The 57,671-nt window shown below is 71.4% G+C and carries 48 protein-coding genes (2 of these 48 running past the window's edge); 19 read left to right on the forward strand and 29 right to left on the reverse strand.

Annotated features, from left to right (window positions below):
* The 3 genes from HA039_RS08545 to thyX form a co-directional block, all read right to left on the reverse strand.
* A protein-coding gene (locus tag HA039_RS08545) for a ribonuclease J (protein WP_167026185.1) crosses the window boundary here: on the reverse strand, nt 1–1,054 show its 5' portion. The gene continues 632 nt to the left of window position 1, outside the view; the window shows 1,054 of its 1,686 coding nt (coding positions 1–1,054); the start codon lies at nt 1,052–1,054; the stop codon falls past the left edge of the window.
* A gap of 191 nt (nt 1,055–1,245) precedes the next feature.
* The gene (dapA, locus tag HA039_RS08550; protein WP_167026190.1) at nt 1,246–2,145 is read right to left on the reverse strand and encodes a 4-hydroxy-tetrahydrodipicolinate synthase; all 900 of its coding nucleotides are present in this window, start codon (nt 2,143–2,145) and stop codon (nt 1,246–1,248) included.
* 218 nt (nt 2,146–2,363) lie between these two features.
* Nucleotides 2,364–3,101 (reverse strand): FAD-dependent thymidylate synthase, encoded by a 738-nt coding sequence (gene thyX / locus HA039_RS08555; protein ID WP_167026193.1) that lies wholly within the window; start codon nt 3,099–3,101, stop codon nt 2,364–2,366.
* Between the two features lie 202 nt (nt 3,102–3,303).
* On the opposite strand from thyX, the gene HA039_RS08560 reads away from it, so the two are divergent.
* Together HA039_RS08560 and HA039_RS08565 are read left to right on the forward strand one after the other, a co-directional pair.
* Nucleotides 3,304–3,543 carry a hypothetical protein gene (locus tag HA039_RS08560; protein WP_167026196.1) on the forward strand — a complete coding sequence of 80 codons (240 nt, stop codon included), beginning with the start codon at nt 3,304–3,306 and terminating at the stop codon, nt 3,541–3,543.
* A 105-nt stretch (nt 3,544–3,648) separates the two neighbouring features.
* The gene (locus HA039_RS08565) at nt 3,649–4,197 is read left to right on the forward strand and encodes a PH domain-containing protein (protein ID WP_167026199.1); all 549 of its coding nucleotides are present in this window, start codon (nt 3,649–3,651) and stop codon (nt 4,195–4,197) included.
* A gap of 61 nt (nt 4,198–4,258) precedes the next feature.
* Here HA039_RS08565 and HA039_RS08570 read toward each other — a convergent pair whose 3' ends face one another.
* From HA039_RS08570 to eccD, 6 genes are all read right to left on the reverse strand, one after another.
* On the reverse strand, nt 4,259–4,711 hold the full coding sequence (locus HA039_RS08570; RefSeq protein WP_167026203.1) for a tetratricopeptide repeat protein: 453 nt from the start codon (nt 4,709–4,711) through the stop codon (nt 4,259–4,261).
* A gap of 13 nt (nt 4,712–4,724) precedes the next feature.
* Nucleotides 4,725–5,477 carry a 4-hydroxy-tetrahydrodipicolinate reductase gene (gene dapB, locus HA039_RS08575; RefSeq protein WP_167026206.1) on the reverse strand — a complete coding sequence of 251 codons (753 nt, stop codon included), beginning with the start codon at nt 5,475–5,477 and terminating at the stop codon, nt 4,725–4,727.
* Between the two features lie 23 nt (nt 5,478–5,500).
* Entirely contained in the window at nt 5,501–6,877 is a 1,377-nt protein-coding gene (locus HA039_RS08580) for a M16 family metallopeptidase (protein WP_167026209.1), read from the reverse strand.
* The gene (locus tag HA039_RS08585) at nt 6,874–9,108 is read right to left on the reverse strand and encodes a polyribonucleotide nucleotidyltransferase (RefSeq protein WP_167026212.1); all 2,235 of its coding nucleotides are present in this window, start codon (nt 9,106–9,108) and stop codon (nt 6,874–6,876) included. The genes HA039_RS08580 and HA039_RS08585 overlap by 4 nt, the downstream gene beginning before the upstream one ends.
* 312 nt (nt 9,109–9,420) lie before the next feature.
* Complete coding sequence (gene rpsO / locus HA039_RS08590) at nt 9,421–9,711, reverse strand: 30S ribosomal protein S15 (protein ID WP_161312975.1); 291 nt, start codon at nt 9,709–9,711, stop codon at nt 9,421–9,423.
* 254 nt (nt 9,712–9,965) lie between these two features.
* Complete coding sequence (gene eccD, locus HA039_RS08595; RefSeq protein WP_167026215.1) at nt 9,966–11,465, reverse strand: type VII secretion integral membrane protein EccD; 1,500 nt, start codon at nt 11,463–11,465, stop codon at nt 9,966–9,968.
* A gap of 242 nt (nt 11,466–11,707) precedes the next feature.
* Between eccD and eccCa the strand changes: the two genes are divergently transcribed.
* The 5 genes from eccCa (at nt 11,708) to HA039_RS08620 (ending at nt 20,171) form a co-directional block, all read left to right on the forward strand.
* A complete protein-coding gene (gene eccCa, locus HA039_RS08600) occupies nt 11,708–15,685 on the forward strand; it encodes a type VII secretion protein EccCa (protein WP_167026218.1) in 3,978 nt (1,325 codons plus the stop codon).
* Nucleotides 15,686–15,755: 70 nt separating this feature from the next.
* Nucleotides 15,756–16,205 (forward strand): hypothetical protein, encoded by a 450-nt coding sequence (locus tag HA039_RS08605; RefSeq protein WP_167026221.1) that lies wholly within the window; start codon nt 15,756–15,758, stop codon nt 16,203–16,205.
* Nucleotides 16,205–18,499: a DUF6571 family protein gene (locus tag HA039_RS08610; RefSeq protein ID WP_167026224.1), complete on the forward strand. Its 2,295-nt coding sequence runs from the start codon at nt 16,205–16,207 to the stop codon at nt 18,497–18,499. The genes HA039_RS08605 and HA039_RS08610 overlap by 1 nt, the downstream gene beginning before the upstream one ends.
* A complete protein-coding gene (locus HA039_RS08615; RefSeq protein WP_167026227.1) occupies nt 18,499–19,248 on the forward strand; it encodes a hypothetical protein in 750 nt (249 codons plus the stop codon). The genes HA039_RS08610 and HA039_RS08615 overlap by 1 nt, the downstream gene beginning before the upstream one ends.
* Nucleotides 19,245–20,171: a hypothetical protein gene (locus HA039_RS08620; RefSeq protein ID WP_167026230.1), complete on the forward strand. Its 927-nt coding sequence runs from the start codon at nt 19,245–19,247 to the stop codon at nt 20,169–20,171. The genes HA039_RS08615 and HA039_RS08620 overlap by 4 nt, the downstream gene beginning before the upstream one ends.
* Before the next feature lie 75 nt (nt 20,172–20,246).
* Here HA039_RS08620 and HA039_RS08625 read toward each other — a convergent pair whose 3' ends face one another.
* From HA039_RS08625 to eccB, 7 genes are all read right to left on the reverse strand, one after another.
* A complete protein-coding gene (locus HA039_RS08625) occupies nt 20,247–20,546 on the reverse strand; it encodes a WXG100 family type VII secretion target (RefSeq protein ID WP_167026233.1) in 300 nt (99 codons plus the stop codon).
* Nucleotides 20,547–20,615: 69 nt separating this feature from the next.
* Entirely contained in the window at nt 20,616–20,975 is a 360-nt protein-coding gene (locus HA039_RS08630) for a WXG100 family type VII secretion target (protein ID WP_167026236.1), read from the reverse strand.
* A 74-nt stretch (nt 20,976–21,049) separates the two neighbouring features.
* Nucleotides 21,050–22,300 carry a S8 family serine peptidase gene (locus HA039_RS08635; protein WP_243869287.1) on the reverse strand — a complete coding sequence of 417 codons (1,251 nt, stop codon included), beginning with the start codon at nt 22,298–22,300 and terminating at the stop codon, nt 21,050–21,052.
* Nucleotides 22,301–22,349: 49 nt separating this feature from the next.
* The gene (locus HA039_RS08640; RefSeq protein ID WP_167026242.1) at nt 22,350–24,008 is read right to left on the reverse strand and encodes a hypothetical protein; all 1,659 of its coding nucleotides are present in this window, start codon (nt 24,006–24,008) and stop codon (nt 22,350–22,352) included.
* Nucleotide 24,009: 1 nt separating this feature from the next.
* Nucleotides 24,010–24,489 carry a hypothetical protein gene (locus HA039_RS08645; RefSeq protein ID WP_167026245.1) on the reverse strand — a complete coding sequence of 160 codons (480 nt, stop codon included), beginning with the start codon at nt 24,487–24,489 and terminating at the stop codon, nt 24,010–24,012.
* Between the two features lie 259 nt (nt 24,490–24,748).
* A complete protein-coding gene (gene mycP / locus HA039_RS08650) occupies nt 24,749–26,029 on the reverse strand; it encodes a type VII secretion-associated serine protease mycosin (protein WP_425086321.1) in 1,281 nt (426 codons plus the stop codon).
* Between the two features lie 80 nt (nt 26,030–26,109).
* Nucleotides 26,110–27,633 carry a type VII secretion protein EccB gene (eccB, locus tag HA039_RS08655; RefSeq protein WP_167026248.1) on the reverse strand — a complete coding sequence of 508 codons (1,524 nt, stop codon included), beginning with the start codon at nt 27,631–27,633 and terminating at the stop codon, nt 26,110–26,112.
* Between the two features lie 183 nt (nt 27,634–27,816).
* Here eccB and eccE point away from each other — a divergent pair, with 183 nt between their 5' ends.
* The 9 genes from eccE (at nt 27,817) to HA039_RS08700 (ending at nt 40,465) form a co-directional block, all read left to right on the forward strand.
* A complete protein-coding gene (gene eccE / locus HA039_RS08660; RefSeq protein WP_208298570.1) occupies nt 27,817–29,163 on the forward strand; it encodes a type VII secretion protein EccE in 1,347 nt (448 codons plus the stop codon).
* Nucleotides 29,160–29,879, forward strand: coding sequence for a hypothetical protein (locus tag HA039_RS08665; protein WP_167026252.1), 720 nt, complete (start codon nt 29,160–29,162; stop codon nt 29,877–29,879). The genes eccE and HA039_RS08665 overlap by 4 nt, the downstream gene beginning before the upstream one ends.
* Nucleotides 29,880–30,046: 167 nt before the next feature.
* Nucleotides 30,047–30,280 (forward strand): DUF397 domain-containing protein, encoded by a 234-nt coding sequence (locus tag HA039_RS08670; RefSeq protein ID WP_161306834.1) that lies wholly within the window; start codon nt 30,047–30,049, stop codon nt 30,278–30,280.
* 434 nt (nt 30,281–30,714) lie between these two features.
* Nucleotides 30,715–34,182, forward strand: coding sequence for an SCO5717 family growth-regulating ATPase (locus HA039_RS08675; RefSeq protein WP_167026255.1), 3,468 nt, complete (start codon nt 30,715–30,717; stop codon nt 34,180–34,182).
* Between the two features lie 209 nt (nt 34,183–34,391).
* Complete coding sequence (locus HA039_RS08680) at nt 34,392–36,302, forward strand: ABC transporter substrate-binding protein (protein ID WP_167026258.1); 1,911 nt, start codon at nt 34,392–34,394, stop codon at nt 36,300–36,302.
* A 3-nt stretch (nt 36,303–36,305) separates the two neighbouring features.
* Nucleotides 36,306–37,382, forward strand: a complete 1,077-nt coding sequence (locus HA039_RS08685; protein ID WP_167026261.1) for an ABC transporter permease — start codon at nt 36,306–36,308, stop codon at nt 37,380–37,382.
* Nucleotides 37,379–38,320 carry an ABC transporter permease gene (locus HA039_RS08690; protein ID WP_167026264.1) on the forward strand — a complete coding sequence of 314 codons (942 nt, stop codon included), beginning with the start codon at nt 37,379–37,381 and terminating at the stop codon, nt 38,318–38,320. The genes HA039_RS08685 and HA039_RS08690 overlap by 4 nt, the downstream gene beginning before the upstream one ends.
* Nucleotides 38,317–39,450 carry an ABC transporter ATP-binding protein gene (locus HA039_RS08695; protein WP_167026267.1) on the forward strand — a complete coding sequence of 378 codons (1,134 nt, stop codon included), beginning with the start codon at nt 38,317–38,319 and terminating at the stop codon, nt 39,448–39,450. The genes HA039_RS08690 and HA039_RS08695 overlap by 4 nt, the downstream gene beginning before the upstream one ends.
* A 31-nt stretch (nt 39,451–39,481) precedes the next feature.
* Nucleotides 39,482–40,465: an ABC transporter ATP-binding protein gene (locus HA039_RS08700; protein WP_167026271.1), complete on the forward strand. Its 984-nt coding sequence runs from the start codon at nt 39,482–39,484 to the stop codon at nt 40,463–40,465.
* Nucleotides 40,466–40,913: 448 nt separating this feature from the next.
* On the opposite strand, the gene HA039_RS08705 is transcribed toward HA039_RS08700, so the two are convergent.
* The 8 genes from HA039_RS08705 to rimP all read right to left on the reverse strand — a co-directional run bounded on the left by HA039_RS08705 (nt 40,914) and on the right by rimP (nt 49,567).
* Nucleotides 40,914–41,858, reverse strand: a complete 945-nt coding sequence (locus HA039_RS08705; RefSeq protein WP_167026274.1) for a bifunctional riboflavin kinase/FAD synthetase — start codon at nt 41,856–41,858, stop codon at nt 40,914–40,916.
* A gap of 363 nt (nt 41,859–42,221) precedes the next feature.
* Nucleotides 42,222–43,121 carry a tRNA pseudouridine(55) synthase TruB gene (gene truB, locus HA039_RS08710; protein ID WP_167026277.1) on the reverse strand — a complete coding sequence of 300 codons (900 nt, stop codon included), beginning with the start codon at nt 43,119–43,121 and terminating at the stop codon, nt 42,222–42,224.
* Nucleotides 43,118–43,675, reverse strand: coding sequence for a 30S ribosome-binding factor RbfA (gene rbfA / locus HA039_RS08715; RefSeq protein ID WP_167026280.1), 558 nt, complete (start codon nt 43,673–43,675; stop codon nt 43,118–43,120). Before rbfA ends, truB begins: the two co-directional genes overlap by 4 nt.
* A gap of 39 nt (nt 43,676–43,714) precedes the next feature.
* Nucleotides 43,715–44,008, reverse strand: a complete 294-nt coding sequence (locus tag HA039_RS08720; RefSeq protein ID WP_167026283.1) for a DUF503 domain-containing protein — start codon at nt 44,006–44,008, stop codon at nt 43,715–43,717.
* A 172-nt stretch (nt 44,009–44,180) separates the two neighbouring features.
* Nucleotides 44,181–47,342 (reverse strand): translation initiation factor IF-2, encoded by a 3,162-nt coding sequence (gene infB, locus HA039_RS08725; protein WP_167026286.1) that lies wholly within the window; start codon nt 47,340–47,342, stop codon nt 44,181–44,183.
* A gap of 164 nt (nt 47,343–47,506) precedes the next feature.
* On the reverse strand, nt 47,507–47,797 hold the full coding sequence (locus tag HA039_RS08730; RefSeq protein WP_167036441.1) for a YlxR family protein: 291 nt from the start codon (nt 47,795–47,797) through the stop codon (nt 47,507–47,509).
* Between the two features lie 154 nt (nt 47,798–47,951).
* The gene (gene nusA, locus HA039_RS08735) at nt 47,952–49,067 is read right to left on the reverse strand and encodes a transcription termination factor NusA (RefSeq protein ID WP_167026289.1); all 1,116 of its coding nucleotides are present in this window, start codon (nt 49,065–49,067) and stop codon (nt 47,952–47,954) included.
* Between the two features lie 2 nt (nt 49,068–49,069).
* Nucleotides 49,070–49,567 (reverse strand): ribosome maturation factor RimP, encoded by a 498-nt coding sequence (gene rimP / locus HA039_RS08740; RefSeq protein ID WP_167026292.1) that lies wholly within the window; start codon nt 49,565–49,567, stop codon nt 49,070–49,072.
* Nucleotides 49,568–49,717: 150 nt separating this feature from the next.
* Here rimP and HA039_RS08745 point away from each other — a divergent pair, with 150 nt between their 5' ends.
* Genes HA039_RS08745 through HA039_RS08755 form a run of 3 tightly spaced genes read left to right on the forward strand, consistent with a single transcriptional unit; the run spans nt 49,718 to nt 51,572 of the window.
* Entirely contained in the window at nt 49,718–50,239 is a 522-nt protein-coding gene (locus HA039_RS08745) for a hypothetical protein (protein WP_167026295.1), read from the forward strand.
* Nucleotides 50,236–50,658: a ferritin-like domain-containing protein gene (locus HA039_RS08750; protein WP_167026298.1), complete on the forward strand. Its 423-nt coding sequence runs from the start codon at nt 50,236–50,238 to the stop codon at nt 50,656–50,658. The genes HA039_RS08745 and HA039_RS08750 overlap by 4 nt, the downstream gene beginning before the upstream one ends.
* Nucleotides 50,659–50,669: 11 nt before the next feature.
* Nucleotides 50,670–51,572 (forward strand): aminoglycoside phosphotransferase family protein, encoded by a 903-nt coding sequence (locus HA039_RS08755; protein ID WP_167026301.1) that lies wholly within the window; start codon nt 50,670–50,672, stop codon nt 51,570–51,572.
* A gap of 186 nt (nt 51,573–51,758) precedes the next feature.
* Here HA039_RS08755 and HA039_RS08760 read toward each other — a convergent pair whose 3' ends face one another.
* The 5 genes from HA039_RS08760 to HA039_RS08780 form a co-directional block, all read right to left on the reverse strand.
* The gene (locus HA039_RS08760) at nt 51,759–53,453 is read right to left on the reverse strand and encodes a proline--tRNA ligase (RefSeq protein WP_167026304.1); all 1,695 of its coding nucleotides are present in this window, start codon (nt 53,451–53,453) and stop codon (nt 51,759–51,761) included.
* 110 nt (nt 53,454–53,563) lie between these two features.
* Nucleotides 53,564–54,130 carry a GNAT family N-acetyltransferase gene (locus HA039_RS34505; RefSeq protein WP_167026307.1) on the reverse strand — a complete coding sequence of 189 codons (567 nt, stop codon included), beginning with the start codon at nt 54,128–54,130 and terminating at the stop codon, nt 53,564–53,566.
* A 30-nt stretch (nt 54,131–54,160) separates the two neighbouring features.
* Nucleotides 54,161–55,006, reverse strand: a complete 846-nt coding sequence (locus HA039_RS08770) for a GNAT family N-acetyltransferase (RefSeq protein WP_167026310.1) — start codon at nt 55,004–55,006, stop codon at nt 54,161–54,163.
* 180 nt (nt 55,007–55,186) lie between these two features.
* Entirely contained in the window at nt 55,187–56,344 is a 1,158-nt protein-coding gene (ispG, locus tag HA039_RS08775; RefSeq protein ID WP_167026313.1) for a flavodoxin-dependent (E)-4-hydroxy-3-methylbut-2-enyl-diphosphate synthase, read from the reverse strand.
* A gap of 180 nt (nt 56,345–56,524) precedes the next feature.
* Nucleotides 56,525–57,671, reverse strand: partial view of a M50 family metallopeptidase gene (locus HA039_RS08780; RefSeq protein WP_167026316.1) — the 3' portion only. 155 nt of this gene lie beyond the right edge of the window; the window shows 1,147 of its 1,302 coding nt (coding positions 156–1,302); the start codon falls outside the window, past its right edge — the gene reads right to left on this strand; it ends in the stop codon at nt 56,525–56,527.

Raw genomic sequence — 57,671 nt, forward strand, 5'->3', positions numbered from 1 at the left:
GGTAGACCGCGTTCTCGTTGCCCGGGATCAGGGACGACGCGAGGATCACGGTGTCGCCGCCGACGATGCGGATCTGGTGGTCGCGGTTGGCCATGCGGGACAGCGCGGCCATCGGCTCGCCCTGGGAGCCCGTGCAGACGAGCACGATCTGCTCGCCCGGGAGGTCGTCCAGCGTCTTCACGTCCACGACGAGGCCGGCCGGCACCCGCAGATAGCCCAGGTCACGGGCGATGCCCATGTTCCTGACCATCGAGCGGCCGACGAAGGCGACCCTGCGGCCGTGCTCGTGGGCGGCGTCGAGGATCTGCTGGATGCGGTGGACGTGGCTCGCGAAGCTCGCCACGATGATCCGCTTCTGGGCGCTGCTGAACACCTGGCGCAGGACGTTGGAGATGTCCCGCTCGGGCGGGACGAATCCCGGGACCTCGGCGTTCGTGGAGTCCGCCAGCAGCAGGTCGATGCCCTCCTCGCCCAGCCGGGCGAAGGTGGGCAGGTCGGTGAGCCTGCGGTCCAGCGGGAGCTGGTCCATCTTGAAGTCGCCCGTGTGGACCACCATGCCCGCGGGGGTGCGGATGGCCACGGCCAGCGCGTCCGGGATGGAGTGGTTCACCGCGACGAACTCGCAGTCGAACGGGCCGATGCGCTCGCGGTGACCCTCGGTGACCTCAAGGGTGTACGGGCGGATGCGGTGCTCCTGGAGCTTCGCCTCGATCAGCGCGAGGGTCAGCTTGGAGCCGATCAGGGGAATGTCGGCCTTCAGCCTGAGCAGGAAGGGGACACCCCCGATGTGGTCCTCGTGACCGTGCGTGAGCACGATCCCGTCGATGTCGTCGAGGCGGTCCCGGATGGTGGTGAAGTCCGGCAGGATCAGGTCGATGCCGGGCTGCTCCTCCTCCGGGAAGAGGACGCCGCAGTCGACGATGAGCAGGCGGCCGTTGTACTCGAAGACCGTCATGTTGCGGCCGATCTCGCCGAGCCCGCCGAGCGGGGTGACGCGAAGGCCGTTCTTGGGAAGCTTCGGCGGTGCGCCGAGTTCGGGATGCGGATGGCTCAAAAGACTCTCCTCACCACACACGCCACGTACCGCTGAGGCACGTGGCGCGCATGACATTCGTGCACTTGCTGTTGTCTGTGTGGACCGATTTCTCGGGGTCGTGCGGTGGTGCTGTGTGCTGTGCTGTCGTGCTGTCCCGCTTCTTCAGTTGTGAGACTTGTTCAGTTGTGAAGTCTGTGTGGCGTCCGTTGTCAGAGCTGTACCCCGCCGGCCGCCAGATCGATCTTGAGCTGGTCCGTTTCGGGGTCCGACAGCTCGACCAGGGGCAGGCGCAGCGGTCCGGCCGGCAGGCCCAGCAGGGTGAGCGCGGCCTTGGTGGTGATGACGCCCTGGGTGCGGAACATGCCCGTGAAGACCGGGAGCAGCTTCTGGTGGATCTCGGTGGCCTTCTGGACGTCGCCCGTGAGGTGGGCGTCGAGCAGTTCTCGCAGCTCGGGGGTGACGACGTGGCCCACGACCGAGACGAATCCGATCGCGCCGACGGCCAGGAGGGGCAGGTTCAGCATGTCGTCGCCGGAGTACCAGGCGAGGCCGGACCGGGCGATGGCCCAGCTGGCGCGGCCGAGGTCGCCCTTGGCGTCCTTGTTGGCGACGATACGCGGGTGCTGGGCGAGACGGACAATCGTCTCGGTGTCGATGGGGACGCCGCTGCGGCCCGGGATGTCGTAGAGCATGACCGGCAGGCCGGTGGAGTCGGCGATGGCGGTGAAGTGCCGGTGGAGGCCTTCTTGCGGGGGCTTGTTGTAGTACGGGGTCACGGCGAGCAGGCCGTGCGCTCCGGCGCGCTCGGCGGCGCGGGCCAGTTCCACGCTGTGGCGGGTGTCGTTCGTGCCGATGCCGGCGACGATGTGGGCGCGGTCGCCGACGGCGTCCAGGACAGCCCGTACGAGCTGGTCTTTCTCCGCGTCGCTGGTGGTCGGCGACTCGCCGGTGGTCCCGTTCAGGACCAGGCCGTCGTTGCCTGCGTCGACCAGGTGGGCGGCGAGCCGCTGGGCGCCGTCGAGGTCGAGCGCGCCGTCCGCCGTGAAGGGCGTGACCATCGCGGTGAGGACCCGCCCGAAGGGGGTCTGCGGAGTGGAGATCGGAGCCATGGGTAACACGCTACTCGCTGCTCAGCTCGCCGTGTCCCCTTGGGGGACGGGACAAGAGGAGCCCGGCACTGCCTGCTCGGGGGTTCAAGCAGTGCCGGGTCCGTTTGATCAGCCTAGATGAAGTTCTCGAAACGCCGCAATACGGACACTTCACCCCGCCGACCGCACATCTGTGCCCCGGACGGGCCCGCAGACGGGGTCCGGGGCGCCGGATCGTTCTACGGGGCGACTCGGCCATTGGCGTTGAAGGCCGCGTGGGTGAGGGGCATGAGCGTCGCCCAGTGCGCCTCCATCAGCTCCCCCACCATCTCGATCTCCCGTTGCGGGAAGGACGGCGTCCTCGCCTGTTCGTGCTGGGTGCGCAGGCCGAGGAAGTGCATCAGCGAGCGCGCGTTGCACGTCGCGTACATCGAGGAGAACAGGCCGACCGGCAGCACGGCCCGCGCGACCTCGCGCGCGACGCCGGCCGCGAGCATCTCCTGGTACGCCTCGTAGGCCTGGACGTACGAGGCCTCCATGACGCGGCCGGTCAGGTCCTGCTGCTCCTGGGTGCCGTCGACGAACACGTACTTCCCCGGGCGGCCCTCCTGGACGAGCTTGCGGTCCGCGCCGGGGACGTAGAAGACCGGCTGGAGCTCCCGGTACCGGCCCGACTCCTCGTTGTAGGACCAGCCGACCCGGTGGCGCATGAACTCGCGGAAGACGAAGATCGGGGCGCTGACGAAGAACGTCATGGAGTTGTGCTCGAAGGGGCTGCCGTGGCGGTCCCGCATCAGGTAGTTGATGAGTCCCTTCGAGCGCTCGGGGTCCTTCGAGAGCTCCTCCAGGGACTGCTCGCCTGCGGTGGAGACGCGCGCGGCCCACAGCACGTCGGAGTCGCCGGCGGTGTGCTTCACCAACTCGACGGTGACATCGCTGCGGAAGCTCGGCTTGGTCTCTGCGGGGGTGTCGCTCACCGGCGGGGTCCTTCCAGTTACGTCGCTCGGGCGGCGCCCACTCTACGGCGCGGCACCGACAGCGCCCTCCGCGACGGCTCCCGCGAGCCTTCCCGTATCAATCCGGCGTATTCGGGCACCGATCGACCGGTTCGTACGTCAGACCGGGTAACAGACGACGCCCTCGTGGCGTCCCGTCACACGAAGTCGAGGAGAACACTCCATGCGCCGCCGGAGTGAGTCCGTACCGTTCGCGTTCGTCGCCGAGGCCGAGCGGTTCCGCAGCAACGTCACCCCGCCTCCCAGGCAACGTCCCTCCCCCCGGCAGATCCTGGGGCGCTCGCTGACCGCGCTGGCCGTCGTGGCGGCCTTCGCCGGCTCGCTGCTCCTCGGACTGCCCGCCCTGCAAACGGATCAGACGGCTACTCATACGCACCACACCGCGACGGTCCGCAGCCGTTGAGGACGCGCCGACCCGTCCGGCCCCCCTCGGCTGGTCCGGGCGGGGGGCTGATCGATAGCCTCACCGGGCACAGCAATCGAGCGTGCTTGTGAGTGAGGATCAGTCGTGCCCCTGCCCTTCCTGACGGCCGACCGGGCTTTTGACGCGACCACCGACGATGTCGCGTTGCCGTTCGACGATCATGATCAATGGCGGCGTCCGTACCGTCCCGGCCCCTGGCGGGTCGCGGCGGCGGCGCTGCTCCTGCTGCTGTCCTCGTTCGTCCTGCTCGCGGGAACGGTCACCGCGGCCGCGGGCAGCGCGTCGGGCGCCTATCTCTGCCTCGCCCTGGCCGCCGTGGGCATCGCGATCGCCCTGCGGCTGCTGCGGGTGGGCGCGTGGGTGAGCCGGCACGGTGTCCGCCGTGTCCTGCTGCTCAGGACGCGGACCGTGGCCTGGGACCAGGTCACCGAGGTCCGTACCGTCCAGCAGCCCGTACGGTGGCTCGGCCTGCCGCGCACCGTGCAGGGCCAGGCGCTCTCCCTCGTGCTGCGTCAGGGAGCGCCGCTGCCGCTGCTGACGGACCACAACGCGGACTTCCTGTCGCGTACGGAGGCGTTCGACCGGGCCGCCGACACCGTCGAGGCCTGGGGGGACGAGTACCGCCGTCCCTGACGGCGCCCCTGAGGGACATCACCGACCCTGGGCGGGGTCCGGCCTTCCGGCCGGGCCCCGCTCAGGCGCGTACGGGCTTGTTGTCGTGGAGCGCGATGGCGCGCTGCATGGCCTTGCGGGCCCGGGGGGTGTCGCGGGCGTCGTGGTAGGCGACCGCGAGCCGGAACCAGCAGCGCCAGTCGCCGGGCGAGTCCTCGGTCTCCGCGCGGCGCCGGGCGAAGACGGCGTCGGCGGAGTCGCGGTCGATGCGGCCGCTCGCCGTACGGGTCAACTCGTCGACGGGCAGGCCGCCTTCGGCGTCGAGCTCCGCGGCGAGGCGGTTGGCGCGGCTGACGAACTGGGTGTTCTTCCACAGGAACCACAGGCCGATGGCCGGCAGGACCAGCACCGCGATCCCGAAGGCGGCGGTCAGCGCGGTGCCTTGTTCGAGGAGCAGCACACCGCGGCTGCCGACCAGGACGAAGTAGACGACCAGGACGGCGGCCGTGACGCAGTAGGTGATCTTCGCGCGCATGGGTGCGGTCTCGTCAGCTCAGGTCGAGGAAGTGTTCCAGGCCGTAGGTGAGGCCCGGGGTGGACACCACGCGGCGCACGCCGAGCAGGATGCCCGGCATGAAGCTGCTGTGGTGCAGGGAGTCGTGGCGGACGGTGAGCGTCTCGCCCTCGCCGCCGAAGATCACTTCCTGGTGGGCGAGGAGCCCCCGGAGGCGTACGGAGTGCACGCGCACGCCGTCGACGTCGGCGCCGCGCGCGCCCTCCAGGCCGGTGACCGTCGCGTCGGGCTGGGGAGGCAGTTGCGCCTCCTGGCGGGCCGCGGCGATCAGTTGGGCGGTGCGGCCGGCCGTACCGGAGGGGGCGTCGGCCTTGTTCGGGTGGTGCAGCTCGATGACCTCGACGGACTCGAAGTATCGGGCCGCGGACTGGGAGAACTTCATCGTGAGGACGGCCCCGATGGAGAAGTTCGGCGCGACGAGCACCCCGGTCTCCGGGGAGGCCTCCAGCCAGGAGGTCAGCCGCGCGAGGCGCTCGTCGTTCCATCCGGTGGTGCCGACCACGGCGTGGATGCCGTGTCCCACGCAGAAGTCGAGGTTGCCCATCACGGAGTCGGGGTGGGTCAGGTCGACGGCGACCTGGGCCCCGCTCGCCGTGAGGGTCTCCAGCGTGTCGTGCTGGTCGAGGGCGGCGACCAGTTCCAGGTCCTCCGCGGCCTCGACGGCCCGTGCGGCCTCGGAGCCGATACGGCCCTTGGCACCGAGGACGGCCACGCGCAGCTTGCTCATCAGCTCTGCATTCCTTACCGCGGTCAGGAGACCGCTTCGTCGAGACGTGCCGCCTGCTTGTCCTTGAGCGGTCCGATGACGGACAGCGAGGGGCGGTGTCCCAGTACATCGCGGGCGACCGCGCGCACCTCGTCCGGGGTGACGGCGGCGATCCTCGCCAGCATGTCGTCGACGGACATGTGGCTGCCCCAGCACAGTTCGCTCTTGCCGATACGGTTCATCAGCGCGCCGGTGTCCTCCAGGCCGAGGACGGTGGAGCCGGAGAGCTGGCCCACCGCGCGCCCGATCTCCTCGTCGCTGATGCCTTCGGAGGCGGCCTTGTCCAGCTCGTCCCGGCAGATCTTGAGGACGTCGTGGACCTGGTTGGGGCGGCAGCCCGCGTAGACGCCGAAGAGTCCGCAGTCGGCGAAGCCCGAGGTGTACGAGTAGACGCTGTAGGCGAGGCCGCGCTTCTCCCGTACCTCCTGGAAGAGCCGGGAGCTCATGCCGCCGCCGAGGGCGGTGTTGAGGACCCCGAGGGCCCAGCGGCGCTCGTCGGTGCGGGCGAGGCCCGGCATGCCGAGGACGACGTGGGCCTGTTCCGTCTTGCGGTTCAGGACGTCGACGCGGCCCGCGGTGCGCAGGGCGCGGGTGCCCTCGCGGGGGGCGAGCGGTGTGGCGTCCGTACGGGACAGGGCGCCGGCGCGGTCGAACGCCTTGCGGACCTGGCGTACGACCGTGGCGTGGTCGACGTTGCCGGCGGCGGCGACGACCAGGTGCGTGGGGTCGTAGTGCTTCTTGTAGAAGAGGGCGATGCGGTCGCGGTCCAGGGCCGTGACGGTCTCGACGGTGCCGAGGACCGGGCGGCCGAGGGGGGTGTCGCCGAGCATGGTCTGCGCGAACAGGTCGTGCACCACGTCACCGGGGTCGTCCTCGGTCATGGCGATCTCTTCGAGGATGACTCCGCGTTCGGCCTCGACGTCGGCGGCCTCGATGAGGGAGCCGGTGAGCATGTCGCACACGACGTCGATGGCGAGCGGCAGGTCGGTGTCGAGGACCCGCGCGTAGTAGCAGGTGTACTCCTTCGCCGTGAAGGCGTTCATCTCACCGCCGACCGCGTCGATGGCGGAGGAGATGTCGAGGGCGCTGCGCCGCTTGGTGCCCTTGAAGAGGAGGTGTTCCAGGTAGTGGGTGGCCCCGTTGAGCGTGGGGGTCTCGTCCCGGGAGCCGACCTGGACCCAGATGCCGAAGGTCGCGGAGCGCACCGACGGCAGGGACTCGGTGACGACGCGCAGGCCGCCGGGCAGGGTCGTACGGCGGACCGTGCCGATGCCGTTCTCGCCCTTGAGGAGTGTTTGGGTACGGGCAACGGCCCGCGCCTCCGAGGAGGTGCGGGCCGTCGACCTGGAGCTGGTGGTCACGAGGAGGCTTCGTCCTTCGCGTCTTCGGTCGCCGTACCGTCGGCGGACTCCTCGTCCTCCATCACGGGGATGAGGGAGAGCTTGCCGCGCTGGTCGATCTCGGCGATCTCGACCTGGACCTTCTGGCCGACGCCGAGGACGTCCTCGACGTTCTCCACGCGCTTGCCGCCGGCGAGCTTGCGGATCTGCGAGATGTGCAGCAGTCCGTCCTTGCCGGGGAGCAGGGAGACGAAGGCACCGAAGGTAGTGGTCTTGACGACCGTACCCAGGTAGCGCTCGCCGACCTCCGGCATCGTCGGGTTGGCGATCTGGTTGATCGTGGCGCGGGCGGCCTCGGCGGCGGGGCCGTCGGCGGCACCGATGTAGATGGTGCCGTCGTCCTCGATCGTGATGTCGGCGCCGGTGTCCTCCTGGATCTGGTTGATCATCTTGCCCTTGGGGCCGATGACCTCGCCGATCTTGTCCACCGGGATCTTGACGGTGATGATCCGGGGGGCGTTGGGGGACATCTCGTCCGGGACGTCGATGGCCTCGTTCATCACGTCAAGGATGTGGAGGCGGGCGTCGCGGGCCTGCTTCAGCGCGGCGGCCAGGACCGAGGCGGGGATGCCGTCGAGCTTGGTGTCGAGCTGGAGCGCGGTGACGAACGTCTTCGTACCGGCGACCTTGAAGTCCATGTCGCCGAAGGCGTCCTCCGCACCGAGGATGTCGGTGAGGGTGACGTAGTGGGTCTCGCCGTCGATCTCCTGCGAGATCAGGCCCATGGCGATGCCGGCGACGGGGGCCTTGAGGGGCACACCGGCGTTCAGCAGGGACATGGTGGAGGCGCAGACCGAGCCCATGGACGTCGAGCCGTTGGAGCTCAGCGCCTCGGAGACCTGGCGGATCGCGTACGGGAACTCCTCGCGCGTCGGCAGCACCGGCACGAGCGCGCGCTCGGCCAGGGCGCCGTGGCCGATCTCGCGGCGCTTCGGCGAACCGACGCGGCCGGTCTCACCGGTGGAGTACGGCGGGAAGTTGTAGTTGTGCATGTAGCGCTTGCGGGTCACCGGGGAGAGGGTGTCCAGCTGCTGCTCCATGCGGAGCATGTTGAGGGTGGTGACGCCCAGGATCTGGGTCTCGCCACGCTCGAACAGGGCGGAGCCGTGCACGCGCGGGATGGCCTCGACCTCGGCGGCGAGCGTACGGATGTCCGTGACGCCGCGGCCGTCGATGCGGACCTTGTCCTTGATGACGCGCTCACGGACCAGGGTCTTGGTGAGCGAGCGGTACGCGGCGGAGATCTCCTTCTCGCGGCCCTCGAACTGCGGGAGCAGCTTCTCGCCGGCGAGGCCCTTGACGCGGTCCAGCTCGGCTTCGCGCTCCTGCTTGCCGGCGATGGTGAGCGCCTTGGCGAGCTCGCCGCGGACGGCGGAGGTGAGCGCTTCGAGGACGTCGTCCTCGTAGTCGAGGAAGATCGGGAACTCGCCGGTGGGCTTGGCGGCCTTGGCGGCGAGGTCCGACTGCGCCTTGCAGAGCGCCTTGATGAAGGGCTTCGCGGCTTCGAGGCCGGCGGCGACGATCTCCTCGGTGGGAGCCTCGGCGCCGTCCTTGACGAGCTGGATCGTACGGTCGGTGGCCTCGGCCTCGACCATCATGATCGCGACGTCGCCGTCCTCCAGGACGCGGCCCGCGACGACCATGTCGAAGACGGCGTCCTCGAGCTCGGTGTGCGTCGGGAACGCGACCCACTGGCCCTTGATCAGGGCGACCCGGGTGCCGCCGACGGGGCCGGAGAAGGGCAGGCCCGCGAGGATCGTGGAGCAGGAGGCGGCGTTGATCGCGACCACGTCGTACAGGTGGTCGGGGTTGAGCGCCATGATCGTCTCGACGACCTGGATCTCGTTGCGCAGGCCCTTCTTGAAGGACGGGCGCAGCGGGCGGTCGATGAGGCGGCAGGTGAGGATCGCGTCCTCGGAGGGCCGGCCCTCGCGGCGGAAGAACGAGCCGGGGATCTTGCCGGCCGCGTACTGGCGCTCCTCGACGTCCACCGTGAGGGGGAAGAAGTCGAGCTGGTCCTTGGGCTTCTTGGAGGCGGTCGTGGCCGACAGCACCATGGTGTCGTCGTCCAGGTAGGCCACGGCGGAGCCGGCGGCCTGACGGGCCAGGCGGCCCGTCTCGAAGCGGATGGTGCGGGTGCCGAAGGTTCCGTTGTCGATCACGGCTTCGGCGTAGTGGGTCTCGTTCTCCACTAGTGTTCTCTCCTCGTCTTCGTCCGGTGCCCGTGTGGCAGGGGACGTGGCGGAGAAGCGCTCCTTGGTGCGGGCCGGTCTTCGATCGAAGCACCCGGGGCCGCGGCATGGGCCGCGCGCCTTTCCGGGCGCCACTACCGAGGACCGGCGGCGGCGGAGTTCACTTCTCCTCGTCTTCTGTTTCTGTTCTGCGCTTCTGCTCTGTCGTGCTCTTCTGTGGTGCTCCCGCACCAGATTACGTGGTGCGGGCCGTCATACGGCGAAGGGAGCGGTCCCCGGGATGGGGAACCGCTCCCTGTCACGGCGTCTCGCTTACTTGGCGCCGCCGGCCGCGCCACGGCGGATGCCCAGGCGCTCCACCAGCACACGGAAGCGCTGGATGTCCTTCTTGGCCAGGTACTGAAGGAGGCGGCGGCGCTGGCCGACCAGGATCAGCAGGCCACGACGGGAGTGGTGGTCGTGCTTGTGCACCTTGAGGTGCTCGGTCAGGTCCGAGATCCGGCGCGACAGCATGGCGACCTGGACCTCGGGGGAGCCGGTGTCGCCTTCCTTCTGGCCGAACTCGGTCATGATCGTCTTCTTTGTAGCGGCGTCGAGCGGCACGCGTACTCCTCGTGGGTCTTCGTGGCCTTCGAGTGCCCCAGGTCGAATACTCTGGGGAGCTTCCGTGACTCGGGAGGCGGGGTTCCGTCGTGTGCCGACCGGGGAGCCTTGGGATCCGGGGATCCGGCGGGGCTCCGGGGTCACGTACACGGACGGCCGTCGCCCAGAGTACCAGCCGGTTCACGCGCTTCTCACCCGGGTGCGAGGGTGGGCTTCCCGCGCGGTACGGCGCCGGGGCGCGTGCGCGGCCCGCGTCAGGACGTCATGGCCCGGATCGAGTGGTAGACGTCGAAGACGGCGAGGCAGAGCGGGACGAGCGTCAGCAGGACGCAGGACTCGGCGATCTCCAGGAAGCGGCCCCAGAAGGGGGTGACACCCTTGCGCGGCACGATCAGGCCGATGGCCGTGATCAGGGCGGCGACGGCGGCGACCGCCGTGGTCAGCCACAGCGTACGGATGTCCAGGGCCCTGCCGTCGCCGCCGAGGGCCTCGCGCATCAGGCCGGCCGGCGGGTTGAGGCACAGGCCCAGCACGAGGAGGACGAGCGCGCCGAGCCCGGCCGCCAGGGCGCAGCCGACCTGGGCGGTGTAGCGGAAGAGGTGGGCGCGCATGAGCATGGCGACGCCGGTGGCGAGGGCGAGGAGCTGGCCCCACACGTCGTCGGAGAAGCCGAGCACGGCGGCGGCGCCGGTGGCCAGCAGGGCGCAGCCCCCGACGAGGCCGACGAGCAGTTCGTGGCCGCGCCGGGCCTGGGCGGCGATGCGCGCGGCGTCGACGGGGCCCTGGGGCTCGGGGTCGGCCCCGTACCCGCCGACGCCGGTACGGGGCGGTTCGAAGCCGATGGGCAGGCGGGCGAAGCGGGTGGAGAGGCCGGGCAGGAAGGCGAGGGCGCCGACGGCGAGGGGGGCGCAGAGCGCGGCGGTCTCGGCGGGGTCCAGGTTCCGGGTGATCGCGGCGAAGGTGAGGAGCAGCGCGACGGCGGAGGCGAGGACGAAGGCGACGAAGGGGCCGTCGCCGCCCGGGGAGACGATGACCAGGATCACGGAGGCGACGAGGACGGCGGCGCAGGCGAGCAGGAACTGGAGCCGGCCGATGCCCTCCCCCGCGTCGAGGGGCAGCAGGCCGGATCCGGCGACCGCCGTGTTGGCGAGGGAGCCGATGCCGAGGGCGACGGAGGAGGCGCGGTCGTCGTACACCCGGGCCCGTACGGCGGAGAGCGCGAGCAGGAGGACGCCGGTGACGCCGGCGAGGATGCCGGGCAGGCCGTGCATGTCGTGACGCGGGTCGGCGGTCCAGAGGACGAAGCCGAGCAGGACGAGGAGGACCGAGCCGCCGAGGAGTCCGGCGGCGCGCATCAGCCGGTCGGTCCACAGAGCGCGGTCGCGGGCGACGGCGGTGGCGACCGCGTCGGACACGTCGTCGAAGACGGCGGGCGGCAGGGACTCGGCGAAGGGGCGCAGGGACAGCAGCTCGCCGTCGAGGATGCGCTGGGCGGTCAGTGACAGGGCGCCGTCCAGTACGGTCCCGTCGCGGCGCACCAGGTGGTAGCCGACGGGGGCGCCGTCGGCGGGGCTCTGGCCGGAGAGCCTGAGGATCTCCGGGTAGAGGTCGGCGACCGCGATGTCCTCGGGCAGTGCCACGTCGACGCGGCTGTCGGGTGCGACGACCGTGACCCGGCAGAAGCCGGTGCCGCCGCCGGACGGGGCGGGCGGACCTGGTCGACCGGTTCCGGTGGCCGTCGCTGGGGCCGTCATGCTCACCTGCTGCTTCCCCTCGTGATACGCACCAGCCGCTTCCCCTCGTGGTTCGGGTCGCGCGCCCCGAATGCCCCTCTTTTTTGCGGTAGTTCACACGTCGGAGAGGGGAGCAAACGTGTCGGGTCACACTACCGCCAACCCCTGGGTCCCGGCGCAAGTAGGATCCCTGCCGCGGATGGAACCCGTCGCCACGGGGGCGCCGACAGAAACATTCCGTCCGGCGAGGGAATGGGTGAGCTGTGAGTCAGATCGTCGTCAAGCGCCCGCCGCGGGTCCTGCCGTCCGAGGTGCCCGGCGAACAGGTGCAGCTGCAACCGCCGCCCGAACTGCCGCGCGGGCAGCAGGAGGGCGCGCTGATGCAGCTGCTCCCGATGCTGGGCATGGGCGGCTCCGTCGTGTTCTTCTTCATCACGCCCAACCCGATCATGCGGATCATGGGCATGGTGATGATCGCGTCGACGGTGGCCATGGCGATCGCGATGCTGGTGCGCTACCGGCGCGGCACGCAGGGCCAACTCGCCGACATACGGCGCGACTACCTCAAGTACCTGACGCAGACGAGGCGTTCGGTGCTGCGGACGGCGCACCTCCAGCGGGACGCACAGTTCTATCTCCACCCGTCCCCCGAGCAGTTGTGGGCGCTGGTCGCCGAGGGCAGCCGGGTGTGGGAACGGCGGGTCGGTGACCACGACTTCGGGCAGGTACGGATCGGTCTGGGCAGCCAGGAGCTGGCCACGCCGCTGATCGCCCCCGAGACCGCGCCGGTCGACGAGCTGGAGCCGCTGACCGCGGGCGCCATGCAGCAGTTCCTCACGGCGCACAGCACCTTGGACGGCCTGCCGATGGCCGTCTCGCTGCGCGCCTTCTACCACGTGACGGTCGGCGGGGAGCCGGAGTCGGTGCGCTCCACCGCCCGCGCGATGGTCGCCTCGCTCGCGTCCCTCCACTCCCCCGAGGACCTGGTGGTCGCGTTCGCCACCGGGCGCGAGGAGGCCGCCGCGTGGGAGTGGGCGAAGTGGCTGCCGCACGTGCAGGCCGCCGGCACCACCGACGGCGCGGGCAGCCGCCGCCTCATCACCACGGACGCGTGGGAGCTGGAGGAACTCCTCGCCGGCCACCTGGAGGGCCGCCCGCGTTTCCAGCCCGGCGGCCAGCCCCTGCTGGACCAGCCGCACGTCGTGGTCGTCCTGGACGGCAGGACCGTACCGCCCACGTCCGCGCTCGCGGCGGCGGAGGGGCTCCAGGGCGTGACGGTGATCGAGGTCGTGCCCGGTGAGGTCACCGGGGCGCGGGGCAGCCTCGCGGTGGTCGTGCGCCCGGACGCGTTGCGCCTGGAGGTCGGGAACGGCCTGGTGTACGACGGGGAGCCGGACGTGTTCAGTGTGGCGGCGGCCGAGGCGCTGGCCCGGCAGCTCGCCCCGCTGCGGGTGGCCTCGGGCGGGGACGACGACGAACCGCTGCTGGCCAACCTGGACTTCACCGATCTGCTGAACCTGGGCGACGCGGCGTCCGTCGACGTCACCCGGACCTGGCGGCCGCGCTCGCAGGCGGAGCGGCTGCGGGTGCCGATCGGGGTCGGCGAGGACGGCAGTCCGGTGATGCTGGACCTGAAGGAGGCCGCGCAGGAGGGCATGGGCCCGCACGGGCTGTGTGTCGGCGCGACCGGTTCCGGCAAGTCCGAGCTGCTGCGCACGCTGGTGCTGGGGCTCGCCGTCACCCACTCCTCGGAGACCCTGAACTTCGTCCTGGCGGACTTCAAGGGCGGCGCGACCTTCGCGGGCATGTCGCAGATGCCGCACGTGGCGGCGGTGATCACCAACCTGGCGGACGACCTGACGCTGGTCGACCGCATGGGTGACTCGATCCGCGGGGAGCTCAACCGGCGCCAGGAGATGCTGCGCGACGCGGGGAACTACGCCAACATCCACGACTACGAGAAGGCGCGCGCCGCGGGCGCGCCCCTCCAGCCCATCCCCTCGCTCGTCCTGGTGATCGACGAGTTCAGCGAACTCCTCACCGCCATGCCGGACTTCATCGAGATGTTCGTGCAGATCGGCCGCATCGGGCGCTCCCTGGGCGTCCATCTCCTGCTGGCCTCGCAGCGGTTGGAGGAGGGCAGGCTGCGCGGCCTGGAGACGTACCTCTCGTACCGCGTCGGTCTGCGGACCTTCTCCGCCGCCGAGTCGCGGGCGGCGCTGGGGGTGCCGGACGCCTACCAGCTGCCGAACGTGCCGGGGTCGGGGTACCTGAAGTTCGGTACGGACGAGATGGTGCGCTTCAAGGCCGCGTACGTCTCCGGGGTGTACCGCACCGGCGCGCAGCGGGCCTCGGTGGCCGGCGGGCCGCTGCCGGTGGACCGCAGGCCGGTGCCGTTCACGGCGGCGCCTGTACCGGTGCGGTACGTGGAACCGGCGCCGGGGCCCGTCGTGCCGGAGGCGCGGGCGGCGGAGGACGACGCGCTCGCCGACTCCGTACTCGACGTGATCGTGCGGCGGTTGGAGGGGCGGGGCGCGGAGGCCCACCGGGTGTGGCTGCCGCCGCTGGACAACCCGCCGCCGCTGGACGAGCTGCTCCCCGGGCTCGCGGGGGTGCCGGACCGGGGTCTCACCCAGGCGGGGTACGAGGGGGCGGGGCGGCTCGTCGTCCCGCTCGGTGTGGTCGACAAGCCGTACGAGCAGCGGCGGGACACGCTCTACCGGGACTTCTCGGGGGCGGCGGGGCACATGCAGATCGTGGGCGGGCCGCAGTCGGGCAAGTCCACGCTGCTGCGCACCCTGATCTCGGCCTTCGCGCTGACGCACACTCCGCGCGAAGTGCAGTTCTACGGGCTGGACTTCGGTGGTGGCGGGCTGTCGTCGGTGGCCCGTCTGCCGCATGTCGGCGGGGTGGCCTCCCGGCTCGATCCCGAGCGGGTGCGGCGTACGGTCGCCGAGGTGTACGGCATCCTGACGCGCCGCGAGGAGTACTTCCGCGCGGCGGGGATCGACTCGATCGCGACCTTCCGGCGGATGCGGGCGCGGGGGGACATCTCGCCGACCGAGCAGCCGTGGGGCGACGTGTTCCTGGTGATCGACGGGTGGGGCAACTTCCGTTCGGACTACGAGGGTCTGGAGCAGGCGGTCCTGGACATGGCGGCGCGGGGCCTCGGGTACGGCATCCACGTCGTCCTGACGGCGTCCCGCACGATGGAGGTGCGCGCCAACCTCAAGGACCACCTGATGAACCGGCTGGAGCTGCGGCTCGGCGACACGATGGACTCGGAGCTGGACCGCAAGTCGGCCGTCAACGTGCCGGCGGGGGTGCCGGGGCGCGGTCTGACGCCGGAGAAGCTGCACTTCATGGCGGCGGTGCCGAGGATCGACGGCATCAACTCGGACAGCGACCTGTCGGAGGCCACGGCGGCCATGGCGCAGGAGGTCACCCGGCACTGGACCGCGCCGGGGGCCCCGGCGGTACGGCTGCTGCCGCGCGAGCTGGCGGCGGCGGAGCTGCCCGGGGGCGCCGAGCAGCCGGAGAAGGGGATCGCCTTCGGCATCGACGAGAACAACCTGGCGCCGGTCTTCGCCAACTTCGAACGCGACCCGTTCTTCCTGGTGTTCGGGGAGAGCGAGTCCGGCAAGTCGAACCTGCTGCGGCTGCTGATCAAGCAGTTGAGCGAGCGGTACGACGGCGACTCCTGCAAGCTCTTCGTCATCGACAACCGGCGCGGGCTGCTGGGGGTCACTCCGCCGAGCCATCTGGCGGAGTACGTGCCCATGTCCAACAACATGGAGCACCACGTCGACGCGCTGGTGAACCTGATGCAGCGCCGTACCCCGTCGCCCGACGTGACGGCGGAGGAGCTGCGCGAGCGCAGCTGGTGGCAGGGGCCGACGGTGTACGTGGTCGTGGACGACTACGACCTGGTGTCCACGTCGAGCGGCAACCCGCTGGCCAAGCTCACCGAACTGCTGCCGTTCGCACGGGACGTGGGGGTGCGCTTCATCATCGCCCGCAACACGGCGGGCGCGAGCCGGGCCGCGTACGAACCCTTCATGCAGCGGATGCAGGAGCTGGGCGCCCAGGGCGTCCTCCTCTCGGGCGACCCGAACGAGGGCGACGTCCTGGCCGGCGCCCGCCCCCGCCCGATGCCGACGGGCCGGGGCGTCTTCGTGTCCCGCCGACGGGGCAACCCCCTGGTACAGACGGGGCTGGTGGCGGAGGGGCCGGTGGGGTGAGCGGACTGTCCGGGTGCGGGAGCGGCCGGCGGTCGGCGGGGAAGCGGCACGAGACGTGGGGAGAATCTTGATGGCTTGGGACGAATGGGAACAGATCAAGGCCGACACGGCCCAGGAGCACTCGACGCGGATGCGGCTCAACCAGGTGCCTGTCGAACCCGGGGGTGGCCCGGTCCCCGAGGGCGACCTGAGGGTCGACCAGAAGGACCTCGCGGCGATCGGTGACGCGGCGTACCGGCTGTTCGGCGATCTCGACCGGTTCTCCGACCACGCCCGGGTCTCGTCGATGACGGCGGCGGGTGGCCTCAAGAGTGAGGGTTTCGCGCTCGGCGGGGCCTTGGACCACGTGGCCGAGCGCTGGGTCGACCAGGTCCGTACGCTGCTGGACGCCTGTGCGCACATCTCCAACCACCTCGACTACACCAAGGCGGCCCACGCCGGCGACGAGGTGTACATCGCCGGCACCCTCAGCAGCATCTCCGAGCTGGACAAGGGCTTCGACGAGCGAAAGGGGCAGTGATGGACCTCGACGCACTGCGCTTCGGGAACTTCTCCCCCCTGGGCGAGGCCATCACCGACTGGCGGCAGATGGTCACGAAACTGGAGGCACTGCGCAAGGACGCGCAGGAAAACCTCAAGGCCAAGGCGGACAAGGCCAACTGGGCCGGGGTCAACGCACAGGTCTCGCGTACGTTCATCGACAAGACCGCCGGTGAGTTCGCGGACGCACGCACCCAGGCCGACACCATCGCCAAGATCCTCGCGGACACGCACGGTGAGCTGGTCAGTTACCGGAACGAATTGAATCTCGCCATCGAACGCGGCCTGAAGAAGAACCTCACCGTGCTCGACACGGGCAACGGGTCCTTCACCGTGACGATGAACATCCACCCGGACCGGGCCGCGAAGGGCACCACCGTGCCCGAGCACGGGCAGCAGGACGTCGACGCCCTGCGGGACGAGGTCCAGCGCATCCTGGGCAAGGCCACCGAGAGCGACAACACGGCGGCGCAGGCGCTCCGCCTGATCGTCGACCAGGCCGATTACGGGTTCTCCGACGCCTCCTACGCGGACCGCGACTCGGCGGCCGCGGCCGTCAAGGCGGCCGACGACCTGGCCAAGATCCTCAAGAAGAACCCGCACGACGTCACCAACACCGAGCTGAACCAGCTCAACAGCACCTTGGCCACCTACAAGAACGACCCGCTCTTCGCCGAGAAGTTCGCCACGGACGTCGGTCCGAAGAGGATGCTGGAGTTCTACGCCGGTATCGCCGACCCGTACATGCCCTCGTACGACCCCGAGCGCGGTGAGCTGGCCAAGCAGTTCCAGAAGAACCTCGGCATCACTCTCGGGACCGCCACCCTCTCCGACAGCGACACCATGCAGGAGTGGGAGCGACAGATGGTGAAGCTCGGCCCCGACCCGCTCGGGATCGACGACGCCAATGATCCGCGCGGCTTCGCCGTCATGAGCAACCTGATGCGCTTCGGCGACTACGACGACCAGTTCCTCAACGACTACGGTGACAAGCTCGTCGCGTTCGACAAGGAACACAACGTCAAGGACCCGAACCCCTGGATCAACAACTGGAACCAGGGGGACCTGAACTACTGGGGCAAGAACGACCGCGGCCGCGACCCGATGACCGGGTTCCTGGAGGCACTCGGCCACAACCCGGACGCCTCGACGCAGTTCTTCGCCCAGCCCGGCGGCGCGGGCGACACCGTCGACAAGGACTCCGAGGTCAACGACCACCTCAAGTACCTCACGAAGGAGCGCATCTGGCTGTCGGACACCACACTCGACGGCGACCACAAGGTCGTCGCGGGGCGGGACTCACTGGGCCACGCGCTGGAGGCGGCGACCACGGGATACTCCTACGACGCCACCTCGGCCTCCGGCAAGGACCCCCTGACACCGGGCAACCTGGATCACCGAACGGCGGAGACGGCCGGGGTCATGGAGCAGGTCGCCTATCTGTACGGCGGCGAGGACGGCCCGAAGATGCTGCACGACCAGCCCGAACTGGCCGACAGTCTGGGCAAGATGGGCTCCGCGTACATCGACGACATCGACTACGGCCTGTCCGGCATCGGGGACCACGCGAAGGATGCCGGTGACTTTCCCGCCAGGTACGCGGGGCGTGCGGACTTCGGTAACCAGGGCGCCATCAATTTCCTGAGCGTCCTCGGGCAGAACGAGACCTCCCACGGCATCGTGACCGCGGGCCAGCACATCTACACGCTGAGCCTGCTGGACGCCAATCCACCCACGGACCAGGCCAGTTACGAGCACGGCAAGGACGCCTTGTTCATGGAGGCCGAGGCACGCGGGATCCTCGACCACGCACGTGTCCAACAGGCCGAGACGGACTTCGCGGGCGAGGCCGAGGAGGCGAACAAGTCGCTCGGCCGGTCGGCCGATTGGGGCAAGTTCGCGGCGGGAGCCATTGTGGGTGGCGGGATCGCCGCCATCCCCCTGCCCGGAACGACAGCTGTCGGGATCGTGGTCGCTCCCATCGCCGCCGACATGGCCGGTGAGGCACTGAACACCTTCATCGGGCAGGAAACCGACAAGGCCGTCGACAAGGCCGAGTCCGACTCCACGGCGAAGGCCCAGCTCACGAGCCAGCAGTTCTACCGCGCGGGCACCGACAACCTCGGGGACAGTTACGCGCAGTACTTCGACGACTCGGCCAAGTACAGCGGTCAGGCCGATTCGGACGACGTGGTGCGGGACCTCAAGACCACGTATCTCTCGACCGGCTCCGACGAGGACGACCTTCGCGGCCGTCCGCCATACAAGGACTGATGGATGTGCGTCATCTCAAGGCCGCCGACCCCCACCGGACCGTGCCGTTCCTGACCCTCCCGTCACGCAGTGTGCCGCGCCGGGGCCCGGTGGCGACGGCCGTCCTGGCCGCCTTGCTCGCGACGGCCGGCTGCTCCGACGGTTCCGACGACGATCAGGCTCCCCCGGGCGTCACGGCGGAGCGGATCTGTGACGGAGCCCTGGACGCGACAGCGGCCGAGGCGTTGAAGCACCTGGGCGGCACCGACCGGTTCACCGAACTCACCGGCACGACCGACGCGGGTCAGCCGAACGCGTTCTCCGTCGCACGGGCGGCGAAGCACCTCCACGACAACACCGGCCTGCGGAGCAGGTGCACGGTGTACAAGGCCGGGGACAAAAGCGGTCAGCCGCTGGTCGAGATGGACTTCAAGGCAGCGAGCACCGTCCCCGCTCGCCAGGCCGTGGAGAACGGCGCCCGGGACCTCACGTACTACCCCCTGGGCGTCCTGGCCTATGCCAAGGAAGAGAATTCCACCTCGCTGTACTTCCGATGCCCCACCAAGGGCACAGGGAGCGCCGCCGCCGAGACCCCGTACGTGAACGCGGGCCTCTTCAGCACCCCCGCCCAGATCGAAGGGGACCCGGCCGGCACATACCGGATGTCGGTGCTCAACTCCGTTTCGCGGCGGGTCGCCGACGAACTGGGGTGCGCGGGCGATGCGCGGTTGCCTGAACAGGTCCCCGCAGGAGAGGAGTCCGGGGTATGAGAACGCATCTGCGGAGGAGCGGTGTTGGCCTGGCCGCCGTGGCGGCCTGCATGGCAGCCGTCGTCGGCTGTTCGTCGGGTGGGGACGGGGCATCCGGGGGTGGTGGTGCGGGCGACGGCGGGCTGGACGGTGCGCTGCGTGCTGTGCCCGCTTCGGCGGGCGGCACCACGGTGATCTATGTGGACGTGCGCAGCGCACGGGATCTCGTGAAGAACGACAACAAGCTGTACGCGAACTTCGCCTCCTATCTGGTCCCCGAGTTCGACCAGTTCCGTCCTGAGAGCGGTGAATCCCTCAAGGACGTCTACGGGTTCGACGAGGGCGACCTGACCGCGACGCTCACCGTCGGGGACTCCGCCCAACGGCTCACCGGCGACTTCGACCCGGACGCCGTCAGCAAGGCGTTCGCCCGCCGCGACTACCGCGCCGAGAAGACCGACTACGGCGTCCACCTCCGGCCCGGGGAGGGGAGGGACGCCAAGGTCTCCGAGGACGCCGTGGTGTTCGGAGAGGCGGAGAACGTCCTCAGCCCCGCACCGGTGGGAGGGAAGACCGTCGCCGACGACCCCTCGTACCGAGCGGTGTCGGAGTGCCTCGGGGCGAAGGTCTACCAGGCGTCGTTCTTCGGGAAGGACAAGAACGCCGACGCCACACTCATCGCGATCGGCGGACAGATCAGCGAGGACGGCACGCCGACGGAGACGCTGTGCGTCGCCGCACGGTCGGAGGCGGCGGCGGGGAACCTGCGGAGCAAGCTCCGTGAGAAGACCGCCGCGGGCGAGCGGTACGCGGGGTCCGAGGTCGAGGTGACCGGAGCCAGCCTGCCCATCGTCTCCATGACCTGGAAGAACAGTGCGAAGAGCGGCATGCGGCCGGCGGACGAGCTGAAGATTCTCGACCTGCCGCTGCTCCTCAGGAAGTGAGGAGCGAGGCGGAGTGGGCGCCTCCCGCGTGTGCCCACTCCGCCTCGTGTTGCCGTGCCGTGCGAGCGGCTCGGACTAGTGGAAGTTCGAGGCGGCCTTCTGGTCGCCGGCCTTGTACGCCGGGGCCGCTTCCTGGACGGCTCGTGAGATCTGGAGCAGGGCCGTGTGGATGGCCATCGCGTCCTTGTCCCACTTGGCCTGGGCGCCGTTGTACGCCTCGCGGGCCTCGCCCTCCCACAGGTCGGACACCGAGCGAATCTTCGCCTGGATGGCCTTGAGGCTCTGGTCGAGCCGGTCCGCCTGGGTCTTGATGTCCCGGGCGGCGTCGTCGAGCCTCGTGTACGTGACGATCATCGTGCCGTCGTTCTGCGCCATGGAAGTCCTTCCTCCTGCTGCTGTTACTGGTTCCGTCGATCAGGTCGGCTGTCCGGTCGGGGGCAGCTGTCAGTAGCGGTTGAGGTTGGACGTCGCCTTCTCCGCGCCGGCGTCGCCCGAGTAACCGTCGACCACGTCCACCCCGCGCAGGGCCGCCTCGACCTCGTCGTCGGTGTTGCCGGCGATGGTGCGGGCCGCCTCGATGGCTTCCTGGAAGTTGAGCAGCAGGTTGCCGATGCCGACCATGTTGTTGTTGATCTGCGTCTGCTTCACGTTGAAGGCCCCGGCGCCGATGCCCGCCCAGTGGCCTTCGAGGCTGTCGATCGTCGCCTGGAGCCGGTGGAGCTGGCCCTTGACGTCGTCGAAGCTTTTGGTCAGTTCGCCCTGGAGCGACTTGAGCGCTACACCGTTTACCTTCTGGACTGCCATGCGATGGTTCCCTTCCTGGGGCTGGTTCTCGGTGGGGAGGTGTCCCACCGGTCGAGGGGACGTACGGTGTGTCGTCAGGCGGTACGGCGCCTGCGGAGCACGGCGAAGGTCCCTCCCGCGAGGACCACCACCACCGCGACGCCGCCGAGGATCAGGCCCAACTGCCCGCCGTCCGAGGTCTTCTCGGCCGAGCCTGCCACGACGGCTTCGGAGCCTGGGTTGCCCTTCTTGGGCGGGGACGAAGGTGATGCGGACGCGGAGGGGGAGACGACGGGGAAGACTTCGTCGACGAGGAGCTTGCGATCGGGACGGCCGGGGTTGCCCTTGCCGTTGACGACAACCTCGCGGGGGCGGATCAGCCCGTGGCCGAGGTAGGTGCTGAGGGTCTTCTTGCCCCAGTCCCGACCGGCTGTGTCGTAAAGAACGCGGAGTACTTGGTTCGCTGTCCAGTCGGGGTGCTGGGACCACACCAGCGCCGCTGAAGCGGAGACGAGCGCGGCGGCCGCGGTCGAGCCACCGCCGTCGTCGCAGTAGTTCTTGAACGTCGCGTCGCACCAGCGGGGAATGTCGGTTCCGGGAGCGGCGATGTCAACGTCGCCGCCGTGTTGGGAGAAGTCGGCCACACCACCCTTACGGTTCCCGGAGGCGACGCCCACGACCTCGGGGAACGCTGCCGGGTACTGCGCCTTGTTCCCCTCCTTCGCATTGTCACCGGTGCCGGCCACCAACAGCTTTCCCTTGCTCAGGGCGTACTCGAGTGCGGTGTGCTGCCCGAACATGTCCACGCCGATCACGTGCTCGTTGGCGATGGAGATGTTGATGATCTGGGCGTCGGTGTCCGCCGCAGCGCGGATGGCCTGCTTCAACGGATCGTTGATCTGGGGCAGTTCGTCGTGCTTGAGAAGGGGCAGCTTGATCGGGATGATCTTGGCGCCCGGCGCGAGGCCGCGCAGGCCGCCGCCCTTTCCCGTACCGGCGATCAGCTCGGCCGTGGTTGTTCCCTGGCCGTTCGTGTCGGCCGTGGAGCCGCTGCCGTCCTCGGTGGTGGCGTTCGCCCCCTTCAGGACCTGGCCCTTGAGCGACGGAGTGGACGGGTTGACGCCGGAATCGATGACCGCGACCTTGATCCCCTCACCCGTGGTGACCTTCCACATGGCCTCGGCGTGCATCGCGTCCAGGTACCACTGCTTGGAGCGCTCGTCCGCCGAGGCGCCCGGAGCCGTACCGGCGATGCCCAGGGTCCACGCGCTCAGCGCGGCCACCACGCAGAGCAGTTGCCGCCGCGCCGGACGGAACCTGCTGCCGCGCTTCGGGGAGGGGCTCATTCCTGCCGTCATCCTGACTCTCGAACCTTCCGTGGTGCCCGCTCCGGGCCTAGTCGATCACCGGCGGCGCGGCGGGACGCCGGCCGGCGGTCCATGTCTCTTCGTCCTCGACCAGGTAGTCGGGACGCGAAACGGCGTCGTCCTGCTCCTCGTCCTCCGGCCGCCTTCCGCCGGAACCGCGGACGAGGCCCGAGCCGCCCTGCGTGAAGCCCGCACCGGGGCGGCCACGCGAGGCGGCGCCGCGAGGCGTACCGACCACGCCGTTCGTACCGGCGGTGCCCCGCGCACCCGACCGGGGGGCCTTCGCCGGGTTCGCCCCGATGGCTCCCTGGCCGGCCCGTGCGCCGGTGGCGCGGCCCGAGGCCGCCCCTTCGCCGCCGATGACGTTCCCCCGGGGCATACGGGAGCCGGTGGATCCGGCGGCGCGCTGCGGGTTTCCGCCCACGATGCCGTTGCCACGGGCCGCACCGGCTCGTGAGCCTCCCGACGCTCCTCCGGTACCGGCCCCGGTGGCGCGACCACCCACAGGGTGACCGGCTCCGCCCGCGCGACCGGCCGGGCTCTGCCCCGTACCACTGGCACCTGGCCCTCCGGCCCGACTGGCTGGGCCGGTGCCGCCCTTGCCGAGGGATCCGGCGCTCTGGCCCACGGACTTGGCGTACCCCTGCGGACCCTTCGCCCCGGACCCGACTCGGGAGCCGAGGTTCGCCGGCCCACCGGCCGGGGGCGGTAGGGTCCCGCCACCGGTACCCGGTCCTCCTGTCGAGGAGGGGAGCGTCGACGTCTCGGGGAGGGTGGGCGTGGCGGGCGGTGCCACCACACTGTCGATCTCGACGGACGTCTCGCGCTCGGACACGGGGACGACCGGGCGGGCGGTGTCCAGCTCCCGCTGCGACCGGTCCGCGTTCCCGAGGGAGTCGGACCGGGTCGACACCGTCGAGACCCCGGACTCGTCCGACGGACCGTCTCCCAGGTCCCGCACGCTCTTGGCGCGGACCGAAGGACCCGCCTTGCTCGGCGGGGGCACGTTGGCCTTGAGGACCCGTTCGAACCTGGGTGGTTCCTGGGCGGCCAGCGTCTGTTCGGAGACCGCGTAGAACGACGCCAGGCGGTTCATCTGGTTGATGGCCTCCTGGCGGTCCTTCTCCACCCTCTTCGCGGCCTCGTACTCCGCGTTGCCCTCCACCTGCTTGACGGTCTCGATGTCCTCGACACGCTGCTTGCGCAGCCGGGTGTCGCGGGGCGGCATCGAATTGTGCACGGACGCCAGCCCGGTGCCGGCAGCGGTGATCTGCGTGGCGGCAACGTCCGCGAACGCACCCAGTCCGAGAGCGTGTTGGGCGAGATCACGGCCGAACGAGCGGAACTCGTCCCCCGCTTGACCCTTCCAGTCGACGTTCCCGACGTAGTCCTCGAGCTCCTTCGAGGCGGCGGTGAGCGCGTCCCTGGCGTCCCAGAGGGCTTGGCCCGCCGCCTCCAGGTCCGCCGGGTTGGCGGCCTTCACCAGGTCGATCATGTCGTTGAGGTCGTGACCCTCGAAGCTGGTCCTGGCGAAGGGGCCGGGGCCGCCGCCGGATCCGAAGAAACTGCTCATGATCGACGTCACCGTCTGGGTGACATCGATGACACCGAGCTGACCCTGGACCCGTGCCTCGTCCTGTTGGTGCTGTTCCTCGGGGGTGAGTTCTTCGGGCTTCCCGTCGGTCATTTCATCCCCAACCGTTGTCGTAGGTCGACTTGTCCGTCTCCCCGACCCCATGCTCGGTCTTCGTGCTCTGCTCCCGCTGAGTCTTCTGCTCCCGACCGATACGGTCCTGGATCGTCGCGAACCGCCGCCGCACGCTCTCCTCGACGTTGTCGAGCCCGACCTCCGCCGCGTGCACCCCGATGCTCAAGGTCTCGATCTGGTCCCCGAGCGTGCGCGACAGCGAGACCAGCGACTGGTGCACCCGGTTGTACTGGGCGTACAGCCCGTCCGCCTCCGAGAACGTCGCGTTGCTCCCGCTGAGCGAGGCCCTCGCGACGGTTTGCGCCGCCACCTTCTTGCCGCCGGCCGCCCCGCTCTCGAGGTCCGCCAGCAGATCGTTCACACGGCTCTGGAAGCGCTTGAGCGCGCCGACACCGCGTTCGAGGTCACTTCCGCCGGTCGAAGGCGTCCCGCCTCCTCCGGCGTCCGCAGGGACCACCATGCCTCGTTCCTCTCCCCGTTTACCGCAACTACCTCAGTCACCTCAGTGGTCTTACGTTGCGATCGTGGTGCCGCACACAACAACCGCACCTGTGCATCCCACTCTAGCGATCGCCTCCGACAGCCCCAAGGGCGTTGTTCACGGAGGGACTTCCTGTTACGGGTTCGGTGCACGCGCCGTGCAGCCGCCGCGCCCCCGCTGTGCACTCGCAACTCCGCACGCGCGCATACGCGTCAGGTGCGTCAGATGCTCGGGTGCGTCACGTACGACGGGTACGACGGCGCGCGTCGCGCAGTGCCACCGCGCCGCCCGCTATCGCCGCCACCAGCACTCCCGCGCCCACGAGCACGTAGGTGGCGAGGCGTGTCGTGCGTTCCTCGGGCGTCTCGCCGAGGTGGAACCGGGCCGCCGCGGGGGCCTCCACCGGGTCGGCGCCGCGGTCGGCGACCGGTCGGTCGAGGGGCTTGTCGTCCTCGGTCAGGGCGCGTACGGGGTCCACGACCCCCCAGCCCACCAGGCGGTCGTGGCCCGGGATGGAGCGTTCCGCGGTCTGTTCGATCTGGGCGACGATCTGTTCCTGTGTCCAGTCCGGGTGCTTGCCCTTGATGAGCGCGGCGACACCGGCGACGTACGGCGCGGAGAAACTCGTACCGTTGTCCGCGCAGTGCCCGCCGCCGGGGACGGTGGAGATCATGTCCACGCCGGGAGCGGCGACGCCGACGAACTCGCCGGACTGCGAGAAGGCCGCGCGTTCGTTGTTCCGGTCGGACGACGCCACCGCCAACACGCCTTCGTAGGAGGCCGGGTAGGTCTCTTTCACGTTCCCGCCGAGGCCGTCGTTGCCCGCCGAGGCGACCACGACGATCTCCTTGTCGAGGGCGGCCTCCACGGCCTGCTTCAACACCGGTGTGGGTTCGACGGCGTTGGCGGTGTCCTGGGAGATGTTGATGACGTCGGCGCGTTCCTGCACGGCGTGGCCGATGGCGACGGCGAGGGTCTCGGCGGTGCCGTGGCCGTCGGCGTCGTTCTGCTGGATGGGGATGATGGTGGCCCCGGGGGCGAGGCCGACGAAGCCGGTGCCTTCCCTCGGGCGGGCGGCGATGATCCCGGCGACCTTGGTGCCGTGGCCCACGGTGTCCGTGGTGCCGTTCTCCTTGCCGCGCTCGATCGTGCTGCCGAACTCGTCCTTGAGGCCCTTCTTCATGTCGTTGTGGCCGCTCTTGACGTCGACGGCGCGGGTGAGTTGGGGGTTCTTCACGTCGACGCCGGTGTCGATGACCGCGACCCGTACTCCCTTGCCCGTGGACTGCGACCACAGTTCGTCCAGCAGGACACGCTGCAACGACCAGGGCCGGCCCGCGTACGGCTTGCTGGGGAAGGTGCACTGGGTGTCGGTGGGGCCCTCGGCCGCGGCGGGCGACGCGGGCAGGGCGAGGAGGGCCGCCGCGGTGGTGGCCAGGGTGAGGGCCAGGGTGGCGGCCGTGGTGGCGAGGATCCGGCGGCCTGCCGTGTGCGCCCTATGTTCCACGCTGCCCGTCACGCTCCCTCTCCCGTTCCCCGTCACATTCACGCACGCGCTCAGGCCCGTGCCCACGCCCGCGCCCCCGTTCACGCCCGCGCTCACGAGCCCTGGATCTGCCGGGCCGCCGCCGTCGACAGCCGCGGCCCCGTCGGCAGGAACGTGGCCCACGCGGCCGGGACCGGCGCCGGGTTCACGTCCTTGTAGCCGAGGCGGTTCTGCGCCTGCTGGGCCTCCTGGAGCCGCGCCTGGCGCTCCTGGGCCGTACCCGCCCCGATGCCGGGCCGGTCGCCGGCGCTGTCGCCGTTGGACTGCATGCCGTACCGCAGGCCCGTGTCGGTGACGAGGAAGACGAAGCCCGACGCGGTCGACGAACCCTGGAACTGGCGGAACAACTGGCCCGATCCCGGGGTGACATACGCGCTGGAGCCGGTCGGCAGGGACTTCGGGAAGTCGGTGCCCGCCCAGGTGCTCAGCGTCGTGGAGCCGTTGGCGCCGTCCACGTCCCGCAGCACACTGCACACGGTGTTACGGCTGCCGGCGTCGGTGCCCGCCTCGTTGACCGGGGTGGGGGCGCTCTGCGGCCAGTCCTTGTCCTGGCCGAAGGGCGCGCCGGGCTCGATGGCGCCGGGGCTGACCGAGGTGGCCCTGCCCGCCTGGCCGACCTTCACCAGTTCCTTGCTGCTGAGCAGCAGCTTCGCCGTGAAGTCCGTGATCGGCGCGACCCGGCCGGGCAGCACCACGTATTGCTGGTTCTTGGAGTTGACGGGGGCGACGAGGATCATGCCGACCTTGTTCGCCTCCTTCGGCAGCAGTTCGCCGGGAGCGTTCGCGTCGGCGCCCGGCACGCCGTCGATCGACGGGAAGTCGATGGTGCCGCCCTGGTGCAGGGTCTCCAGCCAGGCGGCCGTGACGCGCTGCGGCTTGCGGTCGGCGCCCACGACCTGGCGCAGGAGCAGTTCGTCCTTCTTCACCCGGTACGCCTTGCCGTCGGCGTCCACGACGTACTGGACCTCGTCCGGGCTCTCGACGTAGAGGAGTTCACCGCCGTGCAGCCGATTCGCCCCTTCGGTCCTGCCCTGTTCGCGCTGGGCGAGGACGAACGCGGCCTTCTGGATGGCCCGGCCGCCCGCGCTCGGCCGTTCGCAGACCGCCCAGCGCTTCGCCGCCCCGGCCTCCTTGGCGTCGGGGAGCCGGTCGGGCGCGTAGGGGATGCCGACGGTCGGGCCGTGGGCCAGGTCGCTCCGGTCGATGACCGACTCGCTGACGTTGATGACCTTGCCCTTGTCGGGGTCGAGCAGGAGCTTGGCGGAGGCCATGTTCAGCACGGGGTGCAGCTGACTCGTCTTCCCGGTCCGCAACACCACATAGCGGGTGGTGGACTTGCTGGCGATGATGACGTTCTCGTTCACCGCGGCCCACCCCTTGGGCGCCACGGGCTTGAACATCCCCCACGCGCCGAAGGCCGCGAGGATCACGACGCCGACGATGACACCGGGCAGCACCGCCCGCAGGGGACGGGGCGCGCCCTCTTCCGAACCGGTCGAGTTCGGCTGCACGAACTGCGCGACCAGCCTTCGTTTCGCGAAGGTGTAGGCGTTGAGTTCGTCCCGTCGTGATGCCATCTGTCCGCTGTCCCTCTTCCCCCACTGAGCGACCGGGTTCCCTCGTGCGCCGGAAGGACCTGTGTGTCGCGCCGGCCCCCTACTATGCATGCTGACGCCGACGTCCGACCGCTCAGGTAGGGTGATCGACCGGTCAACGCCCATGGGTGGATGGCAGTTACGGCGCAAGGGGGCACGGCGGCGATGAGTACGGCGACGCGCGAGCGCGACGGACGGAGCACCGCGCGGGTACCCGCTCCCGCCGGCCGGCGGCGCGGCAGGCGCGCGGAGGCGGGCGCCGCGAGCGCATCGCCCGGTGTCGCCCCCGCGAGGACGACGCTGCGCTCCCGGCCCCGGGCCGGCCACCTCGGGCCTTTCCAGCTGCGGCAGTTGGTGCTGGTGGAGGTCGCCCTCGCGCTGACGGGGATCGGCCTCGCGCTCGGCGGCCTCTGGCTCGTCCCGGCCGTAACCGTGGCGAGTGTGCTGGTGCTGGTCGCCGTGGCGCGCCGCCGGGGCCATGCCGTACAGGACTGGCTGTCGACGGCCCGCGCGCTGCGTGCGCGGAACCGGCCCGCCGAGCCGTGCGGCCCCGACGTCGACCCCGCGCTCGCGCCCGTCGTGGAGAGTGTGCCGGGATTCCGTCCCTTCACCTATGTCGACCGGAACCGCCGGACGGTCGGGATGCTCGGCGACGGGACGTTCCTGACCGTGGTGGTACGGGTGGAGGCCAGCGGCGACGGGCTGCGCCCGGTGTTCGGCGCGCGGTCCCTGCCGCTCACCCTGCTGGCCGACGCCCTCACGGTCGACGACATCACCGTGGAATCGGTGCAGTTGGTGCAGCAGGTGCGTTCGGCGCCCGCGCCGCACCTGCCCCAGCAGGCGGTGGCCCGGCTGTCGTACGCGCCTCTCCAGGAGCAGACCGGCGCGCCCGCGCTGCGGCTCAGCTGGGTGGCGGTCAAGCTGGACCCCGAGCTGTGCCGGGAGGCCGTGGACGCGCGCGGAGGCGGCGTCGAAGGGGCCCAGCGGTGCCTGGTACGGGTGGCGGACCACGTCGCCAGCCGGATCACCGGGGCCGGGTTCCGGGCCGTCGTCCTGGACCAGGAGGAGCTCAACTCCGCGATGGCGACCTCCGCGTGCGCCAGCCCCGCGCTGTCGGCCCGCGCCGGTCGGCCGGACGCGGCGGCACGGCGCCGTACCGCGGAGACCGCCCGCGTCTGGCGGTGCGACGACCGCTGGCACACCACCTACGCCGTGGGCCGCTGGCCCGAGTTGGGGCGCGGGGCGACTCCGCTGCCCAAGCTGGTGGCACTGCTGACCTCGGCCCCCGCGTTCGCCACCACGTTCAGTGTCACCCTGCGCCCCGGCGCGCACCGCGGGACGATGTCGATCGGCGGGCACGTACGGATCACCGGTGGCTCGGACACCGAACTGGTGCGCGTGCGGCGGACGTTGGAGCAGGCCGCACGGCACGCGAAGGTCGGTCTGGTACGGCTGGACCGCGAGCAGCTGCCCGGGGTGCTGGCCACCCTGCCGCTGGGAGGCGCGCGATGAGAGCGGGCAACGGTACGAAGCGGGGCCTGCGGGGGCTGCGCGGCCCGCACCACGCGGGACACACCATCGCGCTGGACCACCTCGGCGCGCTGTCGCTGCCCGTCGGGGACGACGGGGTGGTGATCGGCGACGACGCCGAGGGGCGCCCGCAGATGGTGGGCTTCCACCGCTCGACCCCGTACGACGTGCTGCTGGTCGGGGGCCTGTGGACGGCCCAGGTGCTGGCGCTGCGCGCGGCGGGCACCGGCGCGCGGGTCGCGGTCGAGACGGGGCGCGCCCAGGCGTGGACGCTGCTGGCGCAGGCCGCGGGCGCGGGCCTGGACTGCATCACCCTGCACGAGGTGGGCCGGGTGCCGCCCATGGGCGCGTCGGTCGGCAGTCCGGTGGTGGTGATCAGGGACTGCGGGATGCGCCCGCCGCGCGGCCGGGTGGTGTCGTCGCCGTGGCAGTCGGTGATGACCCTGCTGCCGTACATGAGCCCGGTGGCACCGCGGTTGATGCGGGGCTCGACGCTCGTGGGCGTGCAGCGGGTCTCGCCGCAGGAGGCCGAACAGGTCGGCCGGATCCTGGGGTTGTCGAGCGCCGAGAGCGACGCGCTGCCCACGCTGGCTGACGGCGTCACGCTCTGGTGCGCGGGGCGTGAGCACCACTGGGTGATGACCAGTGCGACGGACGCGGAGACGGGGCTGCTGGGCGTGGCCCGCCGGATGGACTGACCGGGGTCCGGGCGCGTCGCGGCCCGGACGACCGTTCTTCCTACCCGGCCGGTACGCGCTGTAATCGCGCCGTCGCGGAGTCTTACCGGGCCGTCCTAAGATGCCGGAAGAACCGGACGAGCCGGAAGAGGTCGTCAACGGGCCGTCACCGAAAGGAAGCTTGTCTCATGGGGAGCGCGCAGGAGAAGGACGAGCTGTATGCCCTGGACATCTCGGGCGTCGAGTGGCACAGCGCGCCCGGCACCAGTGCGGACGAGGAGCGCGTCGAGATCGCCTATCTGCCGGAAGGCGCCGTCGCCATGCGCTCGTCCGTGGACCCGGACACCGTGCTGAGGTACACCGAGGCCGAGTGGCGCGCCTTTGTCCTCGGGGCGCGCGACGGGGAGTTCGATCTGCGCTGAGCCCGGCGGACCGGGACGGGCGGCGAACAGCGGGTAACAGGTAGGGGCACGCTCCGTCCGGGGGCGTGCCCCTCCGCCGTGCGGGGCGTGCGGTCCGAAGTCGCCTTCGTACGCCCGTTCTGTGCGGGTTCTGTCGTGATCTCGCAGGCAGATGTACCGATTTGACCGATCGCTGTACGCACCTGGGTTGGTTACGTGTTCACTTGGGGGCAGGCGTGGCGTACGGGCCGCTCGCCGGCTGACCCGTCCGCCCTGCCGGAGTGACACCGGGGACGATTAGGGTGGGCGGCGGCGCGGGAGGAGAACCGACAGGCACGTATGCCGCGTCACCGGGTCCTGACGGGCCCAGGGGGAGAGCCGGCCGGACCGGACACCAGGTACGACCGCCCCCGCCCACCACGGCACAAGGGTGCTCGACCACCTCAGGAGGCAAAGTGAACGGCGATCGGGACGAGATCCGCGGAGGCTGGGACCGGCCGCCCGTGGACGATCAGTCCGACGCGGAGCCCGAGGTGACGGGTGAGTTCACCATCGACTACACCCCTCCCGCCTGGTACACGCAGAACACGCCGGGGGAGACGTCCGGCGGGGCGGGGACGGCGGGGCCGCCGCCCGCGCACGAGCCCACGCCGCCTCCGCCCCCGGTGGGCCCGCCGGTGGCGGTGCCGGGGCTGCCGACGGGGAGCGGCTTCGAGCCCGGCTGGACGATTGCGCCTCCGGCACCCGCGCCCGCGCTGGGTACGGGGTCGGGGTCGGATCCAGGTACGGCACCTGACGCCCCGGGTCCTGCCGACGTGGCGGCTTCCGCCGCAGGTCCGGCCGACGGTGCGGCTCCTGCCGCGGGTCCGGTCGCGGCCGGCGTTCCCGGCCCCGGGCCGGCCGCCGTCCCGGCTCCTGGTCCCGGTCCGGTCGCCGCCCCTGCGGGGGCAACCGGCGGGCCCGCGGGCGCGGCGGCCGTGACGCCCGGGCCGGACGCGGTCGCGGCGGCCGGTCCCGACCCGGCCGAGCGCGAGAGCGTGACGGCCCCGGCGGCCCCGGCGGCCCCGGCGGCCCCGGACGGTGGTCCCGCCACCGGTCCGGCCCCGGTTCCCGCCCAGGCGCAGGCCTCCGGCCAGGCCGGAGGCCAGGACGCGACCGGCGCTCCGGAGCTCGGGCCCGACCCGTCCGCCGCACAGACGTCCGAACCCGGACCGGCGGCCCCGACCGCTCCCGCCGAGGCTTCCGGCCCGGCCGCCGCCGCGGAACCCTTCGGTGGCGGTGACGTGGAGAGCGGCGCGACGATGCGGTTCTCTCCCAGCGCGCTCAAGCGCGAGTTCGCCGCACGCGACGCGGCGAAGGCCGCGGCGGCCGCTGACAGCACGGGCGCCGACTCCTCGGACGGCGCGAACGCGGGCGAGTCGCCCGACGGTACGGTCCAGGCCGAGGCCCCGGCCGAAGCGGCGCCCGAGGCCGGGCAGGAAACGCCCGCCGACGGTGACGCGGTCGCCCCGGAGGGCGATCCGGCCCCCGCCGTACCGGCACCGCAGGACGCCCCCGCCGCGCCGGTCGGCGCCGCTCCCCCAGCCCCCGCGACCGGGCCGCCCTGGTCGCCGCAGACCGCGCAGCCCCCGGCCGCCCCCGACGCGGTCGCGCTGCCTCCGCTGCCGCCCGCGTTCCAGCCCGCCGCACCGGCGGCCGCGCCGCAGTGGCCCGTACCCGGACAGGCGCAAGCCCCCGCGCCCCAGCCGCCGTACGGCTGGCCCGCGCAGCCGCACCAGGACACGAGCGGGTACGGCTTCCCGCGGCCGGGACAGCCCGGCCCGGCCGCCGCGCCCGGCCCGAACATCCCGCCCCCGCCGACGGGTTACGGCTTCCCGCAACAGGGACAGCCGGGAGCCCCCGCACCCCATGACCCGGCCGCCCCCGGCCCGAACGCCGTTCCCGCACAGGCCGGTTACGGCTTCCCCCAACAAGGACAGCCCGGCCAACCGGGAGCCCCCGCACCCCAGACCCCCGCCACCCCCGGCCCGAACGCCGTACCCCCGCAAGCCGGTTACGGCTTCCCCCAACAAGGACAGCCCGGCCAACCGGGAGCCCCCGCACCCCAAGCCCCCGCCACCCCCGGCCCGAACGCCGTTCCCGCACAGGCCGGTTACGGCTTCCCGCAGCAGGCACAGACAGAGCAACCGGGAGCCCCCGCCACCCCCAGCCCAAACGCCGTACCCCCGCAAGCCGGTTACGGCTTCCCCCAGCAAGGACAGCCCGGGCCGAACGCCCACCCCCCGCAGCCCGGCTACGGCTTCCCCCAGCAGGGGCAGCCCGGCCCGTACCCGCACGCGGCCGTGCCCCCGCAGGCCGGCTACGGGTTCCCGCACCCCGACTACCCCGCCCAGCCGGGCCCCGTACCGCAGCCGCCCACGCAGCCCCAGCCCCAGCCGCAGCAGGCGACTCCGTACATCCCCCCGCAGCAGGTGCACCAGCCCCAGCCTCACCCGCAGCCGCAGGCCACCCCTCCCACCGACCCGCGGGCCGGGGCCGGTTGGCCGTCCGCCGTGTCGCACGACCACCGCGAGCGGTCCGTGCCGGGCGCCCCGCTCGGCTACACCGCCGCCGTCGAGCTGTCCTCCGACCGGCTCCTGCGCAACACCAAGCCGAAGGCGAAGAGCAGCCGCAACCCGTCCAACGCCTCCCGCTTCAAGATCGGCGGCAAGGCGGCCGAGGCCGAGCGGCAGCGCAAGCTCGAACTGATCCGCACGCCGGTGCTCTCCTGCTACCGGATCGCGGTCATCAGCCTCAAGGGCGGTGTCGGCAAGACCACGACCACCACCGCGCTGGGGTCGACGCTGGCCACCGAGCGGCAGGACAAGATCCTGGCGATCGACGCCAACCCGGACGCCGGCACGCTCGGCCGCCGCGTGCGGCGCGAGACCGGGGCGACCATCCGCGACCTGGTCCAGGCGATCCCGTACCTCCAGAGCTACATGGACATCCGGCGCTTCACGTCGCAGGCGTCCTCCGGTCTGGAGATCATCGCCAACGACGTGGACCCCGCGGTCTCGACGGCGTTCAGCGACGAGGACTACCGGCGCGCGATCGAGGTGCTCGGCAAGCAGTACCCGATCATCCTGACGGACTCCGGCACCGGTCTGCTCTACAGCGCGATGCGCGGGGTGCTGGACCTCGCCGACCAGCTGATCATCATCTCGACGCCGTCGGTGGACGGGGCCAGCAGCGCCTCCACGACGCTCGACTGGCTGTCGGCGCACGGCTACGCCGATCTGGTGCAGCGGTCCCTCACCGTCATCTCCGGGGTCCGCGAGACCGGGAAGATGATCAAGGTCGACGACATCGTGCAGCACTTCGAGACCCGTTGCCGCGGGGTCGTCGTGGTGCCGTTCGACGAGCACCTCGCGGCGGGCGCCGAGGTGGACCTCGACATGATGCGGCCGAAGACGCGCGAGGCGTACTTCCACCTCTCCGCGCTGGTCGCCGAGGACTTCGCGCGGGCGCAGCAGGCGCAGGGGTTGTGGACGTCGGACGGCAACAGCCCGCCGCCGCAGTACGCGCCGCCGATGCCGGGTCCGGGCGGCCAGGGCCAGCCGCAGCAGGGCCAACCGCCGCAGGGCGGACCGTACCCGCCGCAGCAGGCGTATCCCCAACAACCGTACGCACAGCAGCAGTACCCCCCGCAGTACGCGCCCCAGCAACCCCCGCACCAGCAGGTCCCGCAACCCCAGCCCCAACCCCACCCCCAGCCGGGACAGCAGCCCCCGCACCAGCAGGCTCCCCACCAGCCGCCGCCCCCGTCGCCGCAGCAGCAGCCCGGGCACCATCCTCCGCAGCCAGGGCCCCCGCAGGCAGCGCCCGGTGTGCCGCCGGCCTGGCAGCAGCCTCCGCAGGCGCCGCCAGCGCCTCAGCAGTGAGGCGGCAGAGGTAGATACCAATGAGGGTCCGCTCCGTGTTCGGGAGCGGACCCTCTCGGCATTCCGTCTCGGCATTCCCGCAGCCCACACCGGGTGCGGGACGCCGTTGACGCGGCCGGACGAGCGCTGGTAGACCTGCGCTTCACCAGTTGGCGATCCAGAATCCACCCGGCTTCTCCGTGCGAGTGATGACACGAGGTCACCGTCCCATGGTCCACAGCGTTCCCCCACGCCCGACGCGACAGCCCCTGAGGCACTCCTCCCGCTCCTCCCGCTTCTCCCACTCCTCCTCCCCTTCCTCCTCCCGATTCCGCCTGCTCCTGGCTTCCGGCGCCGTGTGCGGCGCGCTCGTGGCCGGGACCGTGATCCCGTTCAACCCCCTGCTCCCGGCACCCCAGCAGGCGCGGGCCGCCGACGGCGGGAAGGTCCTGACCGTCGCGGTCAGCCAGAGTGTCGACTCCCTCAGCCCGTTCCTGTCCCAGACGCTGCTCGGTACGACGGTCCACCGCCTGACCTACGAGTACTTGACGAACTACGACCCCAAGGACGCGCACACGATCCCGGGGTTCGCCACCGCGTGGAAGCCGTCGGCGGACAAGCTCACGTGGACGTTCACCATCCGCGACAACTCGAAGTGGTCGGACGGGCGGCAGGCGACCGCGGAGGACGCCGCCTGGACGTTCAACAAGATGATGACGGACGAGAACGCGGCGACCGCCAACGGCAGTTTCACCTCCAACTTCAAGAAGGTGACGGCCCCGGACCCGCGGACGCTCGTCATCGAGCTGAACAAGCCGCAGGCCACGATGACCGCGCTCGACGTGCCGATCGTGCCCAAGCACATCTGGGAGAAGGTCGGCGACTTCTCCAAGTTCAACAACGACAAGACGTTTCCGATCGTCGGCAACGGGCCTTTTGTCATCACCGACTTCAAGGTCGACCAGTACATCAAGCTCAAGCCGAACAAGACCTTCTGGCGCGGCGCGCCCAAGTTCGACGAGCTGGTCCTGAAGTACTACAAGGACGGGGACGCGGCCGTCGCCGCGCTGCGCAAGGGCGAGGTGTCGTTCGTCCCCAACCTCACCCCGGCGCAGGCCGCTTCGCTCAAGGCCACCGCCGACATCAAGGTCAACGACGCGCCGGGACGCCGCTTCTACGCCCTCGCCACCAACCCGGGCGCCCGCTCGAAGGACGGCAAGAAGTTCGGCAACGGCAACCCGGCGCTGCTCGATCCGGCGGTACGGGAGGCGCTGTTCCGGGCTGTCGACCGCAAGACCATCGTCGACAAGGTCTTCCAGGGGCACGCCGTGGAGGGCCAGGGGTACATCCCGCCGCGCTTCGGCTCGTACTTCTGGCAGCCCTCCCCCGACCAGGCGCTGACGTACGACCCGGCCGCGGCGGCCGCCGTTCTCGACCGGGCGGGCTACAAGAAGAACAGCTCCGGCAAGCGCGTCGGCAAGGACGGCAAGCCGCTCGACCTCCGCATCCTGTGCCACGCCACCGACCCCAACGACAAGGCCGTCGGCAAGTACCTCCAGGAGTGGTGGGGCGAGCTGGGCGTCGGGCTGGAGGTCGAGTGCCTCGACAACGTGTCGGACCCGTGGCTCGCCGGTGACTACGACCTGGCCTTCGACGGCTGGTCCGTCAACCCCGATCCCGACTACGTCCTCTCCATCCACACGTGCGACGCGCTGCCCGCCACGCCCAAGGACAGCGCCGCCACGGACAACTTCATCTGCGACAAGACGTACGACGAGCTCTACGGGCGACAGCTCGCGGAGTACGACCCGGCCCGGCGCGCGGAGCTCGTCAAGCAGCTGGAGTCGCGGCTGTACGACACCGGGTACATGAACGTCATGGCCTACCCGAACGCCGTCGAGGCGTACCGTACGGACCAGATCAAGTCCATCACGACGATGCCGGAGGCCGCCGGCAACCTCTGGGGCCAGGACGGTTACTGGAGCTGGTGGTCCGCGGTACCGGCCGATGGCGGCGGCAGCTCGGACAGTTCGTCCTCCACCGGTGTGGTGATCGGGATCGGAGCCTTCGTGGTGCTCGTGGCCGCCCTCGGGGTCTTCGTCGCGATGCGTCGCCGTTCCACCGCGGAAGACCGTGAATAACCCATGAGTACCGCAAGCACCCCCGGTGTGGCGCGGGACGCCGCCGACGGCCCGGGCAGGACCGGGCCGTCGGACACGGCGGACCGCCGCTCCTCCGGCACCGCGACCGCCTATCTCCTCTACACGGCGGGCAAGTTGGGCGGCGCGGTCGTCTCGCTGATCGCCGTGCTGGTCACCAGCTTCTTCCTGTTCCGGATCATCCCCGGTGACCCGGTGAAGGCCATGACCCGGGGCGTGCCGACGTCGGCCGCGCAACTGGCCACGATGCGCAAGCAGTTCGGCCTCGACCTGCCCATGTGGCGGCAGTTCACCGACTACTGCGCCCACGCCCTGACCGGGGACCTCGGCACCTCGTACCAGTTCCGCGCGCCCGTCGGTGAGCTGATCGCCGAGAAGCTGCCCGCGACCCTGCTGCTCATGGGGGTCGCCGTGGTGATCTACTCGGCGCTCGGCCTCTGGCTCGGCACCCGCACGGCCTGGCGCAACGGCGGCCTCGGCGACCGGATCAACACGGGCGTGGCGCTGACCCTCTGGTCCGTGCCGTCCTTCTGGCTGGGCCTGCTGCTGATCATCGTCTTCTCCGTCGGGATGGGCCCGATCCCCGGGATGTTCCCCACCGGCGGTATGTCGTCGGGCAGTTCGAGCGGTTTCGGGTACGTGGCCGACGTCGCCCACCACCTGGTGCTGCCCGTCGTCACGCTGGTCGCCGTCGGGTACGCGCAGACGCTCCTCGTCATGCGCTCGTCCCTGCTGGACGAGATGGGCGGCGACTACCTGACGACGGCCCGGGCGAAGGGCCTGCGGGACGATCTCGTCCGGCGCCGGCACGCCGTGCCCAACGCCCTGCTGCCCACGGTCACGATGGTGTTCATCAACCTGGGCCATGTGGCGGCCGGTTCGATCCTCGTCGAGACGGTGTTCTCCTGGCCGGGGCTCGGCGGCCTGTTCTACCAAGCGCTCAGCGTGCCCGATCTCCCGCTCGTACAGGGCCTGTTCGTCGTCTTCGCCGGCGCGATGATCCTGATGAACCTGCTCGCCGACCTGCTCTATCCGCTGCTCGATCCCCGGGTGGGCCGATGACACTGGAGAAGACCCCTCCGCTCCCTGCCGCGCCGGGCCCCTCCCTGCCGTCCGCGGCCGCGCTCGCCCGGGCCCGGCGGCGCGCGTCGGTGGCCCGCTTCTGGCGGCAGTACCGTACGCACCGGTCCGGGCTCCTCGGCCTCACGGCTCTCGCGCTGATCGCCCTGATGGCCCTCCTCGCGCCGCTGCTCGTCGGCGACGACGTGCAGAGCGTGACCCACGCGCCCGGGACGGCACTGGAGTCACCGAGCGGCCAATTCCCCCTGGGAACCGACCAGTTCGGACGGTCCCTCCTCGGCCTGCTGGTCTGGGGCTCCCGCATCTCGCTCACCGTCGGGCTGCTCGCGGCGGCCCTGTCCGTCGCCATCGGGACCCTGGTCGGCATCATCGCCGGGCACTACGGGCGGTGGTACTCGACCGTCATCATGCGGATCACCGACTGGTTCCTGGTGATGCCCACCCTGGTCCTCGCGATCGTGCTGGCGACCGTGATGTCCCGGTCCATCTGGACGATCGTCGTGGCGATCGGTGTCACCAGCTGGCCGACGACGGCACGGCTCGTACGGGCGCAGACCATCGCCATCGAGTCCCGGCCGTACATCGAGCGGGCCCGGGCGCTGGGCGGCGGCCACCGGCACGTCATGACACGCCATGTGCTGCCCAACGTCATGCCGTTGGTGCTCGCCCAGACCACCCTCGGCATCTCCAGCGCGATCCTCACCGAGGCCACCCTCGCCTTCCTCGGGCTCGGCGACCCCACCGTCGTCTCCTGGGGCGGCCTGCTCCAGGACGCGCGGGAGGCGGGCGCCGTCTCCTCCGGGCACTGGTGGTACCTCGCGCCGCCCGGCATCGCGATCGCGTGCGTCGCGCTCGCCTTCACACTCTGCGGCCGGACCGTCGAGGCCGTGCTCAACCCCAAGCTAGGGGCGCCCCGTTGACCACCACTCCCTCCCCCGCCCTCCTGGAGATCAAGGATCTCCACGTCACCTACGCCTCCGGCGCGGCGGCCGTACGCGGCGTCGACCTGACCGTCGCGGCCGGTACGAAGCTCGGCATCGCCGGTGAGTCGGGCTGCGGCAAGTCCACCCTGGCCCTGGCGCTGCTGCGCCTGCTGCCCGCCTCGGCGAAGCTGACCGGCGAGATCCTCCTCGACGGCGAGGACGTCCTCACCATGAAGTGGGGGCGGCTGCGCGCCGTCCGGTGGGCGGGGGCGTCGATCGTCTTCCAGGGCGCGATGCACTCGCTCAACGCGGTGCACCGGATCGGCGACCAGATCGCCGAACCGGTGGTGCTGCACCAGCACGCCACCCCGGCGGCCGCCCGGCGCCGCGCCGCCGACCTGCTCGAACAGGTCGGGCTGCCCGCCGCCCGGGCGAGCGCCTACCCGCACGAGCTGTCCGGCGGGCAGCGCCAGCGCGTCATGATCGCGATGGCCCTGGCGTGCGATCCCCGGCTGATCGTGGCCGACGAGCCGACCACCGCGCTGGACGTGATGATCCAGGCGCAGATCCTGCGCCTCATCGAACGGCTGGTCGCCGACCAGGGCATCAGCCTGATGATGATCAGCCACGACCTGACCGTCCTCGCGGACACCTGCGACCGGCTCGCCGTGATGTACGCGGGACGCGTCGTGGAGGAGGGCCCGGCGCGGGCGGTGTACGACACGGCCGCGCACCCGTACGGCCGGGCGCTGTCGGCCGCGTTCCCCCGTATCGGCGACCCCGCCTCCCGGCGGGCCCCGCGCGGCCTTCCGGGCGACCCACCGGACCCCTCGGCACTGCCGGGAGGCTGTACGTTCCATCCGCGCTGCCCGGTCGCGCTCGACTCGTGCGCGGAGGACGACCCGGCGCTACGGGAGGCGGGGGCGGGGCGGCGGGCGGCGTGCGTTCTTGTGGGGTCCGTCGGTGCTCCGGGGTCCGGGACCGCCGCGGACCCGGGGCCGGCCGCCGCCGCCCGCGCGGCCTCGGCCGACCCGGCGGCCGCCGCGGACCCGAGGGCCGCCGCGGACCCGGGGGCCGCCGACCCGTCCGCCGCCGCCGACTCCACCCCCGACCTGGACCCGGCGTGAGGCGCTCCCCCGGCCTCCTGAGGAGCCACCCATGACCACCGCCCCCACGACCACCACGGCCCCTTTGCTCTCCGCAACGGACCTGCACGTCACCTTCCCCGGCCGGCGCGGCGGGGCGCCCGCGCGCGCGGTCGACGGGGTCGACCTCGACATCGCCCCCGGCGAGATCGTCGCCCTGGTCGGCGAGTCCGGCTGCGGCAAGACGACGCTGGCGCGCACCCTCCTCGGCCTGGTGACGCCCACGTCCGGGCACGTCACCTTCGCGGGCGAGACGCTCACCCACACGTCGCGCGCGCTCAAGGCGTACCGCAAGCGGGTCCAACTGGTCCTCCAGGACCCCAGCGGCTCCCTCAACCCCCGCCACACCGTGTACGACGCGGTCGCGGAGGGCCTGCGCATCCACGGGTACGCGGGCGACGAGCGCGAGGCGGTCGCGTCGGCGCTCTCGCGGGCGGGGCTGCGGCCGCCGGAGCGGTTCTTCCTGCGCTACCCGCACGAACTGTCCGGGGGGCAGCGGCAGCGCGTCGTCATCGCGGGCGCGCTGGTCCTGGAACCCGAACTCCTCGTCGCGGACGAGCCGGTGGCGTCCCTGGACGCGTCCGTACGCGGCGAGATCCTGGCGCTCCTGCTGTCGCTGCGCGACGAACTGGGCCTGTCCGCGCTGGTCGTGACGCACGACCTGGGGTTGGCGTGGAACATCGCGGACCGGGTGGCGGTGATGTATCTGGGGCGGATCGTGGAGACGGGGCCGGTGGAGGCTGTCCTGACCGCGCCCCGACACCCCTACACCCGGGCCCTGTTGTCCGTGCTCCCCGAGTCCCCCGGTGACCCGGTCATCCTCGCGGGCGAGCCCCCGGACCCGGCCCGGATCCCCGGGGGGTGTCGTTTCCACGCGCGCTGCCAGGTCTTGGCCTCCGGCGAGGCGGACGCGGTCGCGGACGCCTGCCGAACAAGGACGCTCCCGATCCTGTCAGGCGCCACGGACGCCCAGGTGGCCTGCCACTGGACGCAGTAGCCCACCCTCAATCGCCGGACAGGCTGGATGGTGGCGCCTGCCCGGTGCGCGAGCGCGGCTCAAAGATGTCCTCAAGCGCCGGACGGGCTGGGTGTGGCTCGGGCCCGTTGCCCGTGCGGGTCAAAGACGTCCTCAAGCGCCGGACGGGCTTGAGAGGGGTTGCGCGGGTCGTGACCGATGCGGTCACCGATGTCCTCAAACGCCGGACGGGCTGGAATTGCCTGTACGCGCGCCTGGAAGGGGGGCGGGCAGGGGTCGTGTCCGGAACGTAGAGCGTGTTTTGTGTCGCGTGACGGGGGTTAATCAGCACAGCTTGGTGAGCGCGACGTAAAACATGCAGTGCAGGACATGGCCCCTGGCCGACCCCCGGCGACAAGCCGAGGATCAGATCCGGGCCGCAGCGGGCACCATCGAGCCCGTCCGGCGATTGAGGACAAAAAGCCTGGCGCTACGCCGCGTCCAAGAGTTCGCGGGCGCGCTTCACGTCGTCCCCGATCGCCACCAACAACCCCTCGATGGAGTCGAACTTCTGCTGCCCCCGCACGTACGACAAGAAGTCCACGGTCACGTGCAACCCGTACAGATCCAGCCCCACGCGATCGATCGCGTACGCCTCCACCGTCCGCTCCGTCCCGGCGAACTGCGGATTCGTGCCCACCGAGATCGCCGCCGGCATCCGTTCCCCCGCCGCCGTCAGCCACCCCGCGTACACCCCGTCCGCCGGGATCGCCGTGTGCGGGAGCGTCTCCACGTTCGCCGTCGGGTAGCCCAGCTCGCGCCCCCGCTGCGCCCCCCGCACCACGATGCCCTCGACGCGGTGCGGGCGGCCCAGGATCTCCGCCGCGCCCGCCACGTCCCCCTCGCCGACCAGGCGGCGCGTCAGCGTGGACGAGAACGGCTCGCCGCCCCCCGCGTCGCCGGTGACGTAGAGGTCGACGACCTCGACCTCGTAGTCGTACGTCGCCCCCAACTCCGAGAGCACCGCGACATTCCCGGCCGCCCGGTGCCCGAAGCGGAAGTTCGGGCCCTCGATGACCGCGCGGGCGTGCAACTTGTCGACCAGGACCTTCACGATGAAGTCGGCCGGGGACAGCTTCGAGAACTCGACCGTGAACGGCAGGATCAGCAGCGCGTCCACCCCCAGCTCCGCCATCAGCTCCGCGCGCCGGTGGTGCGGTGCGAGCAGCGGCGGGTGGCTGCCGGGGCGCACGACCTCGCTGGGGTGCGGGTCGAAGGTCACGACGACCGACGGCACCCCCAGCTCCCGCGCCCGCTCCACGGCCCGGCCGATGATCAGCTGGTGTCCGCGGTGCACGCCGTCGTAAGAGCCGATGGTGACGACGCTGCGCCCCCAGTCCTGGGGGATGTCCTCCAAGCCACGCCAGCGCTGCACTGTGACCGCTCCTCGCCCGAAACTGTGTACGTGATTGCCGGATTACGCAGCTCTAAGACTGCCATGCCCGGGGCCCGCCCCCCGCATCGGCACCGAGGTCCACGGGTCCTCCCGGCACCCGCGAGACGGCTTCCCGGGAAGAACGCGCCCCTCGATGCTCCCGCCGCACACCCCACGCGCCCCGCCGAAGGGGTGACGCGGAGGCCTGAGGTGGATAGACCCTTCCCGGAGGGGGATCGTGGGACGGCCGGGCGTGCCCGGCCGCCCCACGGTATGTCCGGCGCCGGCGCCCTGCACGAGGTCCGTTACGAGGTCCGGCGCGAAGGCCCCGACACCAAGCCCCGGCGCGGGAGCGACGACGCCTCAGCCGAAGACCGCGAGGCTCTTCGTCTTCCCCTGCTGGTCCTCCACGAGCGCCAGCAGCCCCCCGCCGGGCCCGAACACCGCGACCGGCCCCGTCCCGTACTCCGGTATGTCCAGCCGCACCCCGTTGAGCAGCAGCCGCGCACGCCGCTCGTCCACGTCCCAGCGCGGGAACGCCGCCGCCGCCGCGTCCGCGACGGGCATGACGGTCAGCTCCTCCTGGAGCTGGTCCAGCGTCCGCGCCGCGTCCAGCGCGTAGGGGCCCACCCGGGTCCTGCGCAGCGCCGTGAGGTGGCCGCCGACCCCGAGGCCCGCGCCCAGGTCGCGGGCGAGGGCGCGGATGTACGTCCCCGAGGAGCAGACGACGGAGACGACGAGGTCGACGACGGGGGTGCCGTTGTCGGCGACGGCCTCGCGCACGTCGTACACCTTGAACGAGGAGACGGTCACCGGGCGGGCCGGGATCTCGAACTCCTCGCCGCCGCGCACGCGCGCGTACGACCGCTTGCCGTTGATCTTGATGGCGCTCACCTTGGACGGCACCTGCATGAGAGGTCCGGTGAGGGCCGCGACCCCCGCGTCGATCCCCTCACGGGTGACGGCCGACGCGTCGGTGGACGTGAGGATCTCGCCCTCGGCGTCGTCGGTGACGGTGTCCTGGCCGAGCCGGATCGTACCGAGGTACTCCTTCTCGGTCAGCGCGAGGTGGCCGAGGAGCTTCGTGGCCCGTTCCACGCCGAGGACGAGGACGCCCGTCGCCATGGGGTCGAGCGTGCCGGCGTGGCCGACGCGGCGGGTCCTGGCGATCCCCCGCATCTTGGCGACGACGTCGTGCGAAGTGAAACCCGACGGCTTGTCCACGATGACAAGCCCGTCGGGTGTGGTGGTCTGGTCAGTCATTCCTTGGCGGAGCCGTCCTCGTCGGTGGCGGTGGAGGTGCCGGTACGGGAGTCGGCGGCGGCGATGTCGTCGGCGGCCTCGTCGGCGCCCGGCTCAGCAGCGCCCGGCTCAGCAGCGCCCGGCTCATCGTCGGAGCCCTCCGGCTTGCGGTACGGGTCCGCGCCGGCCGCGTACGTCTTGCCGGTCGACACCTCCCGTACCTCCGCGTCCTTCGCCCGCGCCTTGTTGAGGAGGTCCTCTATGGTGCGGGCGTTGTCCGGGAGGGCGTCCGGGACGAAGGCCAGCGTCGGGGTGAAGCGGACCCCGGTCTGCCGGCCCACCTCGGAGCGCAGCACGCCCTTGGCGCTCTCCAGGGCCGCCGCGGACGCAGCGCGCTCCTCGTCGTCGCCGTAGACCGTGTAGAAGACCGTGGCCTCCCGCAGGTCGCCGGTGACGCGGGCGTCCGTGATGGTCACGAAGCCGAGTCGGGGGTCCTTGATTCGCCGGTCCAGGGTCTCCGCGACCACGACCTGGATGCGATCGGCCAGCTTGCGGGCCCGCGCGTTGTCGGTCACCGGTCCGTCACTCTTCCTATCGGTTCTCTGGTGTACAAGTCAGTCTTCGTCGCCGTACAGCCGCCGTCGTACCGACAGCAGCTCCACCTCCGGGTGCCCGGCGACCAGGCGTTCGCACCGGTCGAGGACGTCCCTGAGGTGGGTCCAGTCCCCCGACACCACCGCCAGGCCGATCTCCGTCCTGCGGTGGACGTCCTGGTCGCCGGTCTCCGCGGCGCTCACCGCGAACTTCCGCTGGAGCTCCGCGACGATCGGGCGGACGACGGAGCGTTTCTCCTTCAACGACCGTACGTCGCCGAGGAGCAGATCGAAGGACAGGGTCCCCACGTACATGCGTATCCGGATGTCCCGCCGGTGCGGGTTCAGGCGCCTGCCAACAGTTGGCAGGGACATTCAGAACCGTAACGCAGCGGCCGGGGCCGGTCGACGGAAATACGTCCCGTCGACCGGCCCCGGATCGCCAGGCCTGCCCGGCGGTTCACCGCCGGGCAGGACCTGCCGCGTGTCAGCCTCGCGGCTTCTCGCGCATCTCGTACGTCGCGATGACGTCGTCGATCTTGATGTCGTTGAAGTTGCCGAGGTTGATACCGCCCTCGAACCCTTCGCGGATCTCGGTGACGTCGTCCTTGAAGCGGCGCAGACCCTGGATGTTGAGGTCCTCCGCGATGACCTTGCCGTCGCGGACGAGCCTCGCCTTGGTGTTGCGCTTGACCTCGCCGGACCGGATGAGGACACCGGCGATGTTGCCGAGCTTGGACGAGCGGAAGACCTCGCGGATCTCCGCCGTACCGAGCTCGACCTCTTCGAACTCCGGCTTGAGCATGCCCTTGAGGGCCGCCTCGATCTCCTCGATCGCCTGGTAGATGACCGAGTAGTACCGGACGTCCACCCCTTCGCGCTCGGCCATCTGCGCGGCACGCCCCGCGGCGCGCACGTTGAAGCCGATCACGATGGCGTCGGAGCCCATCGCCAGGTCGATGTCCGACTCGGTGACCGCACCCACACCGCGGTGCAGCACCCGGATGTCGACCTCGTCGCCGACGTCGAGCTGGAGCAGCGAGGACTCGAGAGCCTCCACCGAACCGGACGCGTCGCCCTTGATGATGAGGTTGAGTTCCTGCACCAGGCCGGCCTTGAGGGCCTCGTCCAGGTTCTCCAGGGAGAACCTGATGCCACGGCGGGCGAAGGCCGCGTTCCGCTCACGGGCGGCGCGCTTCTCCGCGATCTGCCGGGCGGTGCGGTCGTCGTCGACGACCAGGAAGTTGTCGCCGGCACCGGGGACGTTGGTGAGTCCCAGGACCAGGACGGGGGTCGACGGCGTCGCCACGTCCACGTTGTCGCCGTTGTCGTCGAGCATCGCCCGGACACGTCCGTACGCGTCACCGGCGACCATCGTGTCACCGACGCGGAGCGTTCCGCGCTGGACGAGCACGGTGGCGACGGCGCCGCGGCCGCGGTCGAGGTGGGCCTCGATCGCGATGCCCTGCGCGTCCTGCTCCGGGTTGGCCCGCAGGTCGAGCGAGGCGTCGGCCGTGAGGATCACGGCCTCCAGCAGGCTGTCGATGTTCAGACCCTGCTTGGCGGAGATGTCGACGAACATGGTGTCGCCGCCGTACTCCTCGGCCACCAGCCCGAACTCGGTGAGCTGTCCGCGCACCTTGGTCGGGTCGGCGCCCTCGACGTCGATCTTGTTGACCGCGACCACGATCGGCACGTCGGCCGCCTTGGCGTGGTTCAGCGCCTCGATCGTCTGGGGCATCACACCGTCGTTGGCCGCGACCACGAGGATCGCGATGTCGGTGGACTTGGCACCACGGGCACGCATGGCGGTGAACGCCTCGTGACCGGGGGTGTCGATGAAGGTGATCCTGCGCTCTTCACCGTTGACCTCGGTGGCGACCTGGTACGCGCCGATGTGCTGCGTGATACCGCCGGCCTCGCCCGCGACGACGTTCGTCTTGCGGATCGCGTCCAGCAGCCGGGTCTTACCGTGGTCGACGTGACCCATGACGGTGACGACCGGCGGACGGGACACGAGGAACTCCTCGCCGCCCTCGTCCTCGCCGAACTCGATGTCGAAGGACTCGAGAAGCTCGCGGTCCTCCTCCTCCGGGCTGACGATCTCCAGCACGTAGTTCATCTCGGTGGCGAGAAGCTGGAGCGTCTCGTCGGAGACCGACTGCGTGGCCGTGACCATCTCGCCGAGGTTCATCATCACGGCGACGAGCGACGCCGGGTTGGCGTTGATCTTCTCCGCGAAGTCGGTGAGCGACGCACCGCGCGACAGCCGGACACTCTGGCCGTTGCCACGGGGCAGCATCACACCGCCGACGGACGGGGCCTGCATGGCCTCGTACTCCTGGCGCCTCTGCCGCTTCGACTTGCGGCCGCGACGGGCGGGCCCGCCGGGACGGCCGAACGCGCCCTGTGTGCCACCACGGCCACCGGGGCCGCCGGGACGGCCGCCGAAGCCGGGACGGCCTCCGCCGCCACCGCCGAAGCCACCGCCGCCACCGGGACGACCCGGGGCACCGCCGCCGCCACCGGGGCGACCGGCGAAGCCGCCGCCACCGCCGCCGGGACCGGCCGGACGACCGGCGAAGCCACCGCCGGGACGACCGCCGCCACCGCCGGCACCGGCCGGACGGCCGGGACCACCGGGACCGCGGCCACCGCCGCCGGGACCACCACCGGGACGAGGACCGGCAGCGGGACGCTGCGGCATCATGCCCGGGTTGGGACGGTTACCGCCGGGGCCGCCGCCGGGCGCGCCACCGGGGCGTGCCGACTGCTGCGGGCGGGGCATGCCGCCGGGGGACGGACGACCGGACTGGCCGGGTCCGCCCTGCGGACGGGGGCCACCCTGGCCGGCACCCTGCGGGCGCGGGGCGCCGCCGGGGGCTCCGGCACCGCCGGGACGGGGGGCGCCGCCGGGACGGGGCGTCTGCGGACGCGCCATGCCGGTGGAACCACCCGAGGTGAAGGGGTTGTTGCCCGGACGCGGGCCCGCGGGGCGGGCACCGGGACGCGGGGCCTGGCCGGGACGGGCGCCCGTGGGGCGGCCACCCTGGCGCTGGTCGCCCTGGCGGTCCGCCGGACGCTCGGTCTGGCGCTGCTCACCCTGGCGCTGCTCGGCCTGACCACCCGCGGGGCGGGCGGCCGGACGGGGGCCGGGGGTCGCACCGGGACGCTGCTGTGCCGCGGCCGGGGCCGACGGGGGCGCGGTGAACTCCGGTACGGCCGGCGCGGGCCTGGCGGCCGCGGCGGGCCTCGGCGCGGCCGGAGCGGGCGTCGCGGGGGCCGGCGGACGGGGTCCGGGGGCCGGTGCGGCGGACGCGGGGGGCGTGCTGCTCTTGGGGGCCTCGGCGACGACCGGCTTGGGGGCCGGGACACCGGGCTTGGGGGCGGCGGGACGTGCCGCCTGGGCCGGCGAGGGTGCGCCGGGCTTCGCGGGGGTCGCCTTGCGCGGCGCTCCCGGCTTCGCGGGGGCCTTGCCGGCGTTGCCGCCGGGGCCCTGCAATGCGTCGGTCAGTTTACGTACAACCGGCGCCTCGATCGTCGAGGACGCCGAACGGACGAATTCACCGAGTTCTTGGAGCTTGGCCATGACGACCTTGCTCTCAACCCCGAACTCCTTGGCGAGTTCGTATACCCGGACCTTAGCCACTTCGCTCCTTTTAGGTCCGGGTTACCGCCGGACCGTCGCTACTTCATGGGCGTACTCATCGCGTACTCATCGAGTGCTCATCGCAATCTCGACCTACTTCCAACTCGCGAGGTACCTGAACCGCACGGGGTTCCGTGCCGTACGTCTTTCGTGGTGCCGTGTTCCTACGACGCCGTCGTAGCCCCGAGGGCTTCGACGGCTTCGCGCAGCTCCGCGCTGTCGAACGGTCCCTGGGCCTTGAAGGCCCGGGAGAACGCCCTGCGGCGGACTGCCAGGTCCAGACAGACCAAGGCGGGGTGCACATACGCACCCCGGCCGGGCAGCGTACCGCGTTGATCGGGAACACATTGTTCTCCGACCAGCACGATGCGCAGCAGATCGTTCTTGGCCGCTCGCTCCCTGCACCCCACGCACGTTCGCTCAGGGCAGGCTCGGGCGTTCGTCCGGCCAGACACGTTCAAGTCTACCTCCCCGCACCGACCTCACCCCTCCGGGCCAGGATTCGAACGCCCGCCGACGGGCGACTCCGACCGAAAACGATCTCCCGCGGCGCGGGAGATCGCCGGGGCGGGGCCGTCTCCTCCGAGCCGGCCCCCGCTCCTGTTCGACTCAGCCCCTGCCCCGGTCGCCGCCGCGGTCCGCGGTACGGCCCCGCTCCCGGTCCCGGTCGGGTCCGCCGTCGCGCTCGCGGTCCCAGTCCCCGCCGCGGTCACGGCCCCGGTCGGTCTCGGCGTCGCTCTCGCTCGGCTCCTCGGTGTCCGGCCGGATGTCGATGCGCCAGCCGGTGAGGCGGGCGGCCAGGCGGGCGTTCTGCCCTTCCTTGCCGATCGCCAGCGACAGCTGGTAGTCGGGCACGGTCACCCGCGCGGAGCGGGCCCCGAGGTCGACGACCTCGACCTTGCTGACCCGGGCGGGCGACAGGGCGTTGGCCACCATCTCCGCCGGGTCGTCCGACCAGTCCACGATGTCGATCTTCTCGCCGAGCAGTTCGGCCATGACGTTGCGGACCCGGGCGCCCATCGGGCCGATGCAGGCGCCCTTGGCATTGAGACCGGATCGTGTCGACCGGACGGCGATCTTCGTACGGTGACCGGCCTCGCGGGCGATCGCCTCGATCACGACGGAGCCGTCGGCGATCTCGGGGACCTCCAGCGCGAAGAGCTTGCGCACGAGGTTGGGGTGGGTACGGGACAGCGTCACCGAAGGCCCGCGTACGCCCTTGACCACCCGGACGACGTACGTGCGCAGCCGCAGCCCGTGGGTGTACTGCTCGCCCGGGACCTGCTCCTGCACGGGCAGGATGGCTTCCATCTTGTCGTCCAGCCGGACGAGCACGTTCTTGGGGTCCTTGCCCTGCTGGACCATGCCGGCGACGACGTCGCCCTCGCGGCGCGCGTACTCGCCGAAGGTGACGTCGTTCTCGGCGTCGCGCAGCCGCTGCTGGATGACCTGGCGGGCGGTGGTGGCGGCGATCCGGCCGAAGTCCGACGGGGTGTCGTCGAACTCCTTGGCCTCCTGCCCCTCCTCCAGGTCCGCCGCGTCCTCCTTGGCCCACACCGTGACGTGGCCGTTGTCCCGGCTCAGCACGACCCGGGCCTGGCGGCGGCTGCCGTCGGTGCGGTGGTAGGCGATGAGGAGGGCCGACTCGATCGCCTCGACCAGCAGGTCGAAGGCGATCTCCTTCTCCTGTGCCAAGCCCTTCAGGAGCTTCACATCGATGTCCACGGCTACGCCTCCTCTTCCTTCTTGTCCTTGCGGTTGAACTCGAGCTCCACGCGCGCCTTGGCGATCCGCGCGAACTCGGCGCGCCGGGCGGTGGGCTTGCGCCCCTTCACACCGGGCACTTCGAGGTCGAGTCCTTCGTCGTCCACGGTGAGGATGCGGGCCACGAACTCGTCGCCCTCGTCGAGCTGGAACCGGGCCAGCCTGCCGACGGCGCGCACGTAGTGGCGGCGCTCGGTCAGCGGGCGCTCGGCCCCGGGGGAGGTCACTTCGAGCTGGTACTCGCCCTCGCCCATGGCGTCGGTCTCGTCGAGCTCGTCGGAGATGTCACGGCTCAGCTCGGCGCACGCGTCGAGGTCCACGCCCTCGTCGGAGTCGACCACGATCCTCAGCACACGGCGCCGGCCGGCCCGCGCCACCTCGACCTCTTCCAGATCGAGGTCCTTCGCGCTGACGAGCGGCTCCAGCAGTACGCGCAGCCTCTCGCTCTCGGTGGTGCTCATCCGGGTGACTCCTCGGCCGCGTGTGCTGTTGTGGGATCGTCGTGTGTCAGATCAAAGGGTATCCGGTCCCGAGGGGTGTTGCCGTCCACCGGAGGGTGACCCGCGGGTACGCTCGCCTGCGGTGATCATCGCGAGCCCGAGGAGAGACGCGTGGGGCGCACGGGGACAACACGCAGGCATGCCCTCATCGCCGTGGGAGGCGGGCTGCTGACCGCCTGCTCCTCGGAGGGCCCCGACCCCGCGGCGGTGAAGAAGGCCGAGGACACCGGGCGGCTGCGCGCCGCGCGGGACAGCCGGGCGCTGCTGGGCGAGTACGACGCGGTCCTGGAGCGGCACCCCGACCTGGCGGCGGCGCTGACACCGTTGCGTACGGCGGTCGCGGCACACGTCCGGGCACTCGCCCCGGCGGACGGACCGGCCCCGAGCACCTCCGCCTCCCCTTCCGGCTCTCCCCCTTCTCCTTCCCCTTCCGCCACGGCGGCGGGGACGCTCGCTCTCGCGGACGATCCAGCCGACGCGGTGAAGGCGCTGGCCGCGGCGGAGCGCCGTACCGCCGCCGCGCATTCCGCCGCGCTGCTGGACGCCCCGCCCGAGCTGGCCCGGCTCCTCGCCTCGCTGGCCGCGGCCGGCGCCACGCACGTCTACCTCCTGACGAAAGGTTCCGTCTCGTGAGCACCGGTGCGCTGGACGCGACACAGGCGGCCCTGGCGGCGGAACACGCCGCCGTGTACGGGTACGGGATCGTCGGCGCCCGGGTCGGCGACGACCGCGGGGCCGAGGCCACCGCCGCGTACGCCGCGCACCGGGCCCGCCGGGACGCGCTCGCCAGGACCGTGCGGGACCTGGGCGGTGAGCCCGCCGTGGCGGCGGCCGCGTACGCTCTGCCGTTCGCGGTCCCCGACGGGGCCGCGGCCGTCCGGCTCGCCGCCGAGCTGGAGGACCGCGTCGCCGACGTCTACTCCGACCTGGTGCGGGCCTCGGAGGGCCCGGCGCGGCGGGAGGCCGCGGGTGCGCTCAGGGAGGCGGCGGTACGCGCGGTGCGCTGGCGCGGCAGTGGCGTGGCCTTCCCCGGGCTCGCCGAGCGACGCTGAGAAAGGTACGTATGGCTTTCGCCCTTGAACCGCCGGAACGGCTGGCCCGCACGCTGGGCGAGACCTACGGCGACCGGGCCGCCGGCTGGCTGGCCGCGCTGCCCGCCCTGGCGGCCGAGGCCGTGGCGGAGCACCGGGTGACCGTGGAGCGGGTGGTGGAGCCGGGCGGGCGCAGTGGCCTGGTGCTGCTGGTACGGCGCCCCGACGGCGCCCCCGCGACGCTGAAGATCGTCCCGCCGTTCGCCGCGCCCGGCCTGGAGCAGGTGGCGCTGGCGCACTGGAAGGGCCGGGGGGCGGCGGAGCTGCTGGGGACCGGCGCGGGCACGCTGCTGCTGGAGCGCCTGCACCCGGAGATGTCGCTGCGCTCGCTGCCGGAGGCAAAGTCGCTGCTGGAGGCGGCGGACACGGTACGGAAGCTGTGGGTGGCGCCGCCGGCGGAGCACGGGTTCGAGTCGGTGGCGGAGCGGACCGCCCGTCAGGCGGCGGCGATGCGGTCGGCCGCGGCGGCGGACGGGGCGCTGGCGCCGCTGGTGACGGCGGCGCTCGCGGCGCGGGACGAGCTGTGCGCGTCGGCGGGCGAGGCGGTGCTGCTGCACGGGGCGTTCCGGCAGGGCAAGGTACTGGCCGGCGACCGCGCGCCGTGGCTGGCGGTGGGGCCGGAGCCGGTGACCGGGGAGCGTGCCTACGACCTGGCGCGGTTGGCGCGGGACCGGGTGGAGGACCTGGTGGCGGCGGCCCCGGGCGCCTCGTCGACGCGCCGCCGGGTGCGCCGGCTGGCGGAGTCGCTGGACATGGACCAGGAGCGGTTGCGGGGGTGGGCGTTGTTCCGGGCGGTGGAGTCGGGGACGCGCGCCCTGACACTGGGGCGCCGCCAGGACGCGGAAGTCCTGCTGGAGTACGCGAGCTGGCTGTAGCGGGTGTCCCCTGCGCGGGCGGCCCCGTCCCCGCACGCGCTGCGCGCGTATGTCCTCAATCGCCGGACGGGCTTGGGTGTGCGCTCGGCGCTCGCGCCGCCGGCGGGGCTGTTGCCCGGAGGGCACATCAAGCCCCGCCGGCGATTGAGGCGCGGGGGTCCGGGGGCGGAGCCCCCGGGGGGTGGGCTACGCGCGCAGGCGCGCTACCGCGTCCGCCACCGGGAGCTCTTCCTTCTCTCCCGTGCGGCGGTCCTTCAGCTCCACCACACCCTCCGCCGCGCGCCTCCCCGCGACCACGATGTGCGGGACGCCCATCAGCTCCGCGTCCGTGAACTTCACGCCGGGCGACACCCCCGCCCGCTCGTCCACGAGCACCCGCAGCCCCGCCGCCGCCAGCTGCTCGGCGACGTCCAGGGCCAGTTCCGTCTGGAGCGCCTTGCCCGCGGCGACGACGTGCACGTCGGCCGGGGCGATCTCGCGCGGCCAGCACAGGCCCTTGTCGTCGGCGGACTGCTCGGCCAGCGCCGCGACGGCGCGCGAGACGCCGATGCCGTACGAGCCCATGGTCACGCGCACGGGCTTGCCCTGCTGGCCCAGCACGTCGAGCTGGAAGGTGTCGGCGTACTTGCGGCCGAGCTGGAAGATGTGACCGATCTCGATCGCGCGGTCGAGCTTGAGGCCCGCGCCGCACGACGGGCAGGGGTCGCCCTCCTCGACCACGACGACGTCCAGGTAGTCGTCGACCTCGAAGTCGCGCCCGGCGACCACGTTGCGCGCGTGGGTGTCGGGCTTGTTCGCGCCGGTCACCCACGCCGTACCCGTGGCGATCCGGGGGTCGGCGATGTAGCGGATCTTGAGGCCCTGGGGGCCGACGTAGCCGCGTACGAGGTCGGGGCGCTCCTCGAAGTCCTCGGCCGTGACCACTTCCACGACCGCCGGCGCCAGGTGCTCGCCGAGCTTGCCGAGGTCGACCTCCCGGTCGCCGGGCACGCCCACCGCGGTGATCTCGCCGTCGATCTTGACGAGCAGGTTCTTCAGCGTCGCGGACGCGGGCACGCCCAGGTGCGCGGCGAGCGTCTCGATGGTCGGGGTGTCGGGGGTGTCCAGCTCCTCGACGGGCCCGTGCTCGACGGCCGCGGCGGGCGGGGTGAAGGTGAAGGTGACCGCTTCCGTGTTGGCCGCGTAGTCGCAGTTCGGGCAGTCCACGAAGGTGTCCTCGCCCGCCGCCGCCGGGGCGAGGAACTCCTCGGACGCGGAGCCGCCCATCGCGCCGGACACGGCGGAGACGATCCGGAAGTCGAGGCCGATGCGGGCGAAGATCTTCTGGTACGCGGCGCGGTGCAGCGCGTACGACTCGGCGAGGCCCTCGTCCGTGGTGTCGAAGGAGTACGAGTCCTTCATCTGGAACTCACGCCCGCGCAGCACGCCCGAGCGGGGCCTCGCCTCGTCGCGGTACTTGGTCTGGATCTGGTAGAGCATCACCGGCAGGTCCTTGTAGGACGAGCACTGGTCCTTGACCAGCTGGGTGAAGATCTCCTCGTGGGTCGGGCCGAGCAGGTAGTCCGCGCCCTTGCGGTCCTTGAGGCGGAACAGCAGGTCGCCGTACTCGTCCCAGCGCCCGCTCGCCTCGTACGGCTCCTTGGGGAGCAGCGCGGGCAGCAGCACCTCCTGGGCGCCGATGGCGTCCATCTCCTCGCGGACGACGCGCGAGATGTTGTCGAGCACCTTCTTGCCCAGCGGCAGCCAGCTCCAGATACCGGCGGAGGTGCGGCGTACGTAACCGGCGCGGACGAGCAGCTTGTGGCTGAGGGTCTCGGCGTCCGCCGGGTCGTCGCGCAATGTCTTGGCCATCAATCGGGACATGCGCTGGACCTGGGACATGGGGAGCACTCCTGCGTTCTCTCGGCTGATGCCTGGAGGTTAGCCGGGCGGCGCGGGCGGGCGGTAATCAGTAACCCCCGCATGACGGACAGGACAGGCCCGGACGTGCCTCAGGGGCGGCGCAGGGGCAGGGGCGCGCCCATCACCGCGTACGGCTTCGGGGCGCTCGGGAACAGGACGCGCCGGGCGAGGTCCTCGTACCCGAGGCTGCGGTACAACCGCCGGGCCGGGCTCTCGATGTCGATCGCGGAGAGGATCGACCGGGGCTGGGCGGCGCCGTCCGTGAGGGTGGTGATGAGGGAGCGGCCGATGCCGCGGGCCTGGAAGCCGGGGTGGACGTGGAGTTCGGTGATCACGAACGTGTCGTCCAGCCAGCTGTCGGTGCCCGTGGAGCGCAGGTACGGCTCGACGACGGAGGACCACCAGTGCGCGCGGTCGTTCGGCAGCCCGTACACGAACCCGACGAGGCGCCCCTCGTCCGTGGTCGCGCCGAGCGCGCGGCAGCCGGGGTACATCAGGTGCCGCAGCACGATGTGGCGGCGTACCTCGATCTCGTCGTCGCTGAGCCCGAAGGCGAGGGCCTGGACGGCGAGGGCCTCGTCGACGCGGGCGGCGAGGTCGACGGGACCTACCTGTACGTCGGGGGTCCGGGGGGCGTTCCCGGGGATGCTCGGCATGGGCCGAACCCTACTGACCGCGGGGCATGCTCAGAACAGCACGCTCATGAACGCGCCGACCTCGTGGAAGCCGACGCGCCGGTAGGCGGCCCTGGCGGGGGTGTTGTAGTCGTTCACGTACAGGCTCACCACGGGCGCGACGTCGGTGAGCGCGTACCGTACGACGGCGGCCATGCCGGTCTCCGAGAGGCCGCGGCCGCGGTGGGCGGGGTCGACCCAGACGCCCTGGATCTGGCAGGCGCGCGGGGTGGCGGCGCCGATCTCGGCCTTGAAGACGACCTTGCCGTCCTCGACGCGGGCGAACGACCGTCCCGCGCCGACGAGTTCGGCGACCCGCGCCTGGTAGAGCAGTCCGCCGTCGCCGGCCAGCGGGGAGACGCCGACCTCCTCGGTGAACATGGCGACACACGCCGGCATGATCACGTCCAGCTCGTCCTTGCGGATGCGGCGGACGAGCGGGTCGGGCGGGACGTCGGCGGGGAGGTGGTCGGTGACCATCAGCGGCTGGTTGGCGCGGACCTCGCGGGCCGGGCCCCAGTTGGGTTCGAGCAGGCGCCAGAGCTGGGTGGTGGCCTCGGCGGGCCCGACGATGGAGGAGCAGCGGCGGCCGGTCCTGCGGGCACGGTCGGCGAAGCCGCGTACGGCTTCGGGGGTGGCGCAGATGGGGACGAGGTTGGCGCCGGAGTAGCAGAGCGAGCGCAGGCGCCCGTCCGCGTACCAGCCCCACATCTCGCCGCCGAGGCGCCAGGGGTCGAGCCCGGCGACCCGTACGCGGGAGGTCACGAAGGCGTTCGTGACGGGGTCGCTCTCCAGGATGGCGAGCGCCGCGCCGAGTTCGCTGGGTTCGAGGACCCGGGTGGTGGTGTGCGTCAACACGAGGGCCTCACCGAACGGTCTGCTGATCTCCGAACTGTACCTTCCGGTCGCGCGGAGCGCCGCCCCCAGGCAGCGGATCCCGCGGCCGGCGCCCGGTGGGGGCGCGCGGGACCGCGGGATCCGGTGGGAGTGCGGGGTACGGTACGGCGCCGGCCGGGGCCGGGCCGGGGACCCGTACGGTCAGCCGGAGACGGAGACCTCGGGCTCGCCCGAGGGGATGCCGTCGCGCTCCATCTGCTCGGCGATCTTCATGGCCTCCTCGATGAGCGTCTCGACGATCTTCGACTCGGGGACGGTCTTGATGATCTCGCCCTTGACGAAGATCTGGCCCTTGCCGTTGCCCGAGGCGACACCGAGGTCCGCCTCGCGCGCCTCGCCGGGTCCGTTGACGACGCAGCCCATGACGGCGACGCGCAGCGGCACCTCCATGCCGTCGAGGCCCGCCGTCACCTCGTCCGCGAGCTTGTAGACGTCGACCTGGGCGCGCCCGCAGGACGGGCAGGAGACGATCTCCAGGCGGCGCTGCTTGAGGTTGAGGGACTCCAGGATCTGGATGCCGACCTTGACCTCCTCGGCCGGCGGGGCCGACAGGGAGACGCGGATGGTGTCGCCGATGCCCTCGCTGAGCAGCGCGCCGAACGCGACGGCGGACTTGATGGTGCCCTGGAACGCGGGGCCGGCCTCGGTGACGCCGAGGTGCAGCGGGTAGTCGCACTGGGCGGCGAGCTGGCGGTACGCGTTGACCATCACGACCGGGTCGTTGTGCTTGACCGAGATCTTGATGTCCTGGAAGCCGTGCTCCTCGAACAACGAGGCTTCCCACAGCGCCGACTCGACGAGGGCCTCGGGGGTGGCCTTGCCGTACTTCTTGAGGAGGCGCGCGTCCAGGGATCCGGCGTTCACGCCGATCCGGATGGGCGTCCGGGTCTCCCGGGCCGCCTTCGCGATCTCCTTGACCTTGTCGTCGAACTGCTTGATGTTGCCCGGGTTCACGCGCACCGCGGCGCAGCCGGCGTCGATCGCCGCGAAGACGTACTTCGGCTGGAAGTGGATGTCGGCGATCACCGGGATCTGCGACTTGCGGGCGATGGTCGCCAGCGCGTCCGCGTCGTCCTGCGTCGGGCACGCCACCCGGACGATCTGGCAGCCGGAAGCGGTCAGCTCCGCGATCTGCTGGAGCGTCGCGCCGATGTCCGACGTACGCGTGGTCGTCATCGACTGCACCGACACCGGCGCGTCCCCACCGACCGCGACCGATCCGACCTGGATCTGGCGGCTGACCCTTCGTTCGGCGAGCTTCGTCGGAACGGAAGGCATTCCGAGAGAAATTGCAGTCATCTGGTGTGCAACCCCAAGGTGTGGTTCAGATGCGAATCGGACGGGCCGGTCCCGGGATCGGAGGGCTCCGCACCCCGAGATTACGCCACCCCGTCGTACGGGAGCACATCGCCGCGAAAAGTCCACCCAAAGGCCAACGGCCGGACACAAAGGTGCCCGGCCGTGGTGAAGCGGGAGGAATCAGCTGATCTTGACGGGGTTGACCACGTCGGCGATCAGGACGAGCACGGTGAAGCAGATGAAGATGCCGGCGACGACGTAGGCCACGGGCATCAGCTTCGCCACGTCGAACGGGCCGGGGTCGGGCCGCTTGAAGAGCCGGGCGAGGTTGCGCCTGGCCGCCTCCCAGAGCGCTCCCGCGATGTGCCCGCCGTCGAGGGGCAGCAGCGGCAGCATGTTGAAGAGGAACAGCGACAGGTTGAAGCTCGCGACCACGAACAGCAGGGTCGCGATCAGGTTCTGCGTCGGCTGGTCGAGGTTCATCACCTCGCCGCTGATCCGGGCCGCGCCGACCACGCCGACCGGGGAGTCGGCCTTGCGTTCGCCGCCGTCGAAGGCCGCGTTCCACAGATCGGGGATCTTGGAGGGGAGGGCGACGATCGAGTCGACCCCGTCCTCCAGCATCGTCCCCATCCGGCCGACGGAGTCGGTGAAGGAGAGCGGGACGATCTCCGAGGCGGAGATGAAGCCCAGATAGCCCGCCGTGACGTACTTGCCCTCGATCGCCTGGCCGTCGGAGTCCTTGGCGAGGACCTGGTTGGAGACGAGGGTGGCGTGCAGGACCGTGTCCGTGCCGGCCCGGTCGACGGTGATGGTGGCGGGTCCGGTGGTCTTCCGGATCAGGTCGGAGAGCGCCGACCAGTCCTTGACGGGCTTCCCGTTGAAGGCCACGATCCGGTCGTTCGTACGGAGCCCCGCGGCGTACCCGGGCGACACCGGGTCGCCCTTCGCGCACGTCTCGCGGTTCTGGCTCTGCTCGATGACGCACTTCGGGACGCCGGCGACCTTGGTGGTCTGGGTGGCGAAGCCGAAGCTCATGGAGACGCCGAGGAAGATCGCGACGGCGAGGATCAGGTTCATGAACGGGCCCGCGAACATCACGATGACGCGCTTCCACGGCTTGCGCGTGTAGAAGAGGCGCGTCTCGTCGCCCGGCTCCAGCTCCTCGAAGGCCGCGGAGCGCGCGTCCTCTATCATCCCCCGCCACGGCGAGGTGGACCTGGCCTCGATACGGCCCTGGGCGTCGGGCGGGAACATGCCGATCATGCGGATGTAGCCGCCGAGCGGGATGGCCTTGAGGCCGTACTCCGTGTCGCCCTTCTTGCGT

Source organism: Streptomyces liangshanensis (assembly GCF_011694815.1).
Taxonomy (GTDB): Bacteria; Actinomycetota; Actinomycetes; order Streptomycetales; family Streptomycetaceae; genus Streptomyces; species Streptomyces liangshanensis.

What these genes read in the sequence shown, in the direction of transcription:
- dapA (WP_167026190.1), bottom strand. Translation starts at nt 2,145, where the DNA reads ATGGCTCCGATCTCCACTCCGCAGACCCCCTTCGGGCGGGTCCTCACC.
- HA039_RS08560 (WP_167026196.1), top strand. Translation starts at nt 3,304, where the DNA reads ATGCGCCGCCGGAGTGAGTCCGTACCGTTCGCGTTCGTCGCCGAGGCC.
- HA039_RS08570 (WP_167026203.1), bottom strand. Translation starts at nt 4,711, where the DNA reads ATGCGCGCGAAGATCACCTACTGCGTCACGGCCGCCGTCCTGGTCGTC.
- dapB (WP_167026206.1), bottom strand. Translation starts at nt 5,477, where the DNA reads ATGAGCAAGCTGCGCGTGGCCGTCCTCGGTGCCAAGGGCCGTATCGGC.
- eccD (WP_167026215.1), bottom strand. Translation starts at nt 11,465, where the DNA reads ATGACGGCCCCAGCGACGGCCACCGGAACCGGTCGACCAGGTCCGCCC.
- HA039_RS08605 (WP_167026221.1), top strand. Translation starts at nt 15,756, where the DNA reads ATGGCTTGGGACGAATGGGAACAGATCAAGGCCGACACGGCCCAGGAG.
- HA039_RS08610 (WP_167026224.1), top strand. Translation starts at nt 16,205, where the DNA reads ATGGACCTCGACGCACTGCGCTTCGGGAACTTCTCCCCCCTGGGCGAG.
- HA039_RS08615 (WP_167026227.1), top strand. Translation starts at nt 18,499, where the DNA reads ATGGATGTGCGTCATCTCAAGGCCGCCGACCCCCACCGGACCGTGCCG.
- HA039_RS08620 (WP_167026230.1), top strand. Translation starts at nt 19,245, where the DNA reads ATGAGAACGCATCTGCGGAGGAGCGGTGTTGGCCTGGCCGCCGTGGCG.
- HA039_RS08625 (WP_167026233.1), bottom strand. Translation starts at nt 20,546, where the DNA reads ATGGCGCAGAACGACGGCACGATGATCGTCACGTACACGAGGCTCGAC.
- HA039_RS08630 (WP_167026236.1), bottom strand. Translation starts at nt 20,975, where the DNA reads ATGGCAGTCCAGAAGGTAAACGGTGTAGCGCTCAAGTCGCTCCAGGGC.
- HA039_RS08635 (WP_243869287.1), bottom strand. Translation starts at nt 22,300, where the DNA reads ATGAGCCCCTCCCCGAAGCGCGGCAGCAGGTTCCGTCCGGCGCGGCGG.
- HA039_RS08640 (WP_167026242.1), bottom strand. Translation starts at nt 24,008, where the DNA reads ATGACCGACGGGAAGCCCGAAGAACTCACCCCCGAGGAACAGCACCAA.
- HA039_RS08645 (WP_167026245.1), bottom strand. Translation starts at nt 24,489, where the DNA reads ATGGTGGTCCCTGCGGACGCCGGAGGAGGCGGGACGCCTTCGACCGGC.
- eccB (WP_167026248.1), bottom strand. Translation starts at nt 27,633, where the DNA reads ATGGCATCACGACGGGACGAACTCAACGCCTACACCTTCGCGAAACGA.
- eccE (WP_208298570.1), top strand. Translation starts at nt 27,817, where the DNA reads ATGAGTACGGCGACGCGCGAGCGCGACGGACGGAGCACCGCGCGGGTA.
- HA039_RS08665 (WP_167026252.1), top strand. Translation starts at nt 29,160, where the DNA reads ATGAGAGCGGGCAACGGTACGAAGCGGGGCCTGCGGGGGCTGCGCGGC.
- HA039_RS08670 (WP_161306834.1), top strand. Translation starts at nt 30,047, where the DNA reads ATGGGGAGCGCGCAGGAGAAGGACGAGCTGTATGCCCTGGACATCTCG.
- HA039_RS08680 (WP_167026258.1), top strand. Translation starts at nt 34,392, where the DNA reads ATGGTCCACAGCGTTCCCCCACGCCCGACGCGACAGCCCCTGAGGCAC.
- HA039_RS08685 (WP_167026261.1), top strand. Translation starts at nt 36,306, where the DNA reads ATGAGTACCGCAAGCACCCCCGGTGTGGCGCGGGACGCCGCCGACGGC.
- HA039_RS08690 (WP_167026264.1), top strand. Translation starts at nt 37,379, where the DNA reads ATGACACTGGAGAAGACCCCTCCGCTCCCTGCCGCGCCGGGCCCCTCC.
- HA039_RS08700 (WP_167026271.1), top strand. Translation starts at nt 39,482, where the DNA reads ATGACCACCGCCCCCACGACCACCACGGCCCCTTTGCTCTCCGCAACG.
- truB (WP_167026277.1), bottom strand. Translation starts at nt 43,121, where the DNA reads ATGACTGACCAGACCACCACACCCGACGGGCTTGTCATCGTGGACAAG.
- HA039_RS08720 (WP_167026283.1), bottom strand. Translation starts at nt 44,008, where the DNA reads ATGTACGTGGGGACCCTGTCCTTCGATCTGCTCCTCGGCGACGTACGG.
- rimP (WP_167026292.1), bottom strand. Translation starts at nt 49,567, where the DNA reads ATGAGCACCACCGAGAGCGAGAGGCTGCGCGTACTGCTGGAGCCGCTC.
- HA039_RS08755 (WP_167026301.1), top strand. Translation starts at nt 50,670, where the DNA reads ATGGCTTTCGCCCTTGAACCGCCGGAACGGCTGGCCCGCACGCTGGGC.
- HA039_RS08760 (WP_167026304.1), bottom strand. Translation starts at nt 53,453, where the DNA reads ATGTCCCAGGTCCAGCGCATGTCCCGATTGATGGCCAAGACATTGCGC.
- HA039_RS34505 (WP_167026307.1), bottom strand. Translation starts at nt 54,130, where the DNA reads ATGCCGAGCATCCCCGGGAACGCCCCCCGGACCCCCGACGTACAGGTA.
- ispG (WP_167026313.1), bottom strand. Translation starts at nt 56,344, where the DNA reads ATGACTGCAATTTCTCTCGGAATGCCTTCCGTTCCGACGAAGCTCGCC.